Source organism: Parabacteroides sp. AT13 (genome assembly GCF_002272965.1).
Lineage (GTDB): Bacteria > Bacteroidota > Bacteroidia > Bacteroidales > Tannerellaceae > Parabacteroides > Parabacteroides distasonis.
Genome location: NZ_NQMH01000001.1, coordinates 3,037,401 through 3,095,071 on the forward strand (window position 1 = coordinate 3,037,401; position 57,671 = coordinate 3,095,071).

Below are 57,671 nucleotides of genomic sequence, written 5' to 3' on the forward strand. Positions count from 1 at the left end.
TGAATACGAACTGAATCGGGAATTTCTCATTGTTAACGATCTTAGCCAAACGGTCTAAGTCCGTGAACAACAAGTGCGCACGCTTGTAAGTAGCGAAACGACGACCGAAACCGATCAGCAAGGCATTCGGGTTGATCTTCTCTAGGATAGAAACCACCTTGGAAGGATCACCTTGGTTCTTCAACCAGCTATCTTTATATTGAACACGGATGTAATCAATCAATTTATTCTTCAAGGTCATACGGAGATTCCAGATTTCCTCGTCGGATACATTCTGGATTCCTTCCCAACATTTGCGATTTGATTGATCCTCGAAAAGCTTCGTGCCTAATTTATCCGCATAGAATTTCTTCACCTCGGTAGCGGCCCAAGTCGGCATATGTACACCGTTCGTTACATAACCAACGTGCAGTTCATCCGGGAAGTAACCTTTCCAAACCGGGGCGAACATGCGCTGAGAAACCTTACCGTGCAACCAGCTTACGCCGTTAGCCTCTTGGCAAGTGTTCAAGGCGAATACGCTCATGGAGAATTTCTCGTTAGAACCTGGGTTCTCACGTCCCATGTCGATGAAATCTTGCCAGCTAATACCTAACTTGCCGGGGAACTCACCCATGTAACGTCCGAACAAACCCTCGTCAAAGTAATCGTGACCTGCCGGAACCGGAGTGTGTACCGTATAGAGGGCGGAAGCACGAACTACCTCCAACGCTTGGTTGAATGAAAGGCCGTCGTTCTGGATATAGTCTACCAAACGCTGAGCGTTGATCAAAGCGGCGTGTCCCTCGTTGCAGTGATAAATTTGTTTCTTGATACCTAACTTGTTCAGCATCATGATACCACCGATACCCAACAAATACTCTTGTTTCATACGGTTCTCCCAGTCGCCACCATATAATTGGTGCGTGATGGAACGATCCCATTCGCTGTTCTGAGGAATATCCGTATCCATTAAGTACAAAGGTACACGACCTACGCTAACTTTCCAGATATGAGCGTAAACGGTTCTGCCCGGATAAGGAACTTCCAATACCATTGGCTCTCCGTTCGACTGCAATACCTGAGTCAACGGCAGGGCGTTGAAATTTTGCGGCTCGTAATTGGCGATCTGCTGACCGTCCATGGACAAAGTCTGTGTGAAATATCCGTAACGATACAAGAAACCTACGGCACATAAATCGATATTGCTATCGCTGGCCTCTTTCAAGTAGTCACCGGCTAATACTCCCAGACCACCTGAGTAAATCTTTAATACATTGGTCAAACCGTACTCCATGCTGAAGTAGGCTACAGACGGTTGTGTCTTGTCGGGTTTTACATTGATATAAGCTTTGAAATCAGCGTATACCTTTTGGATTTCAGCCATTAACTCCTTATCTGCTAAGATCTCTTCCATACGTTTGTGTGAAAGGCTTTGCAATAGCTGTACAGGGTTACCTTCTGTGGATTTCCAAAGTTGTTTGTCGATCTTGCCAAATAGTTTAGCGCCTTCATGATTCCATACCCACCAAAGATTCGTAGCGATCTCATTAAGTGGTTCCAACTGTTGTGGAAGCTTGGAATGTGAGTAGACGTCCTTCCAAATAGGACTGTTTGCGTTATTCGCCTTAATTTTCATTATCGTGAAGTTTAAAGTGTTTGTCTAAAAACGAGTGCAAAGATAGCATTATCTTATTAATTATGAGCAATATTTAGCTGTTTCTTTCCTCGGCATGCTTTATGGCGATATCGAATGCGGTCAGATAATAGTCGATAAACTTGCTCCATTCAGCTTTTCGAGCGAGATCGAAACAACGCTGTTTGATTTCCTCGATGTCCGTAGCATCCTTTTGGCTGAGAGCCAGGATGGAGTTCATGATAGCGTCCGCTACCTCAAAATAATTGAAATCCGTACGATTAATAACCTCTACGCCTTCGCTAAGGTTATCTCCGGATACCGTTTTCTTCGCCCACATACCGAAACCGGCCAGATTGGTCGTGATCGTCGGTATACCGAAAGCGATACTTTCCAGCGGGGTATATCCCCACGGCTCGTAGTAGGAAGGATATACGGTAGCGTCCATCCCTATCAGCATATCATAATAGGTCTTATTGAAAATACCTCCTTTACCGTCCAAATAACAAGGAACGAATATGATCTTTAGTTTTTCGGATGCCGCGTTCGTGAAGCCGGCGTGGTTGATATAATTCAAGACCTTATCTTCTGGCATATTATGCAACCAGTGCGTAATGAAAGGGATTTGAAGCGGAGAGGTCGTCTTTATGTCCTGCTCGATCGCCTCTTTTAAATCCGCACGGGCAGCACGTATCCAAGCCGGTACCATGATAAAGGCGACGACCTCACGCTGCAGGCGTCCGGACGTACGTACACGGTTCATCGCCTCGATGAAGACATCGATACCTTTATTTCTGTATTCATAGCGGCCACTGGTGGAAACCAGCAAAGCGTTCGGGTCGATGGAACAGCCCAATAATTTCTCCGCTACATTAATTAATGTACGACGTGCCTCCTTCCGCTTTTTAGCGTATTCCTTACCCTCGGGTACGAAGTTGGGCTCAAAGCCGTTCGGGGTAACGATATCCGGTGCCTTATCCAATAACTGTTTACATTCACGGGCCGTGATATCGCTTACGGTCGTGAAGCAATCCACGTAATGGGCGGCCTGCTTCTCTACAGAATGCTTGGCCTCCATGTTTAGCTCCTTAGCCATCTGATCGCCGTTGTAACCGTCCATATAAGCGTATAACGCTTTGTTGTTACCGGCGATAGAGCGTCCGATCGATGTGGCATGCGTCGTGAAAAGTGTCGCTATGGCAGGGATTTGCTTTTGAATGTAAAGCGCTCCCATCGCCAACATCCATTCATTGAATAGGGCGGCGACTTTCTTGTTTTCCAGTTTGTAGAAGTGATAGAAACTCTCTATTACCTTACCGACCGCATACGCGAAGATACAAGACTCATCGTAATCGCCGTAGGCGTGGATGGAGTCAACTCGGAAATTTTCCCACATAGAATAGAAAAAGGCGTCTCGTTCACTGAAGTAGGACTTGAAATCTACCAGTATAACAGGGGGGGTACCCGGTACGTTCCAGCGACCAACCTTAACTTTCAAGTGATCTACTGCCTCGGCGTGCTTTCTCCAATCCTCAAACAAAGATGCGTCTTCCGTAAAATCGGGAGCGGTTGTGTTTGCCCACACATCCGGACCGATGAATATTACTTTGTCGTTAAAAATTTGTTGAAGCGTATGAGCTTTAGTCGATAGTACGGTATAAATACCTCCCACTTTATTACAGACTTCCCAGCTGCTTTCAAAGAGAAACTCTGGCGTCTTTATCATTTCGTTCATATTTGATTTGTTTATAATCAATGATTTCACCGCTGCAAAGATAATTCATTTTATGTTTTTTCTTGGCCTTTCCTCGGTATTTAATAACATATGTTCTATATTTGTGGATAATTAAATATGAAATAATTATGGCTAAAAGAAGAATTTTAAAGAAAGAGATCAGCTACGTGGCTGGTGAATTGTTCACGGAAGCGCTGGTTTGCAAATTGTATATACCCGGAGTAAATCAAGAGAAAGCGGATGCTTTGATGGCTCGTATCCTAGATATGCAAGATAGTTATATCGTTCGTGCCGGACACCCCGACGGCAAGGATAACAAGGCTCTCGTACGGAATTATTATCGCAAATTAAGAGAGGACTTGCAAAACGAGGTTAACGCTATCGCCGACGAGATAGGAGAGTTGAGCAAGGACAAATAGGCATGAAGAAGGCAATTAGTAAGGCGATACTCCGTATGGCGGGGTGGAAGCTGGGCCCGGTGGATGGCGTGGATTTGCCGAAATGTATCGTATGTGTGGCTCCGCATACCAGTAACTGGGATTTTATCGTAGGGAAACTTTTTTATACCTCGATCGGGTGTAACGCCGGTTTCCTTATTAAGAAAGAGTGGTTCTTTTTCCCTTTTAATTTGCTGTTTAACTGGCTGGGAGGTGTTCCGGTGGATCGTGGTAAACGTACGTCGGTGACCGATCAGATGGTGGAACGTTTCAAGACCAGTGAGCGGTTTCAATTGGCCGTCACACCGGAAGGTACCCGGAAGCGGGCCAAGGACTGGAAAAAAGGATTCTATTTTATCGCTTTGAAAGCGAACGTGCCGATCGTGGTGGCTTATTTTGATTATGGAAAGAAAGAGGTGGGTACGAAGGGTGTTTTTTATCCGACAGGTGATGTGGATAAAGATATCCATACGATACGTGAGATGTATCGGGGAGTTACCGCTTGCCATCCTGAGAATTTCGTACAGGTATAGGAGTTTTATGGTGAAGAAATAAGAGTTTTACTATAGGAAAACAAAAGTTTTCCCTAAGAGAAACAAAAGTTTTGCTATGAAGAAACTACTGTTTCTTCACCATGAAACTGTTTCCTTGTCACAATATGTCTTTTTATTACCTTAATATCTTTATTCTATGACTGAAGACTTACGTATCAGCATGATACAATCCCATATCATTTGGGAAGACCGTGAAGAGAACTTGGGTTATTACGGCGAACTGTTGCGCCGTGTTAGTGGAAGAACCGATTTAGCCGTATTGCCGGAGACGTTTACCACGGGATTTTCCATGGACGTGGAGAAACAAGCCGATACGATGGAGAGCCAGACCGTACCGACTATAAAGGAATGGGCTAAGAAATATAAACTGGCCGTGGCCGGGAGTTTTATCGCGAAAGATAACGGAAAGTTCTACAACCGGGCTTTTTTCATCACTCCGGAAGGAGAGGAGTATTATTACGATAAGCGTCATTTGTTCCGTATGGCGGAAGAGGACAAGCATTTCTCGGCGGGCGACAAACGGCTGATCGTGCCCTATAAAGGCTGGAATATCTGTTTGCAGGTTTGTTATGACCTGCGTTTCCCGGTTTGGAGCCGCAACGTAAATAACGAATATGATCTTTTGATTTATGTGGCCAATTGGCCCGAGGCCCGGAAGAAGGCGTGGAAGGCATTGCTGCATGCCCGTGCCATTGAGAACATGGCTTATGTCTGTGGCGTGAACCGTGTGGGGGTAGATGGGAAAGGTTTTCTTTTCAGAGGGGATTCCATGATTTATAACGCAAAAGGAAAGAAATTGGCTGATGCCGGAAAACGGGAGGAAATCACCCGGACATGTACCTTGAAGAAGAGCGAGCTGGATGAGTTCCGGGCTAAGTTCCCGGCGTGGAAGGATGCGGATGGATTTAGTATTGACTTCTAATCATCTGATTCCTGCTGATTATGGAAAAACGTAGTCCTTGGGCTTGGATCCCGTCTCTTTATTTCGCCGAAGGCTTGCCCTACGTGGTAGTCATGACGCTTTCTGTGATCATGTATAAACGTTTGGGCGTCTCGAATACGGATATCGCCTTGTTTACCAGTTGGCTTTATTTTCCTTGGGTGATCAAGCCCATCTGGAGCCCGTTCGTAGACTTGATAAAAACGAAGCGTTGGTGGATTTATGGCATGCAGTTATTGATTGGTGGGGGAATGGCAGGTGTGGCGTTCGTCCTTCCCGGGGATTTCTTTCTGCGGTTTACCTTGGCTTTCTTTTGGTTGATGGCGTTTAGTTCCGCTACGCACGATATCGCCGCAGATGGGTTCTATATGCTGGGCTTGACGGAGGAGCAACAGGCGTTCTTCATCGGTATCCGAAATACGTTCTACAGGGTGGCGATGCTAACCGGACAAGGTCTGCTGGTTATGCTGGCGGGACTTTTGGAGGAGAGTACCGGGCGGATTTCCTTTGCTTGGAGCCTGGTGTTTTTCGTATTGGCCGGTACCTTTATCGCCTTGGCCTTGTGGCATAAGTATATCTTACCCCGTCCGGCGAGTGACGCGCAACGTACGAATATCACCCCTCATACCATCTTGGTGGAGTTTGGCAATACTTTCGTGAGTTTTTTCAACAAGAAAGGGATTGTCCCGGCTTTGCTTTTTATGCTGACGTATCGTTTGGGGGAATCCCAATTGGTAAAGTTGGCTTCTCCTTTCCTGCTGGATGGGCGGGAAGTTGGCGGGCTGGCGCTCAGTACCGGTGAGGTCGGGTTCGCTTATGGTACGGTGGGAGTGATCTCCTTATTGCTCGGAGGGGTTTTAGGAGGCCTGGCTATATCCCGGAGTGGCTTGAAGACTTGGTTATGGCCTATGGCATTGGCTATCTCCTTGCCGAATCTGGTCTATTTGTATATGGCCTATACGATGCCGGAGAGTATTGTTGTCGTAAACGCTTGTGTCGCTGTCGAGCAATTCGGCTACGGGTTTGGCTTTACGGCTTATACGATGTATCTGATGCTTTTCGCCGAGGGGGAATATAAGACTTCGCATTATGCGATCAGTACCGGTTTCATGGCGTTAGGTATGATGCTACCGGGAATGGCATCGGGATGGATACAGGAGCAGATCGGTTACCAACATTTCTTTATCTGGGTAATGATCTGTTGCATACCTTTATTTATTGTATTGCCGTTCTTGCGTTTCAAGAAAAAATAATCTTATACCGATAATCCGGGAGTGTAGGGAAGGGTCACGATGAATGTGCTACCTTCCCCTTCTTTGGATTCTAGGGTGATATATCCTCCGAAGTGCTCGATGATAATTTGGCAGATCGCCAGTCCGAGGCCTGTCCCTTGCGCAAACTCGTCCAGTTTGTTGAACCGTTCGAATACTTGGGCTTGCTTATCTGCGGGAATGCCTTTGCCCGTATCGGTCACGGAGATCTGGATCCAACGTTTATCTTGCGTATAATCGTATTTAATCAAGATGTATCCTTGCGTCGTGAATTTTGCGGCGTTGTTTATGAGGTTGGTAATCACTTGGGTTAATCGATGTAGGTCCGCTTGGATAATGGCCGGGAGGACCGGCAGTTGTATTTTAAGCGCTACGCCTTGGGGCATCAACAATTGATGGGTGCGGTAGATATGGGATAGTAATTCGTTTAAGTCACAATTCGTGAGGGTAAACGACATCTTACCGGACTCGATGCGGGATAGATCGAGAATGTCATTGATCAATTTCAATAAGAGGTCGCTGTTCTTACTGATAACTTGCATGAACTCATCCCTCTCGTTCGGGCTTATTTCCATATCGCTTGTTAGCAGTTCCGAAAATCCAACGATGGCGTTAAGCGGGGTACGTATCTCATGGCTCATATTGGCGAGGAACGCTGATTTCATTTGGTCCGCTTCCTCGGCCCTTATACGGGCTTTGATAAGATCTTCCTCTACTTCCTTACTTTGTTGGATATTTAAGCAGAGCCCGTTTACTCCGACATTATTGCGGGTGGAGTCTTGTCCATTCTTCGCTTGCGCATATCTGAATTCCCACCATATATGCCCTTTGCCGTTGAAATTATATCGGCGGCGGGTGATCTTACGGGAAGGGAATCCTGTATCAAGCAGGTGCTTATGTTGGATGAAATCTTCCCGGTCTTCAGGGTGGATAGACTCTTGGAATTGCGTGGAGGTGATCGGCTTTATCGGCATATCCAACGACTTATAGAAATCATGGTCGAACTCGAATACGCCGTTGCTGTATCGGAATGCGAAAATATCACCGCTCTCTAAAGCCAACGAGAGGAATTCTTTCTCTTTCCGTAAACTTTCTTGAGCCTGTTTCTTGTGAGAGGCTTCGCGACGGTATTGTACTCTTTGATAGAAAAGCGTCCATAGGATAAATAGGGTTAGAAGAATCCCGCATAGAATAATATATGTTTGATAACGAACCACAAAGGGCATGTTCAAGAAGATGCTGTTTTGAGGCAGTTCTTTCCAATCGATCCCCCATTTATTTAAAGTCGGGTAATCGAACAGATAGTTTTTGGCGCTTTCCGTTATTTGTGGGAAGCTATTGGCCGGTGTGCCTTTGAGTATGCTGGCAGCTCGTCGTAAGGCTTCTTGGGTTTGACTCTCTACCGGGGTCATATATCCCCCTATGAAGTCTCCGTCATATCCTACGGATTCGTTGATCGCCGAGAAGCTGGGAAATGAGCAGAACCTACCTAAGGCTATCGAGGTATAATCTCTTTTGGTAGCAAGGTAGGCCTTGTTGTAAGTACTTGTACCTAACCCCCAGATCAAGTTGGAACTGGTACGGGGTTGAATGGTTTGTATATAGAGGGAATCGAACGGTACTTTTGGGAACCGCACTAAAGAAGAGGATCTCTTTTTATCGGATGGGGATGAATACTGGGGATATTTAAGGTAATCGGGTCTAGCCTTGGAGCATAGCCCTTTTATTTGCTCATCCATATCTTTCAGGATCTTTTTGTCAAGAGCTGTACTATCAGAGACACGTACAATCACGCATTTTCCCATGATTCGCTCAATAAGTTCGACGTTTTTCCGATAGTCCGGCTTATCCCAAAATCCGGATACGTTAGGATACTTTTGAATTAAGGGTATGTTAGGGTAGTTGACTCCGGTAAAAACGATAGGTACGCTATCTAATAAAGGATGTTCGCAAGCCAATAAGGAATAGGTCGCTTGATCATCGTTTACGATTATGATATCAGGCTTCCATAAAGATAACGTATTGAGTTCCGTATATATTCTTTGTTTCTCTTCTGGCGATTGATAAGCTTCGCAATTAAGATAGAACGTGAAGATACTGGCATGAATGCCTTCCTTTTGGAATCCATTTTTAAAAGTCTCTTCTACATCTTTATAGGCTTGAAAGTCCGGCTCATAAGATTGTACTATCAAGATGCGTTTTTCCGTGGTTGAGCGTTCGCAAGAATTTGCGACCAATAAAAACAATGGAAGCAACAATAAAAAAAGATAACGATAAGAAGTGTTCGCCATGTGTATAGCTTCAATATAATAAGTGCAAATGTATAAAAAGTAATTGGATATCAAAGAGACAAATGTCTATTTTTCTTGGCTTCTGAGGTTGGTTTATAATTCGAAAACCAAGGAGATGCGGCACCCCTTATTCTTTTCGGACTTGAGCAAGATACGCCCGTTTAATTGTTTTACGATAGCTTGGCAGATCGATAATCCAAGACCTGTTCCTTGCACGAAATCATCCAGCTTCTTGAAACGCTCGAATATCGCTTCTTGGTCCTCGGGAGAGATCCCGATGCCTGTATCCTGCACATAAAGTCGGACGTCTTGTGCGTCAGCGGGATACTCGTAACCGATCTCTATAAAGCCTGCGGAAGTAAATTTTATGGCATTTTTCAGTATGTTCTCGAGCGCTTGGTAAAGTCGCTCCTTATCCGAATATAAGCAGATCGGCGTATCGGGGCATTTCTCCTTGAATTCGATACCTTCGGGGACATCGGAAAGATGTTGTTTATAAAGGGTTTTCACTAAATCCGTTAAATTGCAGGATTCTTTATGAAAGACGATACCTCCGGATTCAATCCTTGCCAAATCCAATATGTCATTGACTAACTTTAGTAATAACTCGTTATTGGTCGTGATGATATTAGCGTATTGCTCCTTCTCTTCCGCCGTCAGATCCAGTTCGGCGATTAGGCTTGAAAAGCCGATGATCGCATTTAGCGGGGTACGTATCTCATGACTCATGTTAGCCAAGAATACGGATTTCATCCGGTCGGACTCATTGGCTTTCTCCAAGGCTTCCGCTAATGATTCCTTTTCATGTAATAGGGCTTTTTGCGCTTGTCGTTTTGCCTTGGATTCTTGGGTATACATGATGATGAAGCTACCGAAGACAAAGCAGCACATCGTGCTGACTAGGATTATCAAGCTCCAGAATAATCTTGGATATTGGTCCTTAAAAGGAAAGTTCAAAAGTATAGCATCCTTCGGAAGAAGCCTTTTATCGATATTCCAATATTTGACTTCATTGAAATCAAATACATAATTCTTCTTGCTCTTTGTTATCTGTGGGAATGATTCGCTAGTGGAGCCTTTTAATATTTCCGCGGCTCTATCGGTAGATTCTTCTATTTGGGTTTCCAAGGAGGTGATATAGCCACCTACAAGTTTATTCGAATATCCTAGATCCTCGTTGATCGCCGTAAAAGAGGGTTTACTGGAAAAACGGCTGGTGTTCAATACCCGGTAATCCCGTTTGGCCTGTAGATAGTAGATGTAAGGGACGTGTTTACTCATGTACCAAGAAACAGCTGATAGCTTGTCTCCTTGTACGGGCACGATGTTGACGGTCGTACTATCCGGCCGCTTTAAGCTTTGATTGACCCTTTCCAAAGTAGCGATCTCTACCGGTATATACATGATACGATTATTATCGACCCGAATGTCTACTTGAGCACATTGCTCATGTAACGTAGCCTTAATGTGCCTATCTATATACGTACTATCGTGCAACATATAAATTGTAGACTTGCCCAACAGATGTTCTATCAAGCGGATGTTCGTGACGTAGTCGGGCTCGTCCCAGAATCCGGAAACATTCGAATATTGCGCCAATAGTGCCTTATTGGGGAAATTTACGCCGCCAAATACAATGGGAATTGTAGAAATTAGCGGATGATGGCATTGCATTAACGTGTAAGTCGCTTGATCCTCGTAGACCAATATCAGATCGGGTTTCCAAGTGGAGATCGAATCTAGATACAGGTACATCCGTTTTTCTTCGGCAGGTGCCGCATATTGCTCGCAGTTCAAATAGAATGTTTGGATCGACGGATTAATCCCCTTTTTCTCGAGGGATTTCCGGATCAACCGATCGCAGTCTTTATAAGCTACATAGTCGCTTTCATAGGAATGGACTACTAATATACGATATTTATTTCCCGACTGTTGACAAGAGGACTGTAGAATGGCTAGCAGAAAAAGTAGAACAAATATGTAATATTTCTGTATAGATCTCGCTAGCATAAGTCGAAAATTAGTACGTTGCCCTTAATCGTAATTTAAAATGAGTGTTTTTATGCGAGTGCAAACTTATTAATAATTATTGGATATCAATGGCTTTTTTATTGAATATATAGGGCTAAAATAAAAAACGGCTATCAGATCCCGAAGGACCCGATAGCCGTTTTTCTATCTTATGTGGAGTAAAGGAGCGATTAAAACCGCTTCTTTTTATTTTACTTCCTCAAAGATAATCATTACTGAATATCAATACATTATATATTGCTTGGTACAGATATGATTACTTTGCTCCAGTTACTACATATTTAAGCCTTAGAAAAAGCAGAAAAACCGCCACAGGAAAACTTTAACTTAGTTTAACTATGCTATTTTGTGTGATTTCTGTTTTCTCTTGTTTTCAAATAGTCTTGGATATTTTCTCTTGTTATGGTTTTGCTTTCAAAAATCACTGATTACTATGTGATTGCAAAAATACACCTACGATTTGTCTATCGTTTTTTATGAAAATCTATTGTACCTTTGCATAGGGAAAATAAACAATAATAGGTATGAAGCAAAAACAAGATATACTTCACTCTCTGATAATCGAGGTTACTATGGTGCTATTAGCTTCAATGATAGCGTTTCAAGTATGCAATATGCTTGGAATACGAATGAGTTTGATTCCATTAGTTATGGTCATCGGATATGTCATACAAAAACTACTACACCATCTTTGCATTATCTTAGCAAGGTATCTTGTTGATGCAATTCCTCCATCATTGCTAATATCTGTCAAAAAGTGTGTGAGTAAAAAGACACAGCCTTTAGCGTATTCACCTACCTCAAACAATGAAGAAGTCCAGAAAAAGCGACTGGAGCTATTTCATTATGAATACCAACGTGAGCAACAACAATACCAATGGCAAAAAGAAAGAGAAGAAGATGAAAAATTGAATGCTATCCTGAGATACACACGAGATACATTTAAACGGTTTGATTTGGAGGAAATAGAGATTTACCAAATATGCGAATCTGTCCGCTATTTTGCAATTAACCGTCAAGTGCTTTCTGCAACCGAAATTCATATCAAGAAGCGCACGTCCCTCACTCAAATCTCGTTGAAGAACTTTGCTTGGAATATCGCTTTTCAATATAATATAGGTAGAGATATGACTACATCATTTGTAATGGCGACATTTGCAGAGTGGTTTGCCAATTCCACATTTGATACTGTTAGAAAGAATCTGCGTACAACCACAGGACGGCATAAGATTGAAATAGACGAAAATATTTTGGCAAAGTACAATGTGCAGACCCATTAGCAAAATTAAATTTATGCATGTTTCGCATAATAAGATTAGGCCAACCCCTTATCATATATGACATTCAATAGTTCGTTTGCTAGTTTGGTATCTGAAATTTTAATGATACTGTCTTCTTCTGTTGAATATCCAAGAACATTAACACTACCATACCAGATGGCCGTTTTATCAATGATACAGGCGCATAACGATAGTTTTGGAACAATCCTTATGAATAACCCTTGATTCTTTAGATACTCGGTTTGTTCGTTCTCGGTTGTTGTAAAAATAGCAACATCAATACCATTTGCCTGAAGTTCAAGCAAGTTTTTTATAAGCGCGTTCCGCTCTACACGGTAAAGTCTTGGAGATGATATTACAACAGATTGATTTGAGCTTTTCAATTCTTGAACAATGGGATAACGGAACGTATTCCCATTGAAGATTTGCCCTTCACACGATGATAAATGCAAGTCCTCAGTCGCATCAAATAAAGTCGATACTTCTTTCGTAAGAACACGATAACCAATGGCTGAATATCCCTTTAGCCGTTTACGATACATACTTTCGCACACAGGTTCGTGTATGTCAATATAATCATAAATGCGAACATCTGTTTTACCTTCATTCTCTCTATGCAATCGACCTGCATATTGGGCAACCAATCCTTTCCACGAAATAGGAAGAGCAAGAAATAGTGTATCAAGCCTTGGATAATCAAAGCCCTCTCCTACATATTTTCCTGTAGCGACTATTACAAGAGGAGCGTCCCGTGGAATATCCTGTAGTTTTTGTATAATTTCACGTTTATGTTTGCTCGTACCCTCTCCTGTAAGTTTTATAACATTAGCTACTTGTGGTTCAAGCATTTTCGTAATCAACTCGACATGAGAAGTTCTACTTGTCAGTATAATTGGTGTACGACCTGAGGCTACTGCGTTAAGAACATCTTCTATGATGAGATTATTTCGCATCTCAGATTCCGCAAGTGATTGTGAGAGTGCCGTAAATGTATGTTTGTCGTCTGTAACGGGTCGATACGAAGTAAACCTCGGCACAAGATAACGTTGAAACGATTGTTTTTGTATCTGTGCCTTAGCATCAACTGAAAATCGAATCGGGCCACATTGCATAAAAATAATTGGCTGTAGTCCGTCTTTGCGAATTGGAGTGGCAGTAAGCCCATAAACATAATGAGCCGTAACGTGTTTTAGAACATTTTCAAAAGTTATTGAAGATACATGATGACATTCATCAACAATAACCATTCCGTAATCTTGTACAAAAGACTTGACTTCACCATCTTCAAAGCAAGATTGCATAAGAGCCACATCAACAACTCCATGCAATGTATTTGAAGTTGAATCAAGACTTCCGACTGGAGAAAAGACTTTCTTTCTACCACGTTTCTTAGGTACGTTATCCTCTATGAAATCAATATCAAGAAATTCAGAAAGGCGTTCGTGCCATTGCATAAGCAATGCTTTAGAATGTACCAAGATAAGTGTATTTATCTTTCTTTGGGCAATCAATGCTGCCGCTGTAACAGTCTTTCCAAAAGCGGTTGTTGCCGACAATACTCCATTTGTATGGGGCATAAGTGAATTAATGGCTTCTAACTGCTCATCACGTTCTTTACCCTTAAAGGCTATCGCAATAGATTTGCCATGGTTGGTTTTATCAATTATTTCATAATCAATACTTAGAGAAGACAACATGGCTATTATAGCCTCTTCGCACCCCCGAGGCATAACAAGAAACTCATCATTGAAATCAGCGCGACAGATAATGCGTGGAATGTTATATGTTGAAATACGCATTGCCTGCTTACTGTAAAAATCAGGATTCTTGAAGGCGGCAAATCGCTTCAACTGATTAATCACCTTGCTGGAAATTGAACTTAATGGGATATAAATATTGTCGGATTTGTTGATTTTAAGTTTACTATCAAAGTCTGTCCGTGCGACTTCTTGTACAATAGGTATTTCCCAAGGCTTTGCTTCCGAAGATGTGGCTAATGCTCCAAAATCCTCTTGTTGATGTTCAACCAACAATCTATCCACGACACATTCGTCAATTCTCTTGACATTGTACAAATATGCCCATTGGTCTTTGAATGGAAGAAATTTATCATCAACAAAAACGCTGTTTCCCACTTTTCTTGCTCCACCTTGTAATGGTAGTGCTATTAGATTTCCAAATCCTCCTTCCGGTATTCTATCTTGGTTTGGAAAGAAACGGTCGTATGAATCAAAAGAAATTCTTCCATTCCGCTTCATAGCTTCCGTAAGAATGATATTACCAAACCGTCTCACTTTAATAGCTGGAATCGCATCAGTGAAGAAGACCCATACATGTGCTCCATTTCCAGACCTTGAACGCTCAATGCTACATGGGACATTCCAATCTCGACAAACAGAAACGAATGCCAACACATCATCCTTATATCCGTGAGTGCAGTTTTTGTCATCAAAATCAGCGCACAGAAAAGAGCATTTATTATCCGGAGTGATGACATACAGGCCGATAACATCACATCCGTTTTCGTCTTTACCTTCCAAATGACGATATATGTCTTGGTTTGTCAATGACGCAAAATTACGGTTGGGACATTCCGTACATTTATGTTTTTTCTTGTCGCATATTCCTCTACGCCATTCGTTGATACAGACTGGTTGATAGCCACCTTTTTCTGTGGTTTTGCTGAACCATCGTCGTGCAAATACATCATCCCTTCCTTTGAAAAAGCTATGGAATAATTCTATTTTCTCATCAAGAGAGAAATATACAGGAGGAAATGAGATAGAAGAGAATACTGATTCCTCATCCATTCTGTTTGTAGTAGAATAGGCAATGCCGTATTGCCGAAGGATTGATTTCAATTCTTCGTTTTCCGCAAGAAGGCTGTCGTATTTTCTGACAAGTGTGTCGTATTTCTCCTTAAAGTTATCCATCATACGCTTAGAGATTCTTTTGACACTTACAAAAATACGAAAAAGGACCCAGACTATTGAATATAATTCACTATATTTGCAGAATAAAATTACATCTAAGAATGAAGCTAAATAGAATAAAGGCAGTCTTGACAGACAAAGGTATCTCGCAGACATGGCTAGCCAAACAACTTGACAAAAGTTTTAGCATGGTTAATGCCTATGCTTGTAATAGAATCCAGCCCAATTTGGATACGTTACAGCAGATTGCGGAAATACTTCAAGTGGATTTAAAAGAATTGATAACGGACAAAAACGAACGTCAATAGCGTTTGTCGTTATCAATTATTTTTACACTACAACTTCTGATAATATAAAAATATAGGAATATATGACACCGGAAGAAAAAGCTCGAATTAAAATTGACCAATGGCTGACCGAAGCCGGTTGGAAAGTTATAAACCGAGAAGAATATGAACCGACTTGTACGGCTGTAGCCATAAGGGAAGGATTGCTAAAAGGTAATCTTGAAGCCGATTATTTCCTTTTTATAAATGGAAAGGCTGTTGGTGTGCTTGAAGCCAAGCGTGAAGAAACGGACGCTTTCTCGGCAAAAGTGTGTGAGCAAGCTGCACTATATGCTAAAAGTGTACCCAATATCTACCAAACGTATCAGAAGCCATTACCCTTTATCTTTACCTCCAACGGCAAGGAATTATATTTCTGTGATTTTCGCGAAAAGGATGCTTGTTTCATCCAAATAATGACTATACCCACACCGCACGAACTGGTTAAGAAGTTGGGAATAAATGATTATTTTGCCGGACTACCTACTCTGCGCAAAAAAGGGTTGCGTAATTGCCAATATGAAGCCGTTACAGAACTGGAGAAAAGTTTTCGCACAGGTCAAAATCGTGCATTGATGGTTCTTGCCACAGGTGCAGGTAAAACATATACGGCTTGCCTTGCTGCATATCGTATGTTGTCATACACTCCTATGCGCAGAATCTTGTTCCTTGTGGATAGGAACAATCTTGGAAAACAAGCTGAAGGAGAGTTTGGCACATTCCGATTGACTGAAAACGGTGATGCTTTCAACACAATATTCACTGTCAACCGTCTTCGTTCTGCTTCCATTCCTGCTGATAGCAATGTAGTTATATCAACCATACAACGCCTTTTCTCTTTCTTGAAAGGAGAAGCCATAGAAGATACGGATGATGATGACGACAACGAACTAACGGAAGAAGTCGCCTTGCCTGATAATCCGAATTTGCCCCACGATTACTTTGACATGATTATCATAGATGAGTGCCACCGCTCTATCTATGGAAACTGGCGCAAGGTACTCGAATACTTTGACACGGCAAAACTAGTGGGACTGACGGCAACCCCTATTCCAGAAACAATAGCATTCTTCAATAACAATCGTATCGTCAACTATACTTTGGAAAAGAGTATTGTGGACGGTGTAAATGTGGATTGCCGTGTATATCGCATCAAGACAGAAGCTACCGAAAACGGTGGAGCTATATTGGAAGGAGAAAAAGTAAAAGAGGAGACTCGCTATACAGGAGAGATAAAAACAATCAGCAACAAAGAGACAAAGACCTACACCAATAAAGAACTGAACCGAAGCATTATCAACCCGGCACAAATCAAACTAATACTCTCCACTTATCGTGATGCGGTCTATACCGAGATGTTCAACGACCCACAGCGTGAACCAAATATGGACTATCTGCCCAAGACTTTGATATTTGCTCTCAACGAAGCCCATGCCACCAACATAGTGCAGATAGCGAAAGAAGTGTTTGGACGTACTGATGACCGTTTCGTTCAGAAAATCACTTATTCGGCAGGAGATAGCAATGAACTGATACGACAATTCCGAAACGATAAGGATTTCCGTATTGCCGTGACTTGCACATTGGTTGCAACAGGTACGGACGTAAAACCGCTGGAGGTGGTGATGTTTATGCGTGATGTAGAGTCCCAATCTCTTTATGTTCAGATGAAAGGTCGTGGCGTGCGTACCATCGGAGATGAGCAGCTACGCAATGTTACTCCAAATGCCTTTAGCAAGGATTGCTTTTACTTGGTGGATGCTGTGGGTGTTACAGAACACGAAAAGACTGTCCCTACAGCAACTGATGAGCCTACGACAAAGACCATTACCCTCAAAGAATTATTGGAACGGATTAGTCATGGTTATATCCCCGATGAATATCTGAAACGGCTTGCAGCAACACTTGCCCGAATCTATAACAGAGCTGATAATTCTCAACGAAAAGAGTTTGAGAACTTGGCTCACGGTGATATGAAGGAATTGTCGGCAAGAATCTACACTGCGCTTGAAAACGACACACTTCCTCCTTTTATAAATGCAAATGAACCCAATAGCGAACGCAAAGGATTGGTTTCTCCACTTGCAAATCATGCGGATGCCAGAAGATATTTGCTTATCCTTGCTGCCGGATTTGTCAATACATTGATGCCGGGCGAGGACACGCTTATCTCAAAAGGTTTCTCCGTAGAAGAAGCAAAAAGTACGACGGAGGCATTCGAGGAGTTCTGCAAAGAACATAGTGACGAGATAGAAGCTTTACGCATTATATATAATAATGAAGGAGAGCCAATCACTTATTCAATGTTGAAGGACTTGGAGAATAAACTCAAAATGGCGAATAACCATTTTACGTCCAAACAACTTTGGAACTCCTATGCCATAGTCAATCCAGCGGTTGTAAGACGTTCCACAACAAAGGAAGAAAGTGATGCCCTGACCAATATCATACAGTTGGTTCGTTTCGCTTACCATCAGATTGAAAAATTGGATAGCGTGGTTACCACCTCCAAGCAATACTTCAACTTGTGGCTGGGACAAACGCAACGTAACATAACAGACAAACAGCGAGAAGTAATCAGCCGCATTGTAGATTATATTGCATCCAATGGAGCTTGCACTATTAGAGACATCCGAGAGGACGATGCAACCCAAGCGGCTCAAATGATACGAGCCTTTGGTAATATGCAGAAGGCAGACGAGGCTTTGCACTCACTTTACACATTTGTAGTTTTAAGAAAATCAGCATAATATAATGGCAACAAATAACGCAACAGAGCAGTCGCTCACAAAAAAGGTTTGGAATTTGGCAACAACCCTTGCCGGACAAGGCATCGGCTTCACCGACTATATCACCCAACTGACCTATCTTCTGTTTTTGAAGATGGATGCCGAGAATGTAGAAATGTTTGGAGAGGAATCAGCTATACCCACCGGTTATCAGTGGATGGACTTAATCTCTCTTGACGGATTGGATCTGGTCAAGCAGTATGAAGATACGCTAAAGCAGCTCAGCGAACAAGAAAACCTAATTGGCACAATTTATACCAAAGCCCAAAACAAGATTGACAAGCCCGTTTATCTCAAAAAGGTTATCTCGATGATTGATGAAGAGCAGTGGCTCATCATGGATGGAGATGTAAAGGGTGCTATCTATGAAAGCATTTTGGAGAAGAATGGTCAGGATAAGAAGAGCGGAGCCGGGCAATACTTTACGCCTCGTCCATTGATTAAGGCAATGGTAGATTGCATCGCTCCACAAATGGGCGAAACGGTTTGTGATCCGGCTTGTGGTACTGGAGGTTTCCTGCTGACGGCATACGACTATATGAAAGATCAATCCGCCAACAAGGAAAAGCGTGACTTTCTGCGTAACAAAGCTTTGCATGGAGTAGACAATACACCATTAGTTGTAACGCTTGCTTCCATGAACCTCTATCTGCATGGTGTCGGTACAGACCGAAGCCCGATTGTATGCGAGGATTCTTTGGAGAAAGAGCCTTCCACGCTTGTTGATGTGATTCTTGCCAACCCTCCTTTCGGCACTCGTCCGGCAGGTTCGGTAGATATTAACCGTCCCGATTTCTATGTCGAGACAAAGAATAACCAGTTGAATTTCCTCCAGCACATGATGCTGATGCTCAAAACAGGAGGACGTGCTGCGGTGGTATTACCCGATAATGTTCTTTTTGAAGCCGGAGCAGGTGAAACTATCCGCAAACGCTTGTTACAGGATTTCAATCTTCACACCATCCTGCGCCTACCCACCGGTATTTTCTATGCTCAGGGAGTGAAAGCCAACGTATTGTTCTTTACAAAGGGGCAACCCACTAAAGAGGTTTGGTTCTATGACTATCGTACCGATGTGAAGCACACTTTGGCAACCAATAAATTGGAACGACATCACTTGGATGATTTCGTTTCCTGCTACAATTCCGGTAACTTAGCCGAACGAAAAGAAACATACGATGCCGAGAATAATCCACAAGGGCGTTGGCGCAAATATGCTGTGGACGAACTATTGGCTCGCGACAAAACCAGTCTCGACATCACTTGGATTCGTCAAGGTGGCGAAGTGGACGACCGCTCATTATCGGAACTAATGGATGAGATAAAGGAGAAAAGCGATACTATCAGCAATGCCGTGGCAGAGCTGCAAAAGTTATTGGCAAATATAGAGGAGGACTAAATTTTATGGGCAAAGACATCATCACAAACAATCAAGAAATAAACAACTTGTTTCAAAAAGTTGTTGACCTTATCACTCAGGCAAGGAAACGTGTGGCGACAACAGTCAATATCGCTGAAGTCTATACAAAATTCCATATTGGCCAATATATAGTAGAATATGAACAAAAGGGAGAGATTAGAGCTGAATACGGAAAGACTGTACTGAAAGAACTCTCTAAACGTCTGACTGACAGATTAGGAGACGGTTGGGGATATTCAACTTTAAAAAACATCAAACAGTTCTATTTAGTTTATGCGAAAAGGCTAAACACTGTCGAGCCAATTGAAAACAGCAAACTTAGGTTGCAAAATGAGGAAAGGAAATACGATCAAGATTTAGTGCAGGATAAAAAGGACAAACACTGTTTAGCCTTTTCAGAAGAATCATTTACTCTTTCGTGGTCACACTATCTAATATTGATGCGTATAACAGACCCAATGGCTCGAAGATTCTATGAAATTGAGTGCCGACAACAAGATTGGAGTGTGCGACAACTCAGCCGGCAAGTGGCATCTTCGCTTTACGAACGTCTTGCGCTCTCACGTAACAAAGACGAGGTGATGCGGTTGGCACAGGAGGGACAAACCCTTGAAAAGCCATCTGACATTATCAAGAACCCCATTACATTAGAGTTTCTTGGTCTAAAGCCTGATGCTGTATACTCGGAAACTAAACTAGAGAATGCCATTATCAGCAAGATGCAGCAATTCCTATTGGAACTTGGCAAGGGATTTCTTTTTGAGGCTCGTCAAAAGAGATTTACATTTGATGAACAACATTTCTATGTTGACTTAGTGTTCTACAATCGCTTGCTACAATGTTATGTGCTTATAGACTTGAAGATAGAGAGACTTACCCATCAAGACTTAGGACAGATGCAGATGTATGTCAATTATTACGATCGCCACGTCAAACAAGATTTTGAAAAGCCGACAATTGGCATCCTGCTGTGTAAGGAGAAAAACGATGCACTTGTGGAACTTACCTTACCCAAAGATGCCAATATATACGCCTCGGCATATCAGCTCTATCTCCCTAACAAAGCTCTATTGCAGGCCAAGGTAAAGGAGTGGATTGAAGAGTTTGAAGAGAGTGAAGAAGAGAAACAAATAAACAAAAACTAATTGTGCAGCCAAGAACTGCACAAACTGTCCAACCAAAAATTGGACAAATAGATTAACTGGTATGGATACTAAGAAATTACGTCAAAAGATACTCGACCTTGCCATTCATGGTAAACTCGTCCCTCAAGACCCGAATGATGAGCCTGCATCTGTTCTCCTTGAACGTATCAAGGCAGAAAAGGAGCGACTGATAAAAGAGGGTAAAATTAAAAAGAGCAAAAAGTCTACAAAGGCTTCTGATACGCCCCATTATGAGCAGGTGCCATTTGAGGTGCCAGGTTCGTGGGTATGGTGTACATTGGGAGATTTGGCTTTTTACAAAAAAGGCCCATTCGGAAGTAGTCTAACTAAAGCTATGTTTGTTCCCAAAAGTAATGATACATACAAAGTATATGAACAAAAGAATGCCATACAAAAGGATAATACCCTTGGCTCATATTTTATAACGAAAGAAAAATATGATTCACTAATTGGATTTGCTATACAACCATATGATATTATCGTAAGTTGTGCAGGTACTATTGGAGAAACGTATGTATTGCCTCAGAATAGTCAAGAAGGAATAATCAATCAAGCCTTAATGCTTATCAGACTTTATAGCCGAGAGATAGAACAGTTTTACCTTCTTTACTTTGACTTTATTCTTAAGGAAGAAGCATATAAGGAAAGTAAGGGTACTGCTATTAAAAACATTCCTCCATTTGATGTATTGAAGGGTTTCCACATTCCTTTACCACCAATTAGTGAACAGCAAAGAATCTTGAAAGAAATTGAGCATTGGTTCTCTTTGATTGACATCATAGAAAGAGGTAAAGATGACTTGCAAACCACCATTAAGCAAGCCAAGAGTAAGATTCTTGACCTTGCCATTCATGGCAAACTTGTACCGCAAGACCCGAATGACGAACCTGCCTCTGAATTGCTCAAACGCATCAATCCAAAGGCAGAAGTCACTTGTGATAACGGGCATAAGTGGAAGTTGCCTCAAAGTTGGTGCTGGGCAAAAGGAAGACAAATCTTTTTGCCGATGAAATCTACCAAACCTCATAATGATGAATTTTTGTATATTGATATTGATTCAATTGATAACAAACGGCAGATAATTAATAAAATTAAAAGTATAAAAACAGCTAACGCACCGAGTCGAGCAAGCCGTTATACACAAAAGGGAGATGTTGTATTTTCAATGGTACGTCCTTATTTGCGTAATATTGCTAAAGTTAGTGTGGATGGCTGCATTGCGTCAACTGGTTTTTATGTATGTAGTCCCATTGATGACCTTAATTCCGAGTATTGTTATTACCTTATGATCTCTGATTATGTTGTAACAGGACTAAATCAATTTATGAAAGGCGATAATTCTCCATCCATAAACAAAAGTCATATAGATGAATGGTTATTTCCTTTGCCTCCATTCCCCGAGCAGCAACGTATCGTCCAAAAGATAGAGAAACTATTCTCCCTTCTTGACCATATTAAAAAGTCCTTAGAAGTGTAGTCAAATGCACTTCTAAGGATTATAACGTATTTACCAGTTTACAATCTTATCCACGATTTTTTGCTGTTCGCTGGCTGTTCGGCGGAGATAAATACGAGTGGTTTCTATACTCTCATGCCCCATGAGGTCAGCTAACAGAGCTATGTCATTGAAACGGTCAAGAAAATTCTTGGCAAAACGATGACGAAAAGAATGAGGGTAAACAACCTCTCGGTTCATTCCGTATTTTTCGGCAAAATGTTTGAGTTGGGATGCAATGCCACGAGTAGTAATCCGCTCGCCAAATCTGTTTAGGAAGATATAACCGGAACTTACACCTTTCTCTTTGAGCCATTTGGAGGCTTCCGTGCGTAATGTCTTGGGGATATACAGGCGGCGTATCTTACCGCCTTTGCTATAAAGGTCAAGATACCCTACTTGCACATGTTCCGCTTTGATTTGGAGAAGTTCGCTTACACGTGCCCCAGTAGCAGCCATAAACCAAACCACAAAATACCATTCATCATAGCCATCCGCTTTTAGCTGTGCTTTCAAAAATTTGTAATCGGCATCGCTGATTACGTTTTCCAGAAAGTTCTTCTGCTGAACCTTGACAAACTTTACTTTCAGTTTGTCCTGCTTTGTAAACTCCAAATACTTGTTGATGCCTTGCAGTCGCAAGTTTACCGTTTGTGGTCTGAAGTTCTCCACCAAGTAGCCTTTATAAGCCAACAGATTCTTCTTGTTCACTTCCTTATAGTGAGTAAGGAAATAGTTTACCGTCCACACATACGATGTCACGGTGTTCTTTGCCAAATTAGTTTTGGCAAGATGATTTTTGAATTTTGTTACCATATTACATTGATTAATAATGAGTATGGTAATAATATAAGGTATAGCTGTTATGATATGGGGTGGTTTGAAGCCAACCCATCATAATAAAATGGTTGGTTTATATCGGGCATTATCCGAACATACCTTTTGATATTCCTCGGAATTGGATATGGGTAGAACTCGGAAAGATTGGTAGATGGCAATCTGGAAGCACACCAAATAGATTGAATAAAGCTTATTATGGTGGCAATATACCATGGCTTAAAACAGGTGATTTAAATGATGGATACATCACACATATACCAGAATATATTACCGAAAAAGCTCTGAATGAAACATCTGTAAAATTGAATCCTATAGGCAGTGTACTAATAGCTATGTATGGTGCAACAATAGGGAAAATTGGTATATTGACATTTGCTGCCACAACAAATCAGGCTTGTTGTGCCTGTGATGTATTCGAAGGAATCGAGAAAGAATATCTTTTCTATTTTTTACTTTCTCACAAGGAAGAATTTATAAAATTAGGAGGAGGTGGAGCACAGCCTAACATATCAAAAGAAAAAATTGTTAGTACATACATTCCTTTGCCACCAAATGCAGAGCAAATACGAATAATCAAGACTATTCATCAACTCTTTGACCAATTAGATATAATCACGGAGAGTCTATAAACTTCCCGTGATTATATCCAGTTGCTGAAACGCACGGTTTATCGCATTCACTATTCTTTGTTGTTCCTTATAAGGAGGTATAGGTACTTCGATTGCCTTGAATAGTTTTTTATTCAAGTGAGGAATAGCAGAACCTACCTTGTTTTCTCGTAAAGTCTTACGATGTAAGTTGATAACTTGTAAAACATAATCCGTATTCATATTGTCGTTGATAGACAACAGTTTGAATGTGCTACCTTGATAACCCTCGATGGGAGTACGGAACACTTCACCAGAGTTTTCGCCATCTACCAATATCAATAGAGTATTAGCAGGAGTGTATCTTCCTGCTGTTAAAGTTTTTGTTTCTCGTTCACCACGTAGGTACTTGACATCAAGATTTACTCTTTCAATCTCACTTTGCCTTTCTCCATCAGTCAAGCTGCATAAAGTTTGCATAGGAGTAACTACCCATCCATTTGGCAAGTTCGGATAATGCCCGTTATCACAAGTGATTTCTGCCTTCGAGTTGATGCGTTTGAGCAGTTCTGAGGCAGGTTCATCGTTTGGGTCTTGTGGTACGAGTTTGCCGTGAATGGCAAGGTCAAGAATCTTACTCTTGGCTTGCTTGATGGTTGCCTGCAAATCTTCCTTTCCACTTTCTATAACGTCAATCAAAGAGAACCAGTGTTCAATTTCTTTCACAATACGCTTTTGCTCAGCAAGAGGTGGCAATGGAATCATGCCATTACAAGCATCTGTTGTACTCAAGCGTGGCATCTTAACACCATATCCACATTGTTGCGTATAGTCAAGAAAATATGCCGAACGCAGTACATGATTAAGATAATATGAAGAAACATTACAGTATGAATTGAATGGCATTATTTCAGTTGTACAATATCCTGATTGTGGTGCGACCAAGACCTTATTCAGATATGTGCGTAATTTAGAGTATAGGATATCTCCTTTGTTGAATCTGTGCCGTACTCCTTTAATACTTCTTTTTGATCTAGAAAGTGTTTGAATGATTTTTGCTGTATCCTTTTCTAAATCTTCAAGTTCTAAAACCCAGTCGTCATCGGTTATGCTATCAACGGAAACATTATTACATTCGCCATAATTACTAATTTCTCCCAAAGTTGTCCACACCCACGAACTTGGTACCTCAAACGGTACGTTCTCATAATGGGGCGTATGTATTGTACATAATGAGTTAAAAACATTTAATGTGTTGCAACTTTAGTTTTTAATTACAGCACATCAAATAGGACGTTTATCTTCTCCTATAACTTTTCTTTTTATTCTGAATCTTAACCATTCCTATCGCAAACATCAGACACCTTCTTCGATAGGCTTCTTCCTCTTCATCGGGTTGACGACCATCCCATCGGATATCAGATGAAGAGTCACCTCCTCCAGAAGATACACTGATAGGAGTTCCACCTGCTAAAGCATCCGCTATGGCGAATATCTTTGACCGGAGTGATGGATTCGACAGTTGGTCAAGTATGGTGTCCAATATTGATTTTAACTCATCGTTGTTCTTTGAAAGTTGTTCGACATCCCTTTTTAACCGATAAAATTCCCCATACTCTGCCAATACATTTTGCTGTGCAGTCTTCACTTGTCTCTCCGCTTCATTTCTATAGAGAGCCTCTATTTGGCGGACGATCGAATTGAAACGCTTGGCTATTTCCTGATTCTGTTTCTCAATCCATTTGTCCGTAATAAACAGAGGATATTTCCCCGAAATACAAGGTGGATCAAAATCAATTTTGTAGTTTCTGAAAGGCTGTATTACAGAGCCAGCTTTTTCAAGGTCTTGGGTCAGTTTGTTCAATTCCTGCTCTTTTGTATGGAGTTTGTCAGCCTTGTCTTCAAGTTTGGATTGGTATTCTGAAATCTGTTTCTGTATATCCGCCTTTTGAAATTTGTATTCTTCAAGAGCTATTTTACCGGAAGCCAGTTCCTTGTCAATCTGTTCAAGTTGAGATTTAGACTTGAATATTTGCGATTCCAGTCTGTGTATCATAGTCTGTAATCCCTTAACCGCTTTCTCCGCCTGTTTTGCCTCTTTTGATAGCTTACGAATATAATCGCGTTTGTTCAAATGCTGCACATTGCGCCCATATATGCTGTCTCCTCGTTCAAGTCCGTATTTACTTCCGACCTCCTCATACAGCGATGTGTGCATTTCTTTCAATATCTGCCCATATTCAAACCTGTTCTTTCCGAACTTTGCAGACCACATGACACACTCACGACCGCTTTTAGGCCGGATACCGACTGGCACAACTAAAGCATGAATATGCGGGCTGCTCTCGTCAAGGTGAACCTGAAAGCCGACAATGTTTTCCTGACCATATCTTCGGGAACACCAATCATAAACATCCTTCGCCCAAAGTTCTATTTCCTCGCAGCGGTGCAGATGGCTGTTGTCTGATCCTTTCTCTAAATTGACGGTCTGATTGCCAAAAGCCATCTCAAGTGTACGTTCATGATTGCCGCCAAAGACAAATTTGGCGCAACAGTTCGGTTGAATCTTACTGTCCGGTTTGAATGGCTTCCAACCTAATTCCAACAATCGTTCCTGCAAACGGAGTTCAAGAGACTTCTCTTGATACCCCAACGGATGTATTTTGCCATCGGGACCAATCTCAAAATTCAGCCTCATTCTGGTCTTGTCATAATTGTTGGTAGGGTCTTGATTTTTACAATCGACCTTATCTTCGTTCCAACGCCTTTCGTTCTCGTTGGCTTCTGATGTGCCAAATGATTTGGCAGCTTCAACGTGCATTGCTTGTTTTATATCAGTATTCATAATCTCGTTTTTATACGTATTTCTAATAATTGGAGCTTGCTCCTGTGCCTATTCACATAGTGTGGCAGTAGCCGGATTTTATTGCTATCAGGCAAAAAGTCCTTATTGTGTTATGGACTTTCTATAAGTGACCGGAACAAGTTCCTTCGTTATTCAATAAGTTCTAACCCCAATTCATCAATGAGCGTCTGCAAAGCCGGATTGCGCTGTATCATCTTTGAAAGAATCATTTGTGGTGTATCGGTCATCAAGAGGAAATCGGCAATGTCCAATCCTTTCTTTCGTTGTTCATCAGTAGCGCATTGTTCTAATGTGTCACTCATTATAACCTTTGAGCAAACGGAGAAGAGCATAGCCATCTTGGATTGCCAAATCTCTTTTGCTCCTAAGTCCGGACACAACATTACCGTCCGACCTTTTAATACACCAACCGCATCTGCTTTGAAGCAGCCGTGCATTCCACCAGTAGCCAGCCATATAAATTCCGGCATATAATGAGTGGCTATCAAAGCAGACTTCTCACTCTCTACTATAGCAATCGGTTTGGCAGGATTATCAGACAACAGATGCTCACCAAACAAACATTGCTTTAGATTGTAGTCGACAAGGTTCAACTCGGTATGTACCCAACTTACATAACTTCTCGGCTCTTTTGTCCGATGTCCTGTTGTTGAATCATACAACATTATCTTTCCGGTTCGCACGTAGCCTTGCCTATCAATCTGCCAGTAGACAGTAGAGCCGCCCCATTTTTTTGATGTGCCAACACGATATAAATGGAATATTCGCTTTGTTTCATCCTTGCCCAATATACCTACCAGATAAATGTACAAAGGATTCATTGTGTAATTGGTAAGTGTTCGCTCCATTAGTTCTTTATCAATAAAGGAAGTAGGTGGCAATGAATGTGGCTGTGGCTTAGCATGTTCAATGCCATAATTGGAACCTTTTTCTATCAGCGTTGGATTATCCTTGAAATAATCAGAGGGCGTATAATGGTATTTGCACGACTGCTCATGGTCGCATCTGCCTACATAGTCAGGAAACGAAACTTCCCCTTGAGTATCAACGTAACGTATAAAACATTGTTTCTTTCCACACTGAGGACATGAAAGTTTAGAGCCTCGCTTATATTTTTGAAGGGTAAATCGGTATTCATTCATGCTTGATATTTTTTATAATTGCAGTCCGTGCAGTTTGCAGTTCTTGCAGTTTTGCAGGAAAACGGATGATACGAAAGTGCAAACTGCAACAACTGCAAGATGCAATGGGGATAGGTTATTGCAGTTTCTCATATTCCCCTCTCTTAATTTTCTTGATTATCTTATTCGTGGTAAGGCTGACCAAAGAATACATTACAGAGCGTTCGGAAAGCCCCACTTCTTTTCCTGCTTGAATGGCATCGGCAGTTGTGAATGTTGCAGAAAGACAATCAAGCAATTCTTTCTTTTGTGGTTCAATGCCCTCTACCAACATATATTTCTGAATGTCGGCATAACAACTTTCAAAGTAATCGCTTAATGCAATAGCTGATTTGATTGAATCGATGTCCACAAAATCTTTATGAACCTCACCACAAGCCCAGCGGAAGATTTGCATAACCAAAGCCAATCGTGCTGTAATCATCGGAGCTTTCATTATTCTGCTATCCACCAAGCCGTCATCTTGGATTTGATTGACTGCATGAATAGCATCATTGCGCCAATTGGTAAAATAGGCTTTTGCTTCCGAAGAAAAGTCCAAAATGTCAGGAACTATTTCGCCATCCTCATTTACTATAAAAGGCAAACTCATCACTTTGTTGATGATATTTTCCCACATAGACGAGTATTTGTCAAAAGTGGTAAAAGCGTTTTCTTCATCTTGCCAATCTGATATTTCCTGTGAAGACGGATAAACAAAAATTATTCTATCAATCAACCCATTGTCCTTATAGCCTTTATCTGTAAGTTCGTGCATTCGGGTGGTCTGCATCGTACCTACCATATTTATAAAAGGATGCTCTATGTGAATAGGTATGGGCATACTGCATCTGGAAATGTCTAAAGGTTTTCCGCTGAATGCAGTCAATAACTGTTCAATAAGTTGCCCTTTGCTGTATTGATTCACAGCATTGAACATTCCCATAATTTCATCCACATATACCACAATACCACGCTGGTTGTCATCAAGCGCACGCATTAAAGCTTCTGGGGTAAAGTCGGATATTATGGTTCTTCGCAAAATCGGTTTTTCTGGCAATGGAGTGCAATTTTCCTTCTTCCCTTTGTTGTCCTCTACCATATTATTATATTGCTCCATATCAGACTTGAATTGTTTGACAGCTTTGGCATCATGCTTGCGAATTGGGCGAAAAGCAAAGTCTAACGGGGGAGTTTTGCCCATTCCGGGGCGGCCAACCAATATCATATAGAGGGCAGGATTACTTATCCAGCCACCACGAATACGGATATTGACAGCATTACCGATGGCTGTTGAAATTGCCGCCAAAAGAGAAGCCATCATATATTCAATGGAATAATTCTCTTGTCGTGCCAATGCCAATACCATATCCTGAATTTTAGCAGGAAAAGCATTCAAAGGAATCTTGTCTTCAAGTATCCCTCCAAATTCCATTCTGATTGCATTGCATAAATCGAGTGAATCCATTAGAATCGGTTGTTTCTTTTAGACTTTATGAATCGGGCAGCTTCGTCCTCCAAGTCTTTTTCGGACTTTACCTTGCCATCTCGAAGCCACGCATCAATCTCCGATTTTAGAAACATGATACGTTTACCTCTTTTATGAAATGGGATTTGGTGGCAGCTTGTCCATCCATATACTGTTTGCTCTGCCGGATGACTGGGAATATAATCGCACAACTCCTTTAAGTTCATCCATTGCTCGGTTGGAATACTCGGACTTTGAGTGTTGAGACCGTCAATCTTAGAATCCAGTTCATTCAATTTATCCATCATCCACGACATTGCCTTGGGTAAATCTTCAAAAGTAATGTTCTTTTCACTCATACTGCTATCTGATTTATGTTTGATTTTTCGGCAAAGTAATCGTGATTTAGCATACTGATTTTATGATGGACTGTGTCACATAAAGAAACAGCAGCGAAACAGAAATACCATAAGGAATATGTATTGATTATCAATGCAAATGATGAAAAACGTCAGTAGTAGTTTTTTATGGTAATGTACCCAATCATAAGGAAATCATTAGGTGGTCATAATAACAGCTCATAGGTAAAAACAAAAAGCCACCCACGCAGAATCTACGCAGATGGCTATGCCTATCAAGTGGGACAACACTTTTATTCCGTTTGTGATAAAGCTAATTTGATAGTTTCTGTTGCTTTCTCCTTTTTCTCATCTACAACCTTGGCATACACTTGAGTGGTTCGTACATTGGTATGCCCCAACATTTTGCTAACGGTATAAATGTCCGTTCCTCCAGCCAGTTGAAGGGTAGCGTAGCTGTGCCTAAAGCAATGGAAGGTAATGTGCTTGGTAATTCCGGCAGCTTCAACCCATTTTTTAACAGGGCGATTTATCCATGATGGGTCAGGTAATCCGGCAAACACTAATAATTCTCCTTCTTTTTGCTCTCCGCAAAGATTATATGCTTGCTCTGAAATTGGCATATACTCAACACCTTTTGTCTTTTGTTGCGTAAAGTTCAGCCGATAACCACCATTGAATTGTTCCACCTCCGACCATTTCAATTTCTGAATGTCGCAATGTCGGATTCCTGTTAATGCTGAAAAGAGTGCGGCTCGTTTCAATAATGGGTCACACGGAGTTTGTGCCAGTCGGTTCAACTCTTCTATTGTCAGGTATTCTCTGCGACTCTCCCTTTCCTGAATGCCTTTGACTTTCGCTGCAATATCAATAGTCAGATAGCCATCTATAAAGGCTTGTTTCAATCCTGCCTTGAAAATTGAGAAGTATGTTGATGCTGTATTTTGAGAAATTGTACCTCGTTTAGTACCACCTTGCGGTGCGTTCATTATGAATTGACGGAACGATTCAACCAGCTTTAAGTCTATCTGCGAAAAGAGAATGGTATCACTTTTTGCAAATATCTTCAGTAACTCATGTACTCGCCTCCAATTGACAATAATAGAATCGGAACTATGGGCATGTCTTGTTCGTTGCACATGGTCGAAGTACTCAATAAAATTACTTCGGGAGCGTTCCAACTGCTCCGCCTGTTCTGCATCGGTATCGGCATATAAAGCTGCATTGTCGTATTCCTTTTGTCTTAGGCTTCTGACTTTATCGGCATAGATACATGATTCTTGGTCTAATTGCGACTTGCATTGAATAACACCGTTTAAATCTCGCTTCGGCTTATAAGTAGTTTTGCCTTCGGCATTAGTCCTTGCATTGCGTGATTTATCCCAAATAGGTGTTGTAATGGTACGATTGAGATATTCACGCACTCTTTGTGGCGTATGTTTTCCAGATTGGAATACAGGATAAGATTCCACATAAAGATACCATTCATCACGATATTCAGACTTGCGGAGCTTTACCGACACACGTGTATTAACTAATGCTTTCTTCATCGCTTCATATCCTTGACATAGTAATTACTTTCACTTAGATTGTTTAATCATATTGCATATAGCTTCTGACAAATCTTGATCAGAATTATCTTTCCCCCAAATACTCCAGAAAGGAACTGTTTGACTTGATGGTTTGATTGAAGGTTCATTTATTTTTACTCTAGACGGTAATAATGTAGCATCACCAACAATAATTGCTTCTGCGATGTCAAGCAAAGAAAGATTGTCGGCAATATTACCAAGATTATCTGGTAGTAGTCGTTTAATCACATTTTGATCATCCACATTTGTAAGTCGAAGACTAATAAAATTATTACATTGGCTTAGTACTGTACGATTTACTTCTGAAGGTCTTTGACTGATTATCACAAGACCAACTCCATATTTTCGTCCTTCCTTCGCTATTCGTTCAAAACTTTTCAAACCTATTTCTGCAACAGCATCTTGTGAAATAGATTGCTGAACATATAAGTGTGCTTCATCACATAATAGTGCTATTGGATGACGATGTTCCATTGAACTCCATTGTTGAACAGTAAATACAATTCTTGCCAATAGACCAATTACTAAAGGAAGTACATCTGATGGTACTTCTGACATATCTATAACCTTGACCCCACCATCAGCCTTCATCAGAACTCTGGCGAAATCTTTGAGCCAATTTTGCGATTTTTCTTCTGTTTGTAAACTGAACATAAATCCCATTCTCTTATCTGAAAGTTTATTCTCCAGTCTTTGATTGAACCGTGTTAACTTCCCATTGTATGGGCCTAGCTTTTCAGAACCGGCTCTTGCACCAGGTACCATTTCTTCGTCTTTGGACTTTAGCCGAGTTAACACTGTTTGCAAGTCGTAAGCTACGGGACTATCAACAGTAATCAGATGTTCATATATTGTTCCTTCTACACCTTTTTCTTTTTCGGCAAGAACTTCACGAGAGAATATCATTGCTTGATTTGGTGCATTTTGGTCACTACGATCTAATAACAATGCCTGCATTTCCTCATAATTTAAGAGCCAATAGGGTACCATAAGTATATTGTTGTTGAGTTTTTCAGAGGTAGCCAAATCTCCTGGTGTTGCAATTTTATATTGTTTGATGCCATCTATTTTGAAATCAGTAGAGGAGTATTCTCCGTGGATATCAAACAAAATTGCATTAGAATGTTTTAATTTAGCCATTTGTTCAACAATACATGCAACACAAAAAGATTTACCACTCCCTGTAGAACCCACAATAGCAGCATGTCGTTGAAATAGTTTATCTCCATCCATATATGCTATAGAACTTTCATCCATTGTATATTTCCCTATTGCAAGAGGACTGATGGAAGTCGCTAATTTGTTGGATATTGTTTGCATGAGGTCTGTGAGACGTGTTCCTTCAATCTTATAACATAAGGCACTTATAGATGGAACTGCACTAACGTTTCTTCTGAACACGTTACTTTGCTCTCCAGCTTTGTCCATAAATTCACCCACAAAAACTAACCTAACTTGGTTAAATGCCGAAGAAGTATCTTCTTCATCCTCGTCATCATTCAAAGTCATATCAGTAGCCTTGCGATAGATTTTTACTATCATTGCTATAATGTAACGACCAGATTTCGGACTTTGAATAGCTATAAGTTGATTAATTTGTAACTGGGACAGAACATCGTCAGAATCTATAATGGCTGTTGCCATACCTGTGTCTACACTATTTATTGAGCCTATTGACTCACCTTTATCATATCTTAATACTATACTTTCCATTTTTTATATTTCCATTAATCCTTCTATAGTCCAATATATTTTGTCATCAACAATTATAGAATCACTATTTGTATGAAAAACAGTACCCTTAGCACCATCACTACAAATAGCGATATAATCATATCCTTTATCTATTACATTTTCTTTTATTGAATTTGTAATTTCTTTGGTAACAATCAGTATTTTTGCCTTTCTCTTTTTGGCATATTTAAGCAACATTTCTTGAACATGTTTGTCATTAAAACCATAACCAATACAAACATAGTTTTGGGCACTTTCAAAGATTTTGTCCACAGCTGATAAAAGTTGTCTATGTGGTTCCTCTTGAGTACGTTCGTATTTATTAGTTCCTGGAGTTACGATACATGGTGTAAACCCTAATGGAATATTGACAGAATTGGGGATATTGCAAATGATTCCATCTCTCCTATACCAGTCTAGGGAACCGTGAACTTTCAAGATATTAATAAATCCAGTATAATCAGCCTCCGGCTTTTTAGGATTTAGCATAATATTATCTTTTAACTTTCCCATCAGTCCGTGAGTAAAACCTATATTAATGTAAGCGTCAGTTTGACAAGCTGCATACTCGGCAATCCTATCATAATTGGTTGAGATTACATTTAGCGTTTTATTCGGATCTCCATATATAATATAATCAAATAGTTGTCTTAGATTAATATCTTCTCCACTTATAAACCTTTCATAGACTTTTGCATCGGATTCAATAATAACCTTCCAGACAATATTTACTATATCTGCTTCAACAATTTCAGGAACCTTAACATCCAGCAATGCAGCTTCCAAACCTACACCTGAATCTAAAAGCTTTATGAAATCACTAACGACATCATTAGTAGCTGTATCATAATATGGATTTGATTTAAAGAAGTTTTTTAACTCATTTGCTAAAACACCCATTCCTGGTATGCCATAGGAAACAGATGCTCCACTTCCCAATACAATTACAGGATTGGAACTTCGTATGTTTTGAATATCTTGAAATATGTCTTTCTTTTCCATATTCATTAAAAACATTTATTTGATAAAAATCTCAATTAAAGTACTACGTTGTATGCATTTATGCGAATTTCTATCGTTGTGCAATTACTTAGTTGAGATATTTAATCGATACTCATGTACTAATGCTTTCTTCATCGCTTCACACCTTTATATAGATTATCAATTTCTTTCTTTGGTACATAAACAAAGTTACCTATCTGTCTGGTAGGAATGGAATACTTGCGTATATGAAGGTAAACAGTGCTTTCATTCACAAGAAACTTTTCTGTGATTTCGCCAATAGTATAACAGTCCTTTGGCTCCAGACTATACAGCTTGGCAATAGGCTTTGGCTTTGTGAGAGTTTTCTTTCGGAGAGGATAGAGTTTCATCAATTCTTCTTTTGATAGTAAAGTCTGCCTTTCTCCGGCATTCACACTTGGGATTGTACCCTTACGAATTAAACGATAAAGAGTTTCCTTGCTTATGCCAAACAAAGCGTATGCTTCAGGAACTGTGATATACTCTTTGGACTTGGGTATCTTCTTAACCACTTCGTCCAACCTTTGCAATCTCTGTTCTTCATCCTTACGCCTTTTCCACGCAATCTTGGAACATTTGGGAGTGCAATACCACGATTCAATGGTTTTAGCTACAAAGGTTTCTCCACAAACCTTGCATTGACGTGTTATTTCAAATTTTGCTGCTGGCATAACCTACATTTTACTTATATTCTTCATTCTCAATACCGCTGTTTTTATAGATGTCACATTATCTACTTTTAAGTGTCGGTACAATTATGGTACAAATATATAATAAAAATCCGAATAACAAGCAAAGTCAAGGAAAAGTGATATAAAAAGAAATAGGGCATAACTCATTGAGTTACACCCTGCATTCCTATTTTTAGTTATCGTTGTTTATCGCAACTTATTTCACTTCCTCAAAGTCAACGTCCGTAACGTTACCGTCTTTGCTGTTGTTGCTGCTACCTGCATTACCGCCAGCTTGTTGACCACCGAAGTTAGGATCTGCTTGCGGACCGCCTTGAGCGCCGCCACCTTGAGCGTTGTACATTTCTTGGCTAGCTGCTTGGAATACGCTGTTCAATTCTGCCATAGCAGCATCGATACCTGCGATATCCTGAGCCTTATGAGCTTCTTTCAATTTGTTCAAGGCACCTTCGATCGGAGCTTTCTTGTCTGCCGGAAGCTTGTCGCCAAGATCTTTCAATTGTTTCTCGGTCTGGAAGATCATGCTATCCGCTTGATTCAATTTATCGATACGCTCTTTCTCTTTCTTATCGGCCTCTGCGTTTGCGGCAGCCTCTTCTTTCATACGCTTAACCTCATCATCGCTCAAACCGCTGGAAGCCTCGATACGGATACTTTGTACTTTACCGGTTCCTTTATCCTTGGCGGATACGTTCAAGATACCGTTGGCGTCGATATCGAATGTAACCTCGATCTGAGGGACACCACGTTGTGCGGCAGGTATTCCATCTAGGTGGAAACGACCGATAGACTTGTTATCTTTAGCCAAAGAACGCTCACCTTGCAAGATGTGGATCTCAACAGAAGGCTGATTGTCTACGGCAGTCGTAAATGTCTCGGACTTCTTGGTCGGGATGGTCGTGTTAGACTCGATCAATTTAGTCATTACACCACCCATTGTCTCAATACCTAAAGACAGCGGAGTAACATCCAACAGCAATACGTCTTTAACCTCACCTGTCAATACACCACCTTGGATCGCTGCGCCTACGGCTACTACTTCATCCGGGTTAACGCCCTTAGACGGAGCTTTACCGAAGAATTTCTCAACGATAGCCTGTACAGCCGGGATACGAGTAGAACCACCTACCAAGATCACTTCGTCGATATCAGAAGTTGATAAACCTGCGTCTTTCAAGGATTGACGGCACGGTTCGATACATGCTTGGATCAGACCGTCAGCCAATTGTTCGAATTTAGCACGAGTCAAAGTCTTAACCAAGTGCTTTGGAATACCGTTTACCGGCATGATATACGGCAAGTTGATCTCCGTGCTAGTCGTACTTGACAACTCGATCTTCGCTTTCTCGGCAGCTTCTTTTAAACGTTGTAAAGCCATCGGGTCTTTACGTAAGTCTACGCCTTCCTCTCGTTCGAATTCTTCAGCCAACCAGTCGATGATTACGTGGTCGAAGTCATCACCACCTAGGTGAGTATCACCGTTTGTTGATTTTACCTCGAATACGCCGTCACCTAACTCAAGGATGGAGATATCGAATGTACCACCACCTAAGTCGAATACGGCGATCTTCATGTCTTTGTTCGTCTTATCCAAACCATAAGCTAAAGAAGCGGCAGTCGGTTCGTTTACGATACGGCGTACGGTTAAACCTGCGATCTCACCAGCCTCTTTCGTAGCCTGACGTTGAGCGTCACTAAAGTAAGCAGGTACTGTGATAACGGCTTCCGTTACTTCCTGTCCCAAATAATCCTCAGCTGTCTTTTTCATTTTCTGCAGGATCATCGCTGAGATTTCCTGCGGAGTATACAAACGTCCTTCGATATCTACACGAGGAGTGTTGTTATCACCACGCACTACTTTATAAGGAACGCGATTGATTTCCTTTTGTACTTGGTCATAAGTTTCACCCATGAAACGTTTGATAGAGAATATAGTCTTTTCAGGATTGGTGATAGCCTGACGTTTTGCGGGATCACCTACCTTACGCTCGCCGCCTTCTACGAAAGCTACGATTGAAGGTGTTGTTCTTTTACCTTCGCTGTTCGCGATAACAACCGGTTCGTTACCTTCCAATACGGCAACACAAGAGTTGGTTGTTCCTAAGTCGATTCCAATAATCTTTCCCATGATTGTAAATATTTTAATTGTTATTATTCATCGTCCGTCATCCTCCTTGTTTAAAGGATTCACATAGTATTCAACAAATGCCGTGCCAAAGAAGTTTGGGTTTGAAAATAAATAATACGTGTCATGAATCGTGACATTTTGGCGGTTTGGCAGAATACAGAAAGCCCCGGAACCGTTTTAATAGGCCCGGGGCTTCTCTTGTTATTTGTTGATTATTTCCTTTTCTTCTTTCATGTCAAGCTCATTCTTGTCGGCATCAAAGAATTTGTATTCAAGAAAGGCGAGACTTTGATTGGGAATAACTTTTAAACCATGTGTGTACTTCATTTTCCACTTCATGCTCAAGGGGAACAACCCCTTGTTCACATACGCTGCGACATACGGATGTACATGCAGGGTGAATTTCTTCACGTGATGTTTGTTTACTAAGCAATCTATTTTTTCTTCCAGGCTGTCGGTAAACAGGATGGAAGGCTTAACCGTTCCTGTTCCGAAACAGGATGGGCAGTCTTCTGACGTATCCACGTCCATTGCCGGACGTACCCGCTGACGGGTAATCTGCATCAAGCCAAACTTACTAAGAGGAAGGATATTGTGTTTAGCCCGGTCATTTGCCATTGCCTTTGTCATGTGTTCAAATAGCTTTTGCCGGTTGGCAGCCTCTGCCATATCGATAAAGTCTATGACGATGATACCTCCCATGTCTCGTAAGCGGAGCTGACGGGCGATCTCATCGGCGGCGGCTATATTTACGTCGATAGCTGTCTTCTCTTGGGCATCGCTGCCTTTGGAACGGTTCCCGCTGTTCACGTCGATAACGTGCATAGCTTCCGTGTGCTCGATAATCAAGTAAGCTCCACTCTTGTAAGTGACAGTTCGTCCGAATAGCGACTTGATTTGCTTGGTGACCGCAAAGTTGTCGAAGATAGGAAGCTCTCCCGTATATAACTGTACGATTTCTTCCCGTCCCGGTGCGATCAAGCTTACATAGTCGCGGACATTATTATAGACCTCCTTGTCATTTACATAAATATTTTGGAAAGAGGGGTTGAATATATCCCGAAGCAAAGCTACGGTACGTGCCGTTTCCTCATAAATAATAGCCGGAGCTTTGAGTTTAGGCACCTTCACGATATTATCTTCCCATCGTTTCATCAATGTCTTCAATTCATGATCAAGCTCTGCGACACGCTTGCCCTCCGAGGATGTCCGTACGATAACACTGAAATTCTTCGGTTTGATACTTTGGATTAACTGGCGCAAACGGGCTCGTTCCTCGCTTGATTTAATTTTGGTGGAGACAGATACTTTATCGGCGAACGGTATCAGCACGATATATCTTCCGGCAAAAGAAAGCTCGGAAGTCAATCGGGGACCTTTCGTCGAGATAGGCTCTTTAGCAATTTGAACCAACACCTCTTGTCCTACTTTCAGCACGTCGCTAATACTCCCGTTCTTTTCGATCTCCGGTAGAATCTGAGTTTTCGACAGTACCGGCGCCTTTTTGGGATCGCTCAGCAATTGCTTTAAATATTTCTGTTGGGTGTTGAAGTTAGGACCTAAGTCCAAATAGTGAAGAAACGCATCCTTTTTGTAACCGACATCAATGAACGCAGCGTTTAAGCCCGGCATCAGTTTCTTAACCTTACCTAGATAGATATCACCAACAGCGAACGAGACGTTGCGGGCCTCCTTTTGGAGCTCCACAAGGCTCTTGTCCTCCAAGACGGCGATAGATACCTCTTTGGGCTGTACATCAACTACTAATTCACTAATCACTTAAGATGTGTTTTTAAGATCAGACCTTATAAAATACGCAAAGAACAAACTTAAAAGGTCACTTATTAAGTTTGTTCTTTAGAGTTCGTTAGATAGACTTATTTCTTCTTATGTCTATTCTTCTTCAGTCTCTTTTTGCGCTTGTGCGTAGACATTTTATGTCTTTTTCTTTTCTTTCCGCTAGGCATCGCTTTAAAATTTTAAATTAAACGTATAATAATTAATTACTTAACTTCACCAATAAAAGTCTTAGCCGGCTTGAATGACGGAATGTTGTGTTCCGGGATGATGATCGTAGTATTTTTTGAAATATTACGAGCTGTCTTTTGAGCTCTCTTCTTAATAACGAAACTTCCGAAACCTCTCAAGTAAACGTTTTCGCCTTGGGCTAAAGAACTTTTTACGATATCCATGAAGGACTCAACGCTTGCTAGCACTGTCTGTTTGTCGATACCAGTGCTTTTTGAAATCTCGCTAACAATATCTGCTTTAGTCATGTCTATAAATTAATTAATTGATTTTGACCTATTAATTTTTTGGAATGCAAATATATAGCTTTTTATTTAAGTGGAAAAAGAATTGAGCTTCAATTTTTAAATAAAAAGATTCTTCTCGATTCGTAATATATATGTATGTTTGCGGTAATCAAATAGTTATGATGTTGAAAAGTGAGAAAGGGAGCAGTTATGTTACAGTATGAAAGTGAGTTAGAAATCAGCCGGATATTGGTTGAGTGGTATGAAACCTATAAAAGAGAGCTTCCTTGGAGGGAAACGAGAGACCCTTATATCATCTGGATATCGGAGATTATATTGCAACAAACCCGGGTTGTACAGGGATTGGAGTATTTTTTGCGTTTTACCGAACGTTTCCCGGATGTGGCATCTCTAGCGGTGGCGGAAGAGGATGAGGTGCTGAAATATTGGCAGGGCTTGGGGTATTATAGCCGGGCTCGTAACTTACATGCGGCGGCTAAATCTATCATGGAGCGGTTTAACGGGGTTTTCCCGGAGAATTATAAAGAGGTATTATCCTTGAAAGGTATCGGGGAGTATACGGCGGCGGCGATCGTCTCCTTTGCTTGGAACCAACCGTGTCCGGTCGTGGATGGAAATGTGTACCGGGTACTTTCCCGTTTGTTTGCCGTAGATACGCCGATCGACACCACGAAGGGTAAAAAGCAATTTGCGGAACTGGCCGGAATGATCTTGGACCCTAAGAACGCAGGGACGCATAATCAGGCGATCATGGAATTGGGTGCTTTGCAATGTGTTCCTCAAAACCCGGACTGCGGGGTGTGCCCGCTAAAAGATAAATGCGTGGCGTTCGCTTCCGGCAATGTGCAAGCTTATCCGGTGAAACAAAATAAGACGAAGACAAGGGATCGTTATTTCCACTATCTATACATTATATATAAAGAACAAACTTGGATGAACAGACGGACGGGGAAGGATATCTGGACCGGTTTGTATGAATTTCCATTGATCGAGACGGATCATGCGATGGATTTTTCCGGTTTGTGTGAGACGCAAGCCTTCCGTAACCTATTGGGAGATGCTGGAAAATTGAGTATCACCCAAGGGTTATCGAATGTAAAGCATACGCTCTCCCATCAAATTTTATACGCTTCTTTCTATCAAATAGAGATAGAGCAGGTTCCGGAATCCTTGGGGAATTACCTCTCTCTGCCTTGTCGGGATATTGAGAAGTATGCCGTTCCCCGGCTGATACATATTTATTTAGAGAAATTAAACGGAAACTTGTGAGAATGATTGAATTTGTGTTTCTTTGTATGGTTATTAAGAATTTGAATTATGTCATTGAATAAGGTTATATTGATCGGCAACGTAGGCAAAGATCCTGACGTTCGCTATTTTGACAGTGGTGCCGCTGTCGCTAATTTCCCGCTGGCAACCTCGGAACGTGGGTATACGTTGGCAAATGGAACGGTGGTTCCGGAACGTACGGAGTGGCATAATATCGTAGTTCGTCGGGATTTGGTTCCTTTCGTGGAAAAATGGGTACGTAAAGGTTCCGGTGTATATGTGGAAGGCAAGATTCGTACTCGTAATTATGATGACCAAAGCGGCGTGAAACGATATGTTACGGAGATCCATGCGGATCGTATCGAGTTTTACAGCACGGGTTCCCGTCCGGCCGATGGTGGAAATACGACTGCACAAGGCGGTAGTATGCAGCCCAATGTGGGACAAGGACAACCGGCTCAACCGACCACGGCGCCAAATACCGCTTATCAACAGCCAGCCGCCTCGCAGCCTAGCGCATTCTCAGAATCCAGTGACGCGGATGATCTCCCGTTCTGATATTGTTTAACTAATACTGTTTCCCTTGGACTCGGACTATTATTTATGGGGCTTATTTGAAAACGTAACGGTGCAGGCGCTGACAGCGGGTCCTGTGATCGCATTAAGCCTCGCTTTTTTACTGCTGTTTGTTTCCGGCTTCGTGTCGGCCTCTGAAGTGGCATTCTTTTCTCTAACCCCGGGTGACCTAAATGAGATCGGGGAAGAGAATCGCCCGGCAGATCCTGTTATCAAACGTCTCCTTGAACGTTCGGAGTATCTATTGGCATCTATATTGATCGCTAATAATTTTGTAAATGTGGCGGTCGTTATGCTGTGTACCTATGCGATTAACGCTTGGATTAATTTCTCGGCCGCTCCTCTTCTAGGCTTTGTGCTTGAGACGATTCTCTTGACTTTCTTGCTTTTACTTTTTGGGGAGATCATGCCTAAGATTTACGCACAGAAGAATTCTTTGCGTTTTGTTCGTTTTTCAGCCTCCGTATTAAGTGGTTTGGAACGCTTCTGCCGCCCATTCTCGAAAATCTTGGTTAATTCCACATCGGTCATCAATAAAGCGTTAGCGAAAAAGAAATATGATATCTCTGTAGATGAGCTTTCTAAAGCGTTAGAGCTAACCTCTACCGAGATCCCGGAGGAGAAGGAGATGCTGGCGGAGATTATCAAGTTTTATAATAAGACCGCTGATGAGATCATGACTCCTCGTCTGGATATGGAAGATATCGAGATCAAGATCAGTTTCCGTGAGGTGGTTGATTTTATTATCAAATCCGGCTATTCGCGTATTCCGGTATATTCCGAGACTGAGGATAATATAAAAGGTATCTTATATATCAAGGACTTATTGCCCTATATTGACAAGCCCGATACATTCCGTTGGCAGAGCTTGATCCGACCGGCCTATTTCGTGCCGGAAACCAAGAAGATCGATGATTTGCTGGAAGAGTTCCGTACCAATAAAATTCATATGGCGATCGTGGTCGATGAGTTTGGCGGTACCTCCGGTATCGTGACGATGGAAGATATCCTAGAGGAAATTGTTGGAGAGATCTCCGATGAGTATGATGAGGATGAGCAACAATTCATCCGTTTAGCAGACGGTAGCTTGATCTTTGAGGCAAAGATATTATTGACGGATTTCTTCCGGGTTATCGATGCCGATCCCTCAGATTTTGGTAAATTGACGGAAGAAGTGGAAACTTTGGCCGGTCTTTTGTTGGAGATAAAAGGGGATTTTCCACGCCGTAGGGAGATTATAGATTTTAAGGAATATCGTTTCCAAGTGCTGGAAGTGGATAACAGGAGGATATTAAAGGTTAAATTTAACCGTATCCTTGAAGATACAGGGAATGATGAGAATGGGAAAGATACGAAGTAAATGTTTATGAAATGGATAGCTGCTGTCATAGGAGGTTCTCTGTTTTTAGGGATATGCTGTATTTCGTGTGTGGAATATACGCCGAAGCCACGGGGCTATGTTCGTATTGAACCTTCGAAGGCACAGTATAAACCGCTTGATCTCAGTTACCTGCCTTTTAATTTTGATGTCTCTCAGACTGCGGTCATAGAGGTTCCGGATCAAAAGAAGGGTGTTACGGGCTTGAATATCTCGTATCCGGAGTTAGAGGCTAAGCTTTATTGCAGCTATTTGCCAATTACTCCCGCGTCCTTGGTGACGGTGGAAACGGAAAGCCGCTCTTTCGTCGCCCGCCTGATAAAGTCGGAGAATCGGATATCGGAGAAAGCGTATTCCAACCCTGCCGCAAACGTTTATGGCTCGTTGTTTCTTCTGGATGGAGAATCGGCTTCTCCCATACAATTCCTGTTGACAGATAGTGTATCGAATTTCTTCCGGGGGGCCTTGTATTTTGACTGTAAACCCAATGCGGATTCATTAGCTCCCGCTATCCAATATATCCGGGAAGATATCATAGAACTTATACAAACTTTTAGTTGGAAAGAATAATATGGCCTTGCTATATAAACAACTCTCGCCGCTGCATGGAGTCTGGAAAATGGAAGAAAGCTCTGATGAGCTTTTGGGGATGCTTGAGCATAAAGCGGACTATTCTTCTTTTTTGGAGCGGGTATCGGCAGAGAAGCGGAGGCAGGAACGTTTCGCCAGCCGGGTGCTTTTAAAAGAGCTTTTAGGAGAGGAGGCAAGGGTTGACTATCATTCTACGGGTGCCCCGTTCCTTGCGTGCGTACCTTTATATATAAGTATATCTCATACGAAAGATTATGTGGCGGTAATCTTGGATAAGCGTCCGACAGGGATCGATATCGAGTATCGTTCGGACCGGATCTTGAAAATACGAAGTCGCTTTATGAATCCGGAGGAAGAGGCGGGTATCGATCTGGAGCATGAGGTCGAGCATCTATTAATCCATTGGTGCGCCAAAGAAACCTTGTTCAAGATAATCGGGCAGGAAGGAGTGGACTTTCAAAAGCATCTTCACGTGAATCCTTTTCCTTATTTATCGAGTGGGACGTTTAAGGGACGAGAAACCCGGACCGAGGCATGCCGGGAATATGAGTTGGCATATCAAGTTACACCGGACTATGTATTGACTTGGTTGAAGTAAGTTAACTTCATACGCTTGTGAAGTTAACTTCATTGACTAACGAAGCTAACTTCATTGGCTCACGAAGCTAGCTTCATCAAATCATGTGGTTGGAAAGATATCGTTCGATCTATTTCTGCCAGATCTCCCAAGCGGCGAAAGCCTGTAATAGAAGCATTTCCAGACCATTTTTCACGACGGCGCCTTTTTCTTTTCCTTTCTTCATGAAAAGGGTCTCATCCGGATTGTAAAGTAAATCATACAATAGATGATTCGGCGTAAGTAAATCGTACGGGATATCCGGACATGAGTCTATATTCGGGAACATGCCTAAGGGAGTCGTATTCACGATCACCGTATATTGCTCCATGGTCTTCGGAGTAATCTCATCGTACGTGATACAAAATTCTTTCGGTTTGCGAGAAACCAGCGTGGCACCAACACCTAGCTGTTTCAGTCCATGGAAGACTGCCTTTGACGCCCCTCCCGTACCAAGGATCAACGCTTTCCGGTGCGTTTCTTTCAATAAAGGATCAATCGATTGCTTGAATCCGATAATATCCGAGTTATATCCTTTCAGTTTAAGTTTGCCGAAAAGACCTTTTGTGAACTTGATGACATTTACCGCTCCGATCTGACGGGCATCGTCATCCAAATCGTCTAAATATGGGATTACTTGTTCCTTATAAGGAATGGTCACGTTTAAACCGTTAAGTTCAGGGTTTTCTTTGATTACGTTCTTAATCTCCTTGATAGAGGGAATCTCGAAATTCAAGTACTCAGCGTCGATCTTCTCCGCCTCAAACTTCTGGTTGAAATACGTTTTAGAAAACGAATGTCCGAGGGGATATCCCAGTAAGCCATATTTCTGCATAACCTTTTTATTGTTTATTCTTTAGATCCTGTATATAATGAACAGATCCCGAAGGTAAAGGTCCGTACACGGGCCTGCTTGAAGCCTTGGCGGGTGAGTAAATCCGTCATGACCTTTCCCTGAGGAACTACCTTGATGGAAGCCGGCAAATAATTATACGCGACTTTTTCTTTAGAGAGTAGACGTCCGATAAAGGGGATGACGGTCTTTGAATAGATCTGGTAGAGTTGTCTCATGGGAAAATGTTCCGGTGTGGAAAGTTCCAAGATCATGATATGTCCACCGGGTTTCAGCACCCGGTACATCTCTGAGATACCTTGCTCTATGTTCTCAAAATTACGAACCCCGAAAGCGGCGGTTACGGCATCGAACGAGTTTTCCTCGTAGGTCAAGGCCGTACAGTCCTGTTGCTCGAAGGATATATGCTCCGAATAACCGGCGGCAGCTACTTTTTTCCGTCCCACTTCCATCATGCCTAACGAGATGTCGGCACCGACGATATGGTCGGGTCGCAGCTTTTTGTACATGGAGATAGCCAAGTCTCCGGTACCGGTAGCGATATCCAGTATCGTTTTAGGAGAGAAAGGACGCAGGAAAGCGATCCCTTTCCTGCGCCATATCTTGTCGATACCAAATGAGAGAGTATGGTTGAGTTGATCATACGTTTCGGCTATCGAGTCGAACATACGTTTGACTTGCGTGCCCTTTTGTTCCTCTTTGTTATAAGGAAGTATTGTCTCTGAACCATACTGTGTCATGTGCGGTATCTTATTTATTCTGTAAATATTCAGTAACGTTTTTCTCGATGCGGTTCAGCAAGTTATCAGTCTCGCCTTTTACGAAAGTCTCCCCTGTGATATGCTCGAACAATTCGATATATCGGTTGCTGATTCCTTCTACGATCTCCGGTGTCATTTCAGGAACTTTCTGTCCGGATTTACCTTGGAAGCCATTTTCCATCAACCATTCGCGGACGAACTCCTTGGAAAGTTGCTTCTGCGGTTCCCCTTTGGCGAAACGATCCTCGTATCCTTCTGAGTAGAAATAACGGGAGGAATCCGGAGTATGGATCTCGTCGATCAAATAGATCTTGCCGTCACGATGACCGAACTCATATTTCGTGTCAACCAAGATCAAGCCACGTTCCTTAGCGATCTCGGTACCGCGTTTAAACAAGGCCATCGTATATTTCTCAAGAACCTCGTAGTCCTCTTTAGAGACCAAACCTTTAGCGAGAATCTCCTCTTTAGAGATATCTTGATCATGCTCTCCGATCTCAGCCTTTGTGGTCGGGGTGATGATGGGTTCGGGGAAACGTTGGTTCTCACGCATACCCTCCGGTAGTTTCACGCCGCAGATCTCACGTACACCGCTCTTATAAGCACGCCATGCGCTTCCGCACAGATAACCGCGTACGATCATCTCAACCGGGAAACCTTGGCATTGAACGCCAACCGTTACCATCGGGTCCGGAGTAGCCATTTTCCAGTTCGGACAAATATCAGTCGTAGCGTCAAGGAACTTGGCGGCGATCTGGTTTAACATTTGTCCCTTGTAAGGAATACCTTCCGGCAAGATAACATCGAAAGCGGAAATACGGTCTGTAGCGACCATTACCAATACCTCGTCATTGATGTTGTACACGTCGCGTACTTTCCCATGGTATACGCTCTTTTGTCGCGGGAAATTGAAGTCTGTTTTAACTAATGCCTTCTTCATGACTCTTACTTTTAGTTGTTGTCTATATTCGTTTTCTTCTCTTTTGCCTCTTTGATCTCTTTCTTCCGTTTATCATCGAACTTATCATAAGCCTCTACGATTCGTTGGACAAGTTTATGCCGGACAATATCTTTCTTGGTGAACTCGATCTTACCGATCCCGTTTACGCCCTTCAATATTTGCATGGCCTGTATCAATCCGGACGTGGTAGAAGGCGGAAGGTCTATCTGCGTGACATCTCCGGTGACGATCATCTTGGCGTTCATACCCAAGCGGGTCAAGAACATCTTGATTTGATGCGTCGTCGTGTTTTGCGCCTCGTCCAATATAATGACGGCGTCGTTCAAGGTACGACCGCGCATAAACGCTAGCGGGGCGATCTGTATCACGTTATTCTCCATATATTCCTTCAGCTTGGCTGCCGGTATCATATCCTGCAAGGCATCGTAAAGCGGTTGCAGATAGGGATCTAGCTTATCTTTCATCTCACCCGGCAAGAAACCCAGTTTTTCTCCGGCTTCCACGGCGGGACGGCTTAAGATGATCTTCCGTACTTCCTTATTCTTTAATGCTTTTACGGCTAAGGCGATAGCGACGAATGTTTTACCCGAACCGGCGGGTCCTGTGGCGAAAACCAGATCGTTGTTCTCGAAAGCCTTTACCAATAACTGTTGATTCTCGGTACGTGCGGTAATCGGCTTGCCATTCATGCCGTGGATGATCAGGTTCTCCTGCTTCACGACCGTGGGACCTTTCCCTTTTATAATATCCAGAATCACGTCTTCGGAGAGCGAGTTAAACTCCTCACAGTATTTTTCCACCTCACGGATTTTCTTGAGAAAAAGCTCGGACTCATCCTCATCTCCAATCACTTTCATCACATTTCCACGGGCAACGATACGCAATTTCGGAAACAATGTCTTGATCAATTGCATATTAGAGTTATTCACACCGTAGAAAATTACCGGGTCTACGCTTTCAAGAATATAAATTCTTTCAATCATCCGCTATTCCTTTTATTAAATTACGCTTCAAAAAGATGTGCTATTTTTTATTATTCGAATCAAGTTACAAAATTAGTAATATTCTTTATCCATTGATGCAAAGGGAGAAGTTTTATTTCACGGGAACACATCTTTCAGCCGTCCGTCTACCATTTAGAGAAAAACTAATTGGAGTTAAGGGGGAATTTCGGATTTTTCCGTATGTTTGTCAGGCAAAACGAAGGAAATGAAGATGAAGACTGTGTTTAATGTGATGTTGTTGCTGGTCGTGATCGTGTCGGCGACGGCTTTTTCTTCTTGTAAGGAGAAAAGAGGTGAATTGAAGAAGATTTGGTACAATGGAAGCTATAATCGTGATTTTAATGATTTGAATGACGTTCATTTGTCCGTTGCGAAGAAGATCGGCATAGAGCCTGTCTCTTCGAGGGAAGGAGCGGAGCACGCCTCCCGGGATATGGTGGAGATCAAGACGAATGACTATTACGAGGTAGAGGAGTTGACGCACTCTATTCCGTATTTGGTGCCGGAAGCCGCTAATCTGCTGGAGGATATCGGGAAAAACTTCCAAGACTCATTGAAAAACTTGAATGCTTCCATTTATAAAATAAAGGTAACCAGTGTAACCCGTACGGTTGCCGATGTCAAGAAATTGAGAAAAAGGAATACGAACTCTTCTCTCAACTCTGCCCACCAATACGGAACTACGTTCGATGTATCATGGGTACGCTATACTAAGATAGATGAGAAAGATACCTTAAATATTGATAAGGACCGCTTGAAAATGGTGCTTGCCTCCGTGCTTCGTGATTTGCGCAGGGCGGATCGTTGCTATATCAAGCACGAACGCAAGCAAGGGTGTTTCCACATTACGGCTCGTGAGTTGTAATTTGTTCCAGCGCTTTCGTATAAACCGATTTGTCGTATCCGGAGAAACAGCACATCGTGACTTGCTGGATTTCCGGATTCTCTTTTAGGAAGGTATCGATCGTGCGGATCGCTATCTGTGCCGCCTCCTCGATAGGATAGCCATATACGCCGGTGCTTATTGATGGGAAAGCGATTGTTCTCAGTCTGTTCTCTTTCGCCAATCGCAAGGAGTTTCGATAACAATTTTCCAGTAGCTCCGGCTCTCCGTGTTGTCCGTTTCGGTAGATGGGACCGACGGTGTGTATGACATGACGGGCTTTCAATCGATAACCTTTCGTTATCTTCGCCTCTCCGGTCGGGCATCCTTGTAAAGTCCGGCATTCGTCAAGGAGTTCCGGACCGGCGGCCCAATGGATGGCACCGTCTACGCCGCCACCTCCCAATAAGCTATTGTTTGCGGCATTTACGATGGCGTCTACATCCAATGTCGTAATATCTGCTTGTATAGCAATTATTCGTTCGTTCATATCTTTAGTTATTTGTATGTTGGTCCTGTTCATATATATTCTAAATGTGTGCAATATAGCGAAAAAGTTGCTTTGTTTCAAACTTAAAATAGTTGTTTTGAAAGCATGTACGTGTTTTCTAGGAGGGTTAGTGGGGGATTTTGGCTGTATTTTGCAGAGTCAAATTTTTATTGGAATATTTTATAATGTTATTTGGTTTATAAAATAAACTTGTCTATATTTGCGATGTGCAAAGAGTGATGCGCAGCTCCTTTGCATTTTTTTATCTATGGAAGGTTTATAAAATAAACTTGTTTGTAGTAACAGTGATAATAATAAAGAGGAGGATACTAAAATGAGACGAGTTTTATTCATATTATCTTTATTCATGTTGGTATGTGGTTGCATAGAGGCACGTACTATTATTGTAGAGATTGGAAATATACGTGGTAACCATGGGAATATCCTAGTTATGGCTCAGTCAGGAAAAGATACCAAGCCTGTTTATGGCATGGCGAAGTCTGAGAAAGGAAAGGTTACGATCCGACTGGAAAACGTGGATTGGGAAAAGTTTGATCTGTCCGTATTCCATGACGAGAACGAGAATTGGCAAATGGATATGCTGGAAGGAAAAGGGCCTGCGGAAGGATATGCGTTGAAAAGTTGCGAGGTGAAGGATAAGGAAGCGACTTTCAAATTAAAACTGTATTATCCGGTAAATCAATAGAGCCATGGTACGGTTTTTACTGCTATCGCTTTGGATTTTGGCGATAGGCGGGGGTAGTGCTCAAAAGATCTCGGGACAAACGGTTTATAAAGCCCATGTTTCCGATGCGGAGGGAAATGCCGTGGAATATGCGACCGCTGTGCTTTTATCGGGAGAAAAACAGGTAGGGGGTGCCGTGGCCAATAGTGATGGCGATTTTAGCATGGAGGCGGAGGCTGGGAAGTATAGGCTTGTTGTTCAATGTCTCGGATACGAGCCTTTACGGAAAGAGCTGATCTTACCGATAAAACGGCGGGATTCCTTGATTCTAGATCTATCGAACCGTGTTCTGAGGGAAGTCGTTGTTCGAGCGAAGAATATAGAGCGGAAGGCGGACCGCTTTATCATGTCGGTCATGCCATCTGCCGGAAAGGATGGTACGGAATTATTATCGCAGGCACCGGGTGTGTGGCTCTCGGATGGAACGATCTCGATTAATGGGGCGCAAGGGGCGAAGGTGTTTGTGGATGACCGTGAGATTCGTTTAACGGGAGAGGAGCTACTGGCTTATTTGCGATCTTTGAAATCGGAGGATATAAAAAGGATTGAGGTAATACCGATCGCGGGAGTTGAGTATGAGGCCTCAACTAAGGGTGGAGTGATCAAGATCTCATTGCGGCAACGTCCGGATAACGGTATGCAAGGATATGTATCTTTAGGTACGTCATTGTCTCCATCTTTACAAGGGTATATTCCATCGGCGTCCGTAAATGCACGTGTCGGGAAATGGAGCTTGAATGGAGCGGTATCGGGTACTTTTACTCCCCGGGATAAAGGAGAGATGAACTCCAACAGGGAATACGGAACGGTGGGGAATAAGTTTGTGTCTCAATCTTTGTATGATACGGATTCCAAATATGGGAATGGACGTGTCGGGGCTATTTTCGAGATCGATTCGCTGAATAGTGTCGGAGCTGAGATCGAATATATCAATCAAGCTTCGGACGGAACATCTTGGAGTCAAACGGATTTAGTAAAGAACTCTTATCCTATGAAGAGTACGGGGAATTATCGACAGAAGGATGATTATAACACGTTTTCCGCTACGGTCAATTACTTACGTAAAATGGATGAACAAGGCTCGATATTTAAGGTCATAGCCGATTTCGTAAATAAGCGATCAACCGGGGATAATCTCCATACGATCCGTTATGAACAATCTAATTGGAGCCGTGATACGGTTTACCGGAGTCATGCGGCGGCGGATTATGATATGGCGACAACCGATATTTCTTTCCAAAAGAATTTGCGTGAAAAAATGTCTTTGAAAATCGGGGCTAAATATACCTATACGTTGATGGATGATCATTCCTTGTACGAGGGTTTAAACTCTAGTGGGAGTTGGATTCCTAATGAGGAATATGGATATACCTTGAGATATAATGAAAACATTGTAGGAGCTTACGCCTCTTTCTCTACGGAGATCAAGAACTGGTCGTTCGTTGCGGGGGTACGTGCGGAATATTCCAAGACGTCGGATAGAAGTGAGGATTTTAGTCGGGATTATCTGGATCTTTTTCCGAACTTGAACGTGACCTATGCGTTCGATCCCATCAAGAGGTGGATGCTGGTAGGGCAATATGCTCGTAATATCGAACGTCCTCCGTTCTATACCTTGAATCCGAATCGTATACAGAGTTCGGACTATAGTTATCAGATCGGGAATCCTTATCTGCGTCCTACTTATATCAATCGTTTCAGTGTAACGTTGGTTTATAATTATCGTTATACGGTGACTGTAGGAGGAAACTTGCACCACGACTTGATCCGGGAGTTCTGTAAACAAGATGTGGCGAATCCCGATGTATCCTATATCACGTATGAAAATCACGATCGGGAAAACCATTGGTTTGTAGCGGTCAGCTTGCCGTATCAACCCTTTACTTGGTGTAACTTGACAGGGAATTTCATAGGCGTACGGCAGGATATCCGGATGACGGAATTGTCTTCTTTCTCGTCTCATTATTTAGGGTTTGCCAATGCGATCGCTACCTTTACGCTGCCGGCAGGTTTTACGGTGGAGGCCCGGTATAGTGGAACGAGCCGGCTATATTCCGGTAATAGCGAGGTCGCCCCCCGGCATACGGTTGGAGTAATGGCGAGAAAGAAATTCTTGAATGATAAGCTATTGTTGGCAGTTTCAGTCGATAATATCTTTAACCAAGCCAATGAGTACGCCAGTACGTTGGATGTTTATCGAACATCATCCCGTTATGAAAACGGATTTACAGGAAGGGTCTTTAAGGTTGCGTTGACATGGAATTTCAATAGCGGAAAGAAAGTAAGGAAGAGTAAGATTGAGATCGGTTCCGAACGGAGTCGCCTGAATGAAAAATAATAACCGAAAGGTTGCTCAGAAATACCAATGGCCTTATCTTTGGATACGTATTTACATTTTCACATTGGATGAAGAACAAGATAAAATAAATACAGTTATGGAAGATAGAAAATTATCAGAAAAAGAAAGTCTGGATATTATCACTCAGATGATCAACTCCAGCAAGCGAAATATGAAAGTAGGGAGTGGCAATGTGTTGCTTTATTGGGGGTATTTTACCGTGCTCTTATCGGTCGTGATATCCTCTTTGATAGTGTATACGCAAAATTATATTTGGTCTTGGGGATGGATGCTCATGTTTGCTGTCGGACCGGTTATTTCATATAAGCAAAGAGGTTGCGAGCCGGCCGTGGTGACTTATACGGATAAGACGATCTCCAGTGTATGGCAAGTGTTTGGCTGTATGTTTGGACTTACGTTCGTCTTGATCGCGGCGTTTTGCGTGCTTTATGAACAATCCGTCAATTTTATATTAATGCTTCCTTTATCGTTATTATATTGTGGGTTGGGGGTGTCGATAAATGGCATTATCTTGCGGGAGAAATGGATGATTTACTCTCCGGTAGTTGCTTTCGTCTTAGTTATCTACATGCTGATGAGTTTGATAAATCATGGTCCTGTCACGGTCTTGTGGTATTTGTATTTTGGCCTTTCATTTGTGGTAATGATGATTATTCCCGGGCATATTCTTAATAATAAAGCTAAAAAACAATGTTTAAAGAATTAGATCCTTTATTGCATTCCCAACTCCGGCTAGCGGTGATGTCCATTTTACTATCGGTGGAGGAGGCGGAGTTTGTCTATATCAAGGAGAAGACGAACGCTACGGCGGGAAATCTCAGCGTCCAGTTGGACAAACTTAATGAAGCTGGTTATATCGAGATCGAGAAGGGGTTTGCCGGGAAGAAGCCCCGAACGGTTTGCCGGATCACAGACAAAGGACGCTTGGCGATGGAGGAGTATGTGAATACATTAAGACAATATATTAATATTTAGCTTGTACCATTCTTAGGGCACGCTTATGCCACCGTGATGGCACAGCTATGCCATAAGGATGGCACAAGTGTGCCACTAGGATGGCACGGCTGTGCCACGCCTATGGAAAGTAGTGGCACAGTAATGGTTTGTCAATCAGTTGTATGCTTTGGGGCGAATTGTTTATCCTTCCACTATCTTATATCCCGAAACGGTGAGTAATTGCCGGATCTCATTAATTTGCTGTTGATTTCTTGTTTCCATCTCCAACCGCAGATAACAGCCATTGATATCAGCCGTATGGCTGACACGCTCGTGGTATACGGATACTACGTTGGCACCGGTAGAGGCGATGATTTCGGATACATGCTGTAATTGTCCGGGTTTGTCTACCAATTCGATCGTCATGGAACAAGAGCGGCCAGATTTTTGCAAACCACGTCCGATTACCCGGGAAAGGATATTCACGTCGATATTTCCGCCGGAAATCAAACAGATTACTTTTTTCCCTTTGATGGGTACTTTATTAAACATGGCGGCGGCCACGGCTACGGCACCCGCCCCTTCGGCGATTAATTTATGTTGCTCGATCAACGCGAGGATAGCGGTGGAAATCTCATCGTCTGTCACGGATACGATCTCGTCCACATATTGCTGGCAAAGATCGAAAGTATGTATTCCCGGTTCTTTTACGGCGATACCGTCGGCTATGGTACGGACACCTTCGAGGCGTTCGATTTTCCCATGCTCGATAGAGTTTAACATGCTGGGCGCTCCTTTGGCTTGCACTCCGTAAACTCTGATATCCGGGTTCAAGTTCTTGATGGCATAGGCGACTCCGGAGATCAGCCCACCCCCTCCGATCGGAATGATTACAGCCTCTACTTCCGGGAGTTGTTCCAATAACTCCAAACCGATGGTCCCTTGTCCGGCGATCACATCCTCATCATCAAACGGATGGATAAATGTGTATCCTTTCTCATCCTTCAATTGTAAAGCCTTGTTATAGGCGTCATCGTAAACACCTTCGACAAGGCATACATCTGCCCCATAAGATTTAGTAGCCTCGACTTTAGAGATAGGAGCGTTATCGGGCAAGCAGATTAAGGACTTGATACCATGAGCGGTAGCCGCTAATGCCACACCTTGGGCATGGTTTCCCGCCGAGCAAGCCACTACGCCATGCGATTTCTCTTCTTCCGTAAGCTGGGCGATCTTGAAACAAGCGCCGCGCACTTTAAACGATCCGGTTACTTGTAAGTTCTCTGGTTTTAGAAAAATATGGGATTCCGGATTGATATTGGGAGCGCTGATTAAATCAGTGCGTCTGATGACTGTCTTCAAGGCATATGATGCCTGATAAATTTTATCGAGTGTGAGCATTCTGTCTGTATGTTAAAACGATGTCGCGAAAGTATAAAAAATACCGCAACCTATTCATACTTATCTTTGTTATATTATAAATCAAAATATAGAGAAGTATGGTAGTGATCGATTTAACGAAAGATGGTTTTATCGCCAATGTCGGTGATTTTGAGGCAAATCCCAAAGATTGGAAATATATAGGAAGTCGTCCTTGCCTCATAGATTTTCACGCTCCTTGGTGCGGTTATTGCAAACGCTTAAGCCCGATATTGGATGAGTTTGCCAAAGAATTTGATGGGAAGATTTATATTTATAAGGTGGATGTGGATCAAGAGGAGGCACTCGAGACAGCCTTTAATATCCGAACGATTCCCACTTTGATGTTTTGCCCGCTAGACGGCCCCCGTGAGATGATGATCGGCACGATGGGAAAACTGGAGTTAAAGCAGTTGATTCAGGAAAAATTGTTGAAGTAATATAATATGGATATATGGTGTGGGGTGTAGAGACGTAGCGTGTATGCTGCGTCTCTATTTTTTGCTTTCTTATTATATGAATTGAATGAATAGTAACCCCAATCCTACAGAAACTCCGGTCGCTATCAATCCCGGCATCATGAAAGAATGGTTCAAGATGTATTTACCGATGCGGGTCGTGCCCGTGCGATCGAAGTTGATGGCGGCTACGACTGTCGGGTAGTTTGGGATGAAGAAATAACCGTTTACGGCGGGGAATAAAGCGATCAACATATAGGGTGAGATTCCCAATGCGATCCCTAGCGGCAATAACGCACGAATGGTAGCCGCTTGGCTAAATAATAAAATGGACATTACGAAAAGGGCCAACCCGAATAACCAAGGCATCTGTGTAACTATATGCTCGATAGATCCCTTTAATTCAGTCATATTGCCGGCGATAAATGTATCTCCCATCCAAGCGATACCGAAGATCGCTACTACCGCTTGCATACCTGCGGAAAAAACGGAACCCTGTGCGGCCTTGATACCATCTGTTTTTGTAAATAATAAGATGAAAGCGGAGGCTGTCAACATTAATACCTCAATAATATGTGACATCTGCATCGAGACCTTTTCCGTGCCGACGGTAAAGACCGGACGTAGGGACTCCATAGAACCAAAAATAACGATCGCTATCGTAGCGAGAACAAATATAGAGACCGATAAGGCCGCTTTCATTTGGTTTTCAACGCCTTTCGCCTCATAATGTTCCGTGCTAAACTCATGGTTCGCCACCCGCTTTAAGTATTCCGGATCTTGATCTAGCTCTTTACCGACCTTTAAAGAGTAGATCGCTCCCACTAACACACCTAATAAGGTACAAGGAACAGAGATCATCAAGATATTCATCAAGGAGATATTGTATCCGGACAACATACTTAATAAAGCTACCGTAGCCGCCGATATCGGACTAGCGGTAATAGCTTGCTGAGAAGCGATCACGGCGATCGCCATCGGACGTTCGGGACGGATCTTCGTTTCCGTAGCAACCTCGGCGATTACCGGAAGGACCGAATAAGCCACATGCCCCGTTCCGGCTATGAAGGTAAACAAATAGGTGACGAGCGGGCTTAATATCGTGATTCGTTGAGGATTCTTGCGAAGCAATTTTTCCGCCCACTTAACCATAAGATCAAGTCCGCTAGCGGCTTGCATACAACTAGCCGCCGCTATTACGGCAACGATCATAAGCATGACATCGATAGGAGGGGAAGTGGGCTGGAGCCCGAATCCAAAGGTGAGTATACCGAGTCCGAGACCTCCTAACACGCCTAATCCGATACCACCGATACGGGCACCTATAATAATGGCTATTAAAACGAAAGCTAATTGTAACAACATGCTGTGCAATTCTTTTGATTTAGTTTGTATTGGAGACAAAAATACTTATTTTTGCTCCGCTATGAATAACAAAAACACAAAAAACGAATGAAAAGAACAAGTTTCGCTATTTTGATCGGTTTGTTTTGCCTTTTCCCTGCGCTTTTTTCTCAAGTACGCAGTGAGTTCCTGTTGGAAAAGAATTGGAAGTTCACCCGGGAAGACAGCCCGGAGTTTATCAATCCTACTTTTAACGATAGCAAATGGCAATCCGTGACCGTTCCGCATGATTGGGCGATTTACGGCCCTTTCAGCTCTCAGAATGATAAGCAAGAGGTCGCTATCGCCCAAGACGGACAAACGGAGGCCATGGAACATGCCGGCCGAACCGGAGGTTTGCCTTTCGTGGGAGTCGGCTGGTACCGGACCGAGTTTGAGGTTCCTCAATTTACGGATGGGAAGCGTGCCACGATCCTGTTCGACGGTGCGATGAGCCATGCTAAGGTCTACGTGAACGGACAAGAGGTTGGATATTGGCCGTATGGCTATAATTCTTTCTATTTCGATATCACGAAACAACTCATGCCGGGGAAAAAGAACACCTTGGCGGTTCGCCTCGAGAACTTGCCGGAATCCTCCCGTTGGTATCCGGGAGCGGGATTATACCGGAATGTACATGTAATCGTGACGGAAAATGCGCATATCCCGGTTTGGGGAACCTACGTTACGACCCCGACCGCTACTAAGGAATTCGCTAAAGTCAATGTACGGACACAAATCGTATTGCTGGAAGGTGCCGATGCCGGCAAGTATAGCGTGAAAACCAGTGTATGGAACCCGAACGGGCAGAAGCTGACGGAGCAGACTATACCTCTCTCACAGATTAAGTACAATGATAATAGTCTCTCTCAAGAGTTTATCATCCAGACCCCGACTTTATGGTCGCCGGATATGCCCGCCCTGTATTCTGCGGAGACTCGTTTATATGAGGGCGATCAACTGAAAGATATATATACGACCCCGTTCGGTATCCGTTCAATCGAGATCATTCCGAATAAAGGCTTTTTCTTGAATGGTGAGAAGACGGTATTCAAAGGCGTTTGTAATCATCATGACTTAGGCCCGTTAGGGGCTGCCGTCAATGATGCCGCTATCCGTCGTCAGATCCGGATCTTGAAGGACATGGGATGCAACGCTATCCGTACTTCCCATAATATGCCGGCTCCCGAGTTGGTAAGGGCTTGCGATGAGATGGGTATGATGTTGATGGTTGAGAGCTTCGACGAGTGGAACAAGGCGAAATGCGCGAACGGCTATAATTTGATTTTCGACGAATGGGTGGAGAAAGACCTCGTGAATCTGGTACATCATTACCGGAATAACCCGAGCGTCGTGATGTGGTGCGTCGGTAACGAGGTGCCTAACCAATGGGATGAGAGCGGTTGTAAGATCTCCAAGTTCTTGCAGGATATCTGCCATCGGGAAGACCCGACTCGTCCGGTGACGCAAGGTATGGATGCCCCGGATGCCGTCGTGAATAATAATATGGCGGCGGTGATGGATGTGGCGGGATTCAATTATCGTCCGTTCCGTTATCAAGTGAATTATAAGAAACTGCCTCAGCAAATAATCTTGGGAAGCGAGACGGCCTCCACGGTTAGCTCACGAGGGGTTTATAAATTCCCTGTAGAGCGTAAGGCGATGGCTGTCTATGAGGATCACCAAAGTTCCTCGTACGACGTGGAGCATTGCAACTGGTCTAATCTGCCGGAAGACGATTTTATCCAGCATGAGGACCTTCCGTATTGTATCGGGGAATTCGTATGGACAGGTTTTGATTATCTGGGCGAGCCTACTCCTTATTATACGAATTGGCCAAGCCATAGCTCCTTGTTCGGTATTATCGATTTGGCGGGTATCCCCAAGGATCGTTACTATCTATACCGTAGTCATTGGAACAAAAGCGCCAAGACCTTGCATATCCTGCCGCATTGGACATGGCCGGGACGTGAGGGCGAGG

Annotated in this window: 48 protein-coding genes (2 of these 48 cut by a window edge); 23 read left to right on the forward strand and 25 right to left on the reverse strand. The window is 42.4% G+C overall.

All coding sequences use genetic code 11. The features are described from left to right. Both glgP and CI959_RS12735 read right to left on the reverse strand, forming a co-directional pair. Nucleotides 1-1,618: the 5' portion of an alpha-glucan family phosphorylase gene (glgP, locus tag CI959_RS12730; protein WP_044545447.1), read on the reverse strand. It extends 953 nt beyond the left edge of the window; the window shows 1,618 of its 2,571 coding nt (coding positions 1-1,618); the start codon lies at nt 1,616-1,618; the stop codon falls past the left edge of the window. 73 nt (nt 1,619-1,691) lie between these two features. Continuing rightward, a complete protein-coding gene (locus CI959_RS12735; RefSeq protein ID WP_057317144.1) occupies nt 1,692-3,350 on the reverse strand; it encodes a glycosyltransferase in 1,659 nt (552 codons plus the stop codon). A 128-nt stretch (nt 3,351-3,478) separates the two neighbouring features. Between CI959_RS12735 and CI959_RS12740 the strand changes: the two genes are divergently transcribed. From CI959_RS12740 to CI959_RS12755, 4 genes are all read left to right on the forward strand, one after another. Further along, nucleotides 3,479-3,769: a hypothetical protein gene (locus CI959_RS12740; RefSeq protein WP_005854588.1), complete on the forward strand. Its 291-nt coding sequence runs from the start codon at nt 3,479-3,481 to the stop codon at nt 3,767-3,769. A 2-nt stretch (nt 3,770-3,771) separates the two neighbouring features. After that, a complete protein-coding gene (locus CI959_RS12745; RefSeq protein WP_008773478.1) occupies nt 3,772-4,320 on the forward strand; it encodes a 1-acyl-sn-glycerol-3-phosphate acyltransferase in 549 nt (182 codons plus the stop codon). Between the two features lie 157 nt (nt 4,321-4,477). Beyond that, nucleotides 4,478-5,263: an amidohydrolase gene (locus CI959_RS12750; RefSeq protein ID WP_005854592.1), complete on the forward strand. Its 786-nt coding sequence runs from the start codon at nt 4,478-4,480 to the stop codon at nt 5,261-5,263. A gap of 20 nt (nt 5,264-5,283) precedes the next feature. Then, nucleotides 5,284-6,534 carry an MFS transporter gene (locus CI959_RS12755; protein WP_005854594.1) on the forward strand — a complete coding sequence of 417 codons (1,251 nt, stop codon included), beginning with the start codon at nt 5,284-5,286 and terminating at the stop codon, nt 6,532-6,534. Nucleotides 6,535-6,536: 2 nt separating this feature from the next. On the opposite strand, the gene CI959_RS12760 is transcribed toward CI959_RS12755, so the two are convergent. Then, entirely contained in the window at nt 6,537-8,843 is a 2,307-nt protein-coding gene (locus CI959_RS12760; protein WP_057317145.1) for a HAMP domain-containing sensor histidine kinase, read from the reverse strand. A 93-nt stretch (nt 8,844-8,936) separates the two neighbouring features. After that, nucleotides 8,937-10,853, reverse strand: a complete 1,917-nt coding sequence (locus tag CI959_RS12765; protein ID WP_008780110.1) for an ATP-binding protein — start codon at nt 10,851-10,853, stop codon at nt 8,937-8,939. Between the two features lie 545 nt (nt 10,854-11,398). Here CI959_RS12765 and CI959_RS12770 point away from each other — a divergent pair. Further along, the gene (locus CI959_RS12770) at nt 11,399-12,154 is read left to right on the forward strand and encodes a hypothetical protein (protein ID WP_007571720.1); all 756 of its coding nucleotides are present in this window, start codon (nt 11,399-11,401) and stop codon (nt 12,152-12,154) included. 35 nt (nt 12,155-12,189) lie between these two features. Here CI959_RS12770 and CI959_RS12775 read toward each other — a convergent pair whose 3' ends face one another. Beyond that, nucleotides 12,190-15,087: a DEAD/DEAH box helicase family protein gene (locus CI959_RS12775; protein WP_057258673.1), complete on the reverse strand. Its 2,898-nt coding sequence runs from the start codon at nt 15,085-15,087 to the stop codon at nt 12,190-12,192. A 101-nt stretch (nt 15,088-15,188) separates the two neighbouring features. Here CI959_RS12775 and CI959_RS12780 point away from each other — a divergent pair, with 101 nt between their 5' ends. The 5 genes from CI959_RS12780 to CI959_RS12800 all read left to right on the forward strand — a co-directional run bounded on the left by CI959_RS12780 (nt 15,189) and on the right by CI959_RS12800 (nt 22,265). Continuing rightward, the gene (locus CI959_RS12780; protein WP_007571724.1) at nt 15,189-15,395 is read left to right on the forward strand and encodes a helix-turn-helix domain-containing protein; all 207 of its coding nucleotides are present in this window, start codon (nt 15,189-15,191) and stop codon (nt 15,393-15,395) included. Nucleotides 15,396-15,457: 62 nt separating this feature from the next. Then, nucleotides 15,458-18,163, forward strand: a complete 2,706-nt coding sequence (locus CI959_RS12785; protein ID WP_007571726.1) for a DEAD/DEAH box helicase family protein — start codon at nt 15,458-15,460, stop codon at nt 18,161-18,163. A 4-nt stretch (nt 18,164-18,167) separates the two neighbouring features. Next, nucleotides 18,168-19,601: a class I SAM-dependent DNA methyltransferase gene (locus CI959_RS12790; RefSeq protein ID WP_095231460.1), complete on the forward strand. Its 1,434-nt coding sequence runs from the start codon at nt 18,168-18,170 to the stop codon at nt 19,599-19,601. 5 nt (nt 19,602-19,606) lie between these two features. Next, nucleotides 19,607-20,767 carry a YhcG family protein gene (locus CI959_RS12795; RefSeq protein WP_007571730.1) on the forward strand — a complete coding sequence of 387 codons (1,161 nt, stop codon included), beginning with the start codon at nt 19,607-19,609 and terminating at the stop codon, nt 20,765-20,767. A gap of 61 nt (nt 20,768-20,828) precedes the next feature. Continuing rightward, entirely contained in the window at nt 20,829-22,265 is a 1,437-nt protein-coding gene (locus CI959_RS12800; protein ID WP_095231461.1) for a restriction endonuclease subunit S, read from the forward strand. Nucleotides 22,266-22,295: 30 nt separating this feature from the next. Here CI959_RS12800 and CI959_RS12805 read toward each other — a convergent pair whose 3' ends face one another. Continuing rightward, nucleotides 22,296-23,099 (reverse strand): tyrosine-type recombinase/integrase, encoded by an 804-nt coding sequence (locus tag CI959_RS12805; protein WP_057258663.1) that lies wholly within the window; start codon nt 23,097-23,099, stop codon nt 22,296-22,298. A 92-nt stretch (nt 23,100-23,191) separates the two neighbouring features. Here CI959_RS12805 and CI959_RS12810 point away from each other — a divergent pair, with 92 nt between their 5' ends. Beyond that, nucleotides 23,192-23,752, forward strand: a complete 561-nt coding sequence (locus CI959_RS12810; RefSeq protein ID WP_229075414.1) for a restriction endonuclease subunit S — start codon at nt 23,192-23,194, stop codon at nt 23,750-23,752. Here the strand turns inward: CI959_RS12810 and CI959_RS12815 are convergent. From CI959_RS12815 to CI959_RS12870, 12 genes are all read right to left on the reverse strand, one after another. Continuing rightward, nucleotides 23,747-24,883, reverse strand: coding sequence for a restriction endonuclease subunit S (locus CI959_RS12815; protein ID WP_095231462.1), 1,137 nt, complete (start codon nt 24,881-24,883; stop codon nt 23,747-23,749). The genes CI959_RS12810 and CI959_RS12815 overlap by 6 nt on opposite strands. Before the next feature lie 124 nt (nt 24,884-25,007). After that, entirely contained in the window at nt 25,008-26,555 is a 1,548-nt protein-coding gene (gene mobV / locus CI959_RS12820) for a MobV family relaxase (protein WP_007571745.1), read from the reverse strand. A 149-nt stretch (nt 26,556-26,704) separates the two neighbouring features. Next, a complete protein-coding gene (locus tag CI959_RS12825; RefSeq protein ID WP_007571747.1) occupies nt 26,705-27,718 on the reverse strand; it encodes a DUF6371 domain-containing protein in 1,014 nt (337 codons plus the stop codon). Nucleotides 27,719-27,833: 115 nt separating this feature from the next. Then, a complete protein-coding gene (locus tag CI959_RS12830) occupies nt 27,834-29,204 on the reverse strand; it encodes a DUF3987 domain-containing protein (RefSeq protein WP_007571750.1) in 1,371 nt (456 codons plus the stop codon). Continuing rightward, a complete protein-coding gene (locus tag CI959_RS12835; RefSeq protein WP_057258661.1) occupies nt 29,204-29,563 on the reverse strand; it encodes a helix-turn-helix domain-containing protein in 360 nt (119 codons plus the stop codon). Before CI959_RS12835 ends, CI959_RS12830 begins: the two co-directional genes overlap by 1 nt. A 293-nt stretch (nt 29,564-29,856) precedes the next feature. Then, a complete protein-coding gene (locus CI959_RS12840) occupies nt 29,857-31,113 on the reverse strand; it encodes a site-specific integrase (RefSeq protein ID WP_057258660.1) in 1,257 nt (418 codons plus the stop codon). Nucleotides 31,114-31,143: 30 nt separating this feature from the next. After that, complete coding sequence (locus CI959_RS12845; protein ID WP_007571753.1) at nt 31,144-32,868, reverse strand: ATP-binding protein; 1,725 nt, start codon at nt 32,866-32,868, stop codon at nt 31,144-31,146. A 3-nt stretch (nt 32,869-32,871) separates the two neighbouring features. Next, nucleotides 32,872-33,891, reverse strand: coding sequence for an SIR2 family protein (locus CI959_RS12850; RefSeq protein WP_224262865.1), 1,020 nt, complete (start codon nt 33,889-33,891; stop codon nt 32,872-32,874). Nucleotides 33,892-34,022: 131 nt separating this feature from the next. Then, nucleotides 34,023-34,583, reverse strand: coding sequence for a helix-turn-helix domain-containing protein (locus tag CI959_RS12855; protein WP_007571755.1), 561 nt, complete (start codon nt 34,581-34,583; stop codon nt 34,023-34,025). A 217-nt stretch (nt 34,584-34,800) separates the two neighbouring features. Continuing rightward, nucleotides 34,801-36,732, reverse strand: a complete 1,932-nt coding sequence (gene dnaK / locus CI959_RS12860) for a molecular chaperone DnaK (protein ID WP_005864708.1) — start codon at nt 36,730-36,732, stop codon at nt 34,801-34,803. Nucleotides 36,733-36,933: 201 nt separating this feature from the next. Continuing rightward, on the reverse strand, nt 36,934-38,511 hold the full coding sequence (locus tag CI959_RS12865) for an Rne/Rng family ribonuclease (protein ID WP_005854603.1): 1,578 nt from the start codon (nt 38,509-38,511) through the stop codon (nt 36,934-36,936). A gap of 224 nt (nt 38,512-38,735) precedes the next feature. Further along, complete coding sequence (locus CI959_RS12870) at nt 38,736-39,008, reverse strand: HU family DNA-binding protein (RefSeq protein ID WP_005854607.1); 273 nt, start codon at nt 39,006-39,008, stop codon at nt 38,736-38,738. A 189-nt stretch (nt 39,009-39,197) separates the two neighbouring features. Here CI959_RS12870 and mutY point away from each other — a divergent pair, with 189 nt between their 5' ends. Genes mutY through CI959_RS12895 form a run of 5 tightly spaced genes read left to right on the forward strand, consistent with a single transcriptional unit; the run spans nt 39,198 to nt 43,420 of the window. Next, complete coding sequence (gene mutY, locus CI959_RS12875; RefSeq protein WP_005854609.1) at nt 39,198-40,277, forward strand: A/G-specific adenine glycosylase; 1,080 nt, start codon at nt 39,198-39,200, stop codon at nt 40,275-40,277. 48 nt (nt 40,278-40,325) lie between these two features. Continuing rightward, a complete protein-coding gene (gene ssb / locus CI959_RS12880; RefSeq protein WP_005854611.1) occupies nt 40,326-40,835 on the forward strand; it encodes a single-stranded DNA-binding protein in 510 nt (169 codons plus the stop codon). Between the two features lie 25 nt (nt 40,836-40,860). Continuing rightward, nucleotides 40,861-42,213 carry a gliding motility-associated protein GldE gene (gene gldE / locus CI959_RS12885; RefSeq protein WP_005854613.1) on the forward strand — a complete coding sequence of 451 codons (1,353 nt, stop codon included), beginning with the start codon at nt 40,861-40,863 and terminating at the stop codon, nt 42,211-42,213. Nucleotides 42,214-42,219: 6 nt separating this feature from the next. After that, nucleotides 42,220-42,801, forward strand: coding sequence for a hypothetical protein (locus CI959_RS12890; RefSeq protein ID WP_005854615.1), 582 nt, complete (start codon nt 42,220-42,222; stop codon nt 42,799-42,801). Nucleotide 42,802: 1 nt separating this feature from the next. Further along, complete coding sequence (locus CI959_RS12895) at nt 42,803-43,420, forward strand: 4'-phosphopantetheinyl transferase superfamily protein (protein ID WP_005854617.1); 618 nt, start codon at nt 42,803-42,805, stop codon at nt 43,418-43,420. A gap of 109 nt (nt 43,421-43,529) precedes the next feature. Here CI959_RS12895 and CI959_RS12900 read toward each other — a convergent pair whose 3' ends face one another. The 4 genes from CI959_RS12900 to CI959_RS12915 are packed head-to-tail and all read right to left on the reverse strand — an operon-like array spanning nt 43,530 to nt 46,996. Then, nucleotides 43,530-44,273 carry a shikimate dehydrogenase gene (locus CI959_RS12900; RefSeq protein ID WP_005854619.1) on the reverse strand — a complete coding sequence of 248 codons (744 nt, stop codon included), beginning with the start codon at nt 44,271-44,273 and terminating at the stop codon, nt 43,530-43,532. Nucleotides 44,274-44,287: 14 nt separating this feature from the next. Next, nucleotides 44,288-45,031: a bifunctional demethylmenaquinone methyltransferase/2-methoxy-6-polyprenyl-1,4-benzoquinol methylase UbiE gene (ubiE, locus tag CI959_RS12905; RefSeq protein WP_005864725.1), complete on the reverse strand. Its 744-nt coding sequence runs from the start codon at nt 45,029-45,031 to the stop codon at nt 44,288-44,290. 10 nt (nt 45,032-45,041) lie between these two features. Further along, on the reverse strand, nt 45,042-45,992 hold the full coding sequence (locus CI959_RS12910) for a phosphoribosylaminoimidazolesuccinocarboxamide synthase (protein ID WP_005864727.1): 951 nt from the start codon (nt 45,990-45,992) through the stop codon (nt 45,042-45,044). 11 nt (nt 45,993-46,003) lie between these two features. Further along, complete coding sequence (locus tag CI959_RS12915; RefSeq protein ID WP_005854625.1) at nt 46,004-46,996, reverse strand: PhoH family protein; 993 nt, start codon at nt 46,994-46,996, stop codon at nt 46,004-46,006. 232 nt (nt 46,997-47,228) lie between these two features. On the opposite strand from CI959_RS12915, the gene CI959_RS12925 reads away from it, so the two are divergent. Further along, nucleotides 47,229-47,882 carry a DUF5715 family protein gene (locus CI959_RS12925; RefSeq protein WP_005854627.1) on the forward strand — a complete coding sequence of 218 codons (654 nt, stop codon included), beginning with the start codon at nt 47,229-47,231 and terminating at the stop codon, nt 47,880-47,882. Here the strand turns inward: CI959_RS12925 and CI959_RS12930 are convergent. After that, nucleotides 47,863-48,390 carry an O-acetyl-ADP-ribose deacetylase gene (locus CI959_RS12930; RefSeq protein WP_005864731.1) on the reverse strand — a complete coding sequence of 176 codons (528 nt, stop codon included), beginning with the start codon at nt 48,388-48,390 and terminating at the stop codon, nt 47,863-47,865. The two genes, CI959_RS12925 and CI959_RS12930, sit on opposite strands and share 20 nt — an antisense overlap. 334 nt (nt 48,391-48,724) lie before the next feature. On the opposite strand from CI959_RS12930, the gene CI959_RS12935 reads away from it, so the two are divergent. From CI959_RS12935 to CI959_RS12950, 4 genes are all read left to right on the forward strand, one after another. Continuing rightward, nucleotides 48,725-49,096, forward strand: coding sequence for a DUF2141 domain-containing protein (locus tag CI959_RS12935; RefSeq protein WP_008780144.1), 372 nt, complete (start codon nt 48,725-48,727; stop codon nt 49,094-49,096). Between the two features lie 4 nt (nt 49,097-49,100). Then, nucleotides 49,101-51,473, forward strand: coding sequence for an outer membrane beta-barrel family protein (locus CI959_RS12940; RefSeq protein WP_057317163.1), 2,373 nt, complete (start codon nt 49,101-49,103; stop codon nt 51,471-51,473). Between the two features lie 97 nt (nt 51,474-51,570). Further along, on the forward strand, nt 51,571-52,200 hold the full coding sequence (locus tag CI959_RS12945) for a hypothetical protein (protein ID WP_005854635.1): 630 nt from the start codon (nt 51,571-51,573) through the stop codon (nt 52,198-52,200). Next, complete coding sequence (locus CI959_RS12950; protein WP_009275783.1) at nt 52,185-52,469, forward strand: transcriptional regulator; 285 nt, start codon at nt 52,185-52,187, stop codon at nt 52,467-52,469. The genes CI959_RS12945 and CI959_RS12950 overlap by 16 nt, the downstream gene beginning before the upstream one ends. Before the next feature lie 162 nt (nt 52,470-52,631). Here the strand turns inward: CI959_RS12950 and ilvA are convergent, their stop codons facing one another. After that, on the reverse strand, nt 52,632-53,831 hold the full coding sequence (gene ilvA / locus CI959_RS12955; protein WP_005854639.1) for a threonine ammonia-lyase: 1,200 nt from the start codon (nt 53,829-53,831) through the stop codon (nt 52,632-52,634). Between the two features lie 98 nt (nt 53,832-53,929). Between ilvA and CI959_RS12960 the strand changes: the two genes are divergently transcribed. Beyond that, a complete protein-coding gene (locus CI959_RS12960; RefSeq protein ID WP_005854641.1) occupies nt 53,930-54,289 on the forward strand; it encodes a thioredoxin domain-containing protein in 360 nt (119 codons plus the stop codon). 72 nt (nt 54,290-54,361) lie between these two features. On the opposite strand, the gene CI959_RS12965 is transcribed toward CI959_RS12960, so the two are convergent. After that, nucleotides 54,362-55,672, reverse strand: coding sequence for an anaerobic C4-dicarboxylate transporter family protein (locus tag CI959_RS12965; protein WP_057317164.1), 1,311 nt, complete (start codon nt 55,670-55,672; stop codon nt 54,362-54,364). 87 nt (nt 55,673-55,759) lie between these two features. Here CI959_RS12965 and galB point away from each other — a divergent pair, with 87 nt between their 5' ends. Then, nucleotides 55,760-57,671, forward strand: partial view of a beta-galactosidase GalB gene (galB, locus tag CI959_RS12970; RefSeq protein WP_057317165.1) — the 5' portion only. It continues 593 nt past the right edge of the window; only the first 1,912 of its 2,505 coding nucleotides appear in the window; its start codon is at nt 55,760-55,762; its stop codon lies off the right edge, out of view.

Coding starts and splice junctions, on each gene's coding strand:
- mutY (WP_005854609.1), top strand. CDS start 39,198: ATGTTACAGTATGAAAGTGAGTTAGAAATCAGCCGGATATTGGTTGAG.
- CI959_RS12765 (WP_008780110.1), bottom strand. CDS start 10,853: ATGCTAGCGAGATCTATACAGAAATATTACATATTTGTTCTACTTTTT.
- CI959_RS12895 (WP_005854617.1), top strand. CDS start 42,803: ATGGCCTTGCTATATAAACAACTCTCGCCGCTGCATGGAGTCTGGAAA.
- ilvA (WP_005854639.1), bottom strand. CDS start 53,831: ATGCTCACACTCGATAAAATTTATCAGGCATCATATGCCTTGAAGACA.
- CI959_RS12785 (WP_007571726.1), top strand. CDS start 15,458: ATGACACCGGAAGAAAAAGCTCGAATTAAAATTGACCAATGGCTGACC.
- ssb (WP_005854611.1), top strand. CDS start 40,326: ATGTCATTGAATAAGGTTATATTGATCGGCAACGTAGGCAAAGATCCT.
- CI959_RS12800 (WP_095231461.1), top strand. CDS start 20,829: ATGGATACTAAGAAATTACGTCAAAAGATACTCGACCTTGCCATTCAT.
- CI959_RS12960 (WP_005854641.1), top strand. CDS start 53,930: ATGGTAGTGATCGATTTAACGAAAGATGGTTTTATCGCCAATGTCGGT.
- dnaK (WP_005864708.1), bottom strand. CDS start 36,732: ATGGGAAAGATTATTGGAATCGACTTAGGAACAACCAACTCTTGTGTT.
- CI959_RS12935 (WP_008780144.1), top strand. CDS start 48,725: ATGAGACGAGTTTTATTCATATTATCTTTATTCATGTTGGTATGTGGT.
- CI959_RS12780 (WP_007571724.1), top strand. CDS start 15,189: ATGAAGCTAAATAGAATAAAGGCAGTCTTGACAGACAAAGGTATCTCG.
- CI959_RS12825 (WP_007571747.1), bottom strand. CDS start 27,718: ATGAATGAATACCGATTTACCCTTCAAAAATATAAGCGAGGCTCTAAA.
- CI959_RS12900 (WP_005854619.1), bottom strand. CDS start 44,273: ATGCAGAAATATGGCTTACTGGGATATCCCCTCGGACATTCGTTTTCT.
- ubiE (WP_005864725.1), bottom strand. CDS start 45,031: ATGACACAGTATGGTTCAGAGACAATACTTCCTTATAACAAAGAGGAA.
- CI959_RS12790 (WP_095231460.1), top strand. CDS start 18,168: ATGGCAACAAATAACGCAACAGAGCAGTCGCTCACAAAAAAGGTTTGG.
- CI959_RS12760 (WP_057317145.1), bottom strand. CDS start 8,843: ATGGCGAACACTTCTTATCGTTATCTTTTTTTATTGTTGCTTCCATTG.
- CI959_RS12855 (WP_007571755.1), bottom strand. CDS start 34,583: ATGCCAGCAGCAAAATTTGAAATAACACGTCAATGCAAGGTTTGTGGA.
- CI959_RS12795 (WP_007571730.1), top strand. CDS start 19,607: ATGGGCAAAGACATCATCACAAACAATCAAGAAATAAACAACTTGTTT.
- CI959_RS12755 (WP_005854594.1), top strand. CDS start 5,284: ATGGAAAAACGTAGTCCTTGGGCTTGGATCCCGTCTCTTTATTTCGCC.
- CI959_RS12890 (WP_005854615.1), top strand. CDS start 42,220: ATGAAATGGATAGCTGCTGTCATAGGAGGTTCTCTGTTTTTAGGGATA.
- CI959_RS12950 (WP_009275783.1), top strand. CDS start 52,185: ATGTTTAAAGAATTAGATCCTTTATTGCATTCCCAACTCCGGCTAGCG.
- CI959_RS12835 (WP_057258661.1), bottom strand. CDS start 29,563: ATGAGTGAAAAGAACATTACTTTTGAAGATTTACCCAAGGCAATGTCG.
- CI959_RS12830 (WP_007571750.1), bottom strand. CDS start 29,204: ATGGATTCACTCGATTTATGCAATGCAATCAGAATGGAATTTGGAGGG.
- CI959_RS12915 (WP_005854625.1), bottom strand. CDS start 46,996: ATGATTGAAAGAATTTATATTCTTGAAAGCGTAGACCCGGTAATTTTC.
- CI959_RS12965 (WP_057317164.1), bottom strand. CDS start 55,672: ATGTTGTTACAATTAGCTTTCGTTTTAATAGCCATTATTATAGGTGCC.
- CI959_RS12775 (WP_057258673.1), bottom strand. CDS start 15,087: ATGGATAACTTTAAGGAGAAATACGACACACTTGTCAGAAAATACGAC.
- CI959_RS12910 (WP_005864727.1), bottom strand. CDS start 45,992: ATGAAGAAGGCATTAGTTAAAACAGACTTCAATTTCCCGCGACAAAAG.
- CI959_RS12845 (WP_007571753.1), bottom strand. CDS start 32,868: ATGGAAAGTATAGTATTAAGATATGATAAAGGTGAGTCAATAGGCTCA.
- CI959_RS12805 (WP_057258663.1), bottom strand. CDS start 23,099: ATGGTAACAAAATTCAAAAATCATCTTGCCAAAACTAATTTGGCAAAG.
- CI959_RS12750 (WP_005854592.1), top strand. CDS start 4,478: ATGACTGAAGACTTACGTATCAGCATGATACAATCCCATATCATTTGG.
- CI959_RS12930 (WP_005864731.1), bottom strand. CDS start 48,390: ATGAACGAACGAATAATTGCTATACAAGCAGATATTACGACATTGGAT.
- CI959_RS12745 (WP_008773478.1), top strand. CDS start 3,772: ATGAAGAAGGCAATTAGTAAGGCGATACTCCGTATGGCGGGGTGGAAG.
- CI959_RS12740 (WP_005854588.1), top strand. CDS start 3,479: ATGGCTAAAAGAAGAATTTTAAAGAAAGAGATCAGCTACGTGGCTGGT.
- CI959_RS12770 (WP_007571720.1), top strand. CDS start 11,399: ATGAAGCAAAAACAAGATATACTTCACTCTCTGATAATCGAGGTTACT.
- CI959_RS12945 (WP_005854635.1), top strand. CDS start 51,571: ATGGAAGATAGAAAATTATCAGAAAAAGAAAGTCTGGATATTATCACT.
- CI959_RS12735 (WP_057317144.1), bottom strand. CDS start 3,350: ATGAACGAAATGATAAAGACGCCAGAGTTTCTCTTTGAAAGCAGCTGG.
- CI959_RS12850 (WP_224262865.1), bottom strand. CDS start 33,891: ATGGAAAAGAAAGACATATTTCAAGATATTCAAAACATACGAAGTTCC.
- CI959_RS12940 (WP_057317163.1), top strand. CDS start 49,101: ATGGTACGGTTTTTACTGCTATCGCTTTGGATTTTGGCGATAGGCGGG.
- CI959_RS12840 (WP_057258660.1), bottom strand. CDS start 31,113: ATGAAGAAAGCATTAGTTAATACACGTGTGTCGGTAAAGCTCCGCAAG.
- mobV (WP_007571745.1), bottom strand. CDS start 26,555: ATGAATACTGATATAAAACAAGCAATGCACGTTGAAGCTGCCAAATCA.
- CI959_RS12870 (WP_005854607.1), bottom strand. CDS start 39,008: ATGACTAAAGCAGATATTGTTAGCGAGATTTCAAAAAGCACTGGTATC.
- CI959_RS12925 (WP_005854627.1), top strand. CDS start 47,229: ATGAAGACTGTGTTTAATGTGATGTTGTTGCTGGTCGTGATCGTGTCG.